This is a genomic window from Promicromonospora sukumoe 327MFSha3.1, assembly GCF_000385135.1.
GTDB lineage: Bacteria > Actinomycetota > Actinomycetes > Actinomycetales > Cellulomonadaceae > Promicromonospora > Promicromonospora sukumoe_B.
Genome location: NZ_ARQM01000017.1, coordinates 1 through 57671 on the forward strand (window position 1 = coordinate 1; position 57671 = coordinate 57671).

Genomic DNA, 57671 nt, shown 5'->3' on the forward strand with positions numbered 1-57671 from the left:
GGACCGCCACGTGCACGACATGGCCGTCACCGACATCGCCGGCGACCTCGGCGTACGCCCCCACGCCGTGACCATGCGACTGCGCCGCGCCGAGGAACGCCTCGCCGGCGCGTTCGCCGCCGCGCACGCCCAGAACGTCAACGAACCCGAGTGCCGCACCACCCGCGCCGCGATGCACGACTACCTCAAAGGACGCCTGCTGCCCCGACGGCAGCGACGCCTGGAGGTCCACATGGACGGCTGCGGGGAATGCACCCGCGCGTTCATCGACGTGCGCGAGGTCTCCTGGATGCTCCGCGACCTCGGCCAGCACCTCATCGCCGGCGGCGTGGCCACCGGCGCCGTCGGCACCGCCGCCATCGGCACGGCGGGCGGGGCGCTCGGCACGGCCAGGCCGCGTTCGTTCGGCACCAAGCACGCCGCCGTGGCAGCGGGCGTGGTCGCCGCGCTCGTGCTCGGCGCCGGCGCGGCGGCCCTGATCGCCGGCTTGCCCGCCAGCATGTCCATCCAGGCCGTCGGGGAACCGCCGCCCTCAGGCGGCTCGGACGCTCCCGCAACGAACCCGCCGCGCGATCCGGCGCCGCCGCAGACCGAACCCACCGACCCTCCACACACCCCGGGGCCTGCCGACGAGAAGTCGCACCCACCCCCGGCGGCCGAGCCGGTCACGGCACCGGTCGCGGCCGTCGAGCCGGCGGCCGTCGCGAAGCCGCACGAGCGTCCCGAGCCCGAGTCCCGCCCCGAGGCGCCGCGGGCGACGCCGGCCCCGGCGGTGGAGAAGCCCAAGCCGGACAAGCCCAAGGAACCGCCCAAGCCGAGCCCTGCCAAGCCGAGCCCGGGGAAGCCCGAGAAGCCGCCGACGTCCGGCCCGCCCGACAAGGGCCACACGGGCGGCCCGCCCGGGAACCCGAGCAACGACCACGGCAAGGGCCCGGGCAAGGACAACAACCAGGGCCCGGGCAAGGGCAACGGGCACGGGCACGGGCACGACAAGGGTCCGGGGCACGGCAACGGACACGGCAGGGGCCACGACAAGGGTCCGGGCAATGGCCACGGTAAGGGCCAGGGCCCAGGTTCCGGCAACGGCAAGGGCTCAGGCCACGGTGCCGGAAACAGCCAGGGTCAGGGTTCGGGTTCCGGCAAGGGCAAGGGTTCGGGCCACGGCAAGGGCCAGAGTGCCGGCAAGGGGCACGGTCACGGCAACGGTCCTGGCACCGACCACGCCAAGGGTCGGGGTTCGGGCCACGGCAAGGACACCGGGTTCCCTCGCCGCTGACCGAGACCGACGCCCCTGCCGAGCCCTGGTGCTGATCGGCGGTCGGCAGTTTGCACGACGGAGTCGGCAGTCGGCATCGAGATCGGCTCAGCCCTGAGCCGACTTCAGTGCCAACTGCCGAACCTGCCGCGCCACCCGCGGCGCAGCCCCCTACTCCCCCTCGACGCTCCCTGGCACGAAGTCCAGCGCCCCCGTCCTGACCCGATCCAGCGCCAGCGTCGACGCGCCCACGATCACCGCGTCCGCCCCGAACGACGACGCCACAAGCTCCGGCGCCGGCGGGTGCACCATCCCCTCCAGCACGACGGCGGTCCGCCGCAGCAGGTCTCCCACGACGGGCGCCACGCCGCCCGCCACGATGATCCGGTCCACGTCGAGCATCCCGTCGATGACCGCGCACACCCGGGCGAGCCGGTCTGCCAGCCGGTCCACCACGGCGACCGCGCCGACGTCGCCGTCCGCGGCCGCCGCGAACACCGCGGGGGCGTCGATCGCGTCCACGGCGAGGGCGCCCAGCGTGCTGTCCGCGGGCAGGTCGCCGGACTCGCGCGCCTCCCGTCCCCAGGTACGCGCGAGGTAGCCGATGCCGTGCGGGCTGCCGACGCCGACCACGTAGTCGAGCAGCCGCATCTCGCCGGCGCCGCCGTAGCTGCCGCGCACCAGGGCGCCGTCCACCACGATGCCGGCACCGAACCGCTCCCCGGACAGCAGCGCCGCGAACGACCGGGCGTCGTGCCCGGCCCCGAGGGCGCGCTCGGCGTGCGCGGCGAGGTTGGCGTCGTTCTCGACGGTCGTGTGCCAGCCGCGCTCCCGGAAGTGCGCGGCGAAGCCGGGGTTCATGCGCGCCCAGAACTCGTTCTGCCCCGGCGGCGAGGCGCCGTCCACGTCGGTCTGCGCCGGCACGCCGACGGCGATCGCCAGCACGCGCGCCGGGTCGACGCCGCCCGACGCGAGCGCCTCCTCGATCGTCGTGTCGGTGAGGGCGAGCCGGTCGGCCGCGTTGTCGTGCTCCGGGTCGATCGGGTGCTCCTGCCGGCCCACCTCGGCGCCGCGCAGGTCGCAGACCGTGGCGAGCACGCGGTGCTGGCCGGCGTCGACCCCGACCACGTACCCGGCGTCGGCCCGCAGCCGGTAGAGGCGGGCGGGCCGGCCCTTGCCGAGGGCCTCGGGCACGCGCTCGACCTCGCGCATCCAGCCGAGCTCGATCAGCTCCGCGCACCGGCTGATCACGGTGGAGCGCGTGAGCCCGGTGGCCTCCATCGCCTCGGTGGCGGTGAAGACGTCGTGGTCCCAGGCGAACTCGAGCACGCCCACGGTGTTGATGCGTCTCAGCAGTCCGGACGACGACCCGCTCTGGGGTGCTCGACTCACGCTTGACCTTTCGTGCTCGACCCTGGATGCTTAATCCAAGCATTAAATCTAATGCTTGCATAAACTCGGTGAGGCTGGAGCAGTCCTCCCCGAGCAGCAGGTGGAAGACACCCTCCGGGAGACAACGACGTGCCCAGAACCCCATTGTCCATGCCGCCGCCCCTGTCGCGGCGCGCCTTCCTGACCGCCGCGGCGGCGGGCGCCGTCGGCCTCGGCCTGAGCGGCTGCGCGAGCGACGACCGCGCCATAGTGCGGTTCCACAGCTCCAAGCCCGAGTCCATCCCGTACTTCCGGGAGCTGGTCGCGCGGTACAACCAGGAGCAGTCCGCGGCCCGCGTGGTGCTCGACACCGCCACCAACCTCCAGGCGGCGTTCCTGCGCGGCAGCCCGCCCGACGTCGGCTGCCTGAACTACAACATGGAGATGGCGCGCTTCATGGAGCGCGGCGTGCTCAGCGACCTCTCCGACATGCCGGAGGCCGGGCGCATCCGCCCCGAGGTGCAGCAGCTCGCCGACCAGTACGCGACCTTCCCCGGCCGCACGAACGTGCTCCCCTTCTCGGTCGCCGCCGAGTCGGTCATCTACAACAGGGCGATCTTCGACGAGCACGGCGTCGAGGTGCCGACCACCTGGACCGGGTTCCTCGCGGCGTGCGAGACCTTCCAGGCCGCCGGCGTCGCGCCGCTGTACGGCACGTTCAAGGACAACTGGACGCTCGCGCAGGGCATGTTCGACTACGCGCTCGGCGGCCTGATCGACGTCCCGGAGTTCTTCGCCGCGATCACCGAGCTCGGCACCGCGGTGGGACCGGACTCTCCGCGCTCCTTTCAGCGCGACTTCCTGGAGCCGATGGAGCGCATGCGCGAGCTCGTGCCCTTCCACCAGGCCGACGCCGCCAGCCGCGCGTACCCCGACGGCAACCTCGCGTTCGCGCGCGGCGAGGCCGCCATGTACCTCCAGGGGCCGTGGGTGTTCGGCGAGCTCGCCAAGACCGACCCCGACCTCAGCCTCGGCACCTTCCCGCTGCCCATGACGGAGGACCCGGACGACCGCAAGGTGCGCGTGAACCTGGACCTGGCCCTGTGGATCCCCGAGGGGTCGCGCCAGCAGGAGGCGGCACGCGACTTCGTCGCCTACCTCATGCGGGCCGAGCAGATGGACGACTTCAACGCGCAGTTCCTGGGCTTCGGCACCACGACGGACGCCGCCCCCGCGACCGACGAGCGCATCCAGGACATGCAGGAGTTCTACGACGACGGCCGGTTCTACCTCGGCCCGTCCCAGCTCGTACCGCTGGCGATCCCGCTGGCCAACCACGTCCAGTCGATGGTGCTGGGCGCCGACCTCCGTTCGACGCTCGCGGGCGTGGACGCCGACTGGGCGCGACTCGCGTTCCGCGCTTGAGAGGCAGGACCATGACGACGACCGCACCGGTCATCCGCCGCCGGATGGATCCCGTGTACCTCTGGATCATCATCCCCACCCTCGCCCTGTTCACCCTGGCCATCACGCTGCCCACGGTCATGGGGCTCTTCATGAGCTTCACGAACTCGATCGGGTTCGGCACCTGGGAGTTCATCGGGCTGAACAACTACGTCGCGATCTTCCAGGACCCGGCGATCCTGCAGAGCTACGCCTTCACGTTCGGCTTCGCGATCGTCACCGTGCTCGCGGTGAACGTCCTGGCGTTCCTGCTGGCGCTCGGCCTGACGGCGCGCATCCGGGCACTGACGGCGCTGCGCGCGATCTTCGTGCTGCCGATGGTCATCTCCGGCATCGTGATCGCGTACGTGTTCAACTTCCTGTTCTCGAACTCGCTGCCCGCCCTCGGCACGGCGCTCGGCATCCCCTGGCTCTCGACGAGCGTGCTGGTCAACCCCGACCTCGCGTGGGTCGCCATCGTGATCGTGACGACGTGGAGCGCCATCCCCGGCACCCTGCTCATCTACATCGCGGGCCTGGTCACGGTGCCTCGCGAGGTCTACGAGGCCGCCGACATCGACGGCGCCACGCCCCTGCGGCGCCTCACGCACATCACGCTGCCGCTCGTGGCCGGCTACGTCGCGATCAACATGATCCTCGGCGTCAAGAACTTCCTGAACGCCTACGAGATCATCGTCGGCCTGACCGACGGCGGCCCCGGCACCAGCACCCGGAGCATCGCGATGACCATCTTCACCGGCTTCTCCGGCGGCGACTACGCCTTCCAGATGGCGAACGCGGCGATCTTCTTCCTGATCGTCGTCGCGATCACCCTGGTCCAGCTCCGGTTCACGCAGCGAGGAGAGAAGGCATGATCCGCCACGAGCGCACGAGCTGGAGCGCGACGGTCCTGCTCTCGGTCGCCGCCCTGTCCGTCCTGGTGCCCCTGTACGTGACCGTCACCATGGCGCTCAAGACGAACCAGCAGGCCGTGGACGGCAACGCGTTCTCGCTGCCGTGGCCGCTGAGCTGGGACAACTTCGCCGAGGCCTGGACCCTGACGAACTTCCCGCGCGCGCTGGGTGTCTCGGTGTTCATCACCGTGCTCGCCGTCGTCGGCAACGTGCTGCTGTCCAGCCTGTTCGCCTTCGCGCTCGCCCGGAACTGGGAGCGGCGCTGGGTGCGCCTGGCGTTCTACTACGTGCTGGCCGCGCTGTTCGTGCCGTTCCCCGTGGTCGCCCTGCCGCAGGTGCAGCTCACCGGTAACCTCGGGCTGGACAACCCGGTGGGCGTCGTCGCGCTGCACATCGCGTTCGGCCTGTCGTTCAACACGCTCCTGTTCACAGCCTTCCTGCGGTCCGTGCCCGCGGAGCTCGAGGAGAGCGCCCGCCTCGACGGCGCCACGACCATGCAGACGTTCTGGCGGCTCGTCTTCCCGCTGCTGGCCCCGATGAGCGCCACCGTCGCGATCTTCTCGTTCCTGGGCTCGTGGAACGACTTCATGATGCCGTCGCTGATCATCGCCGACCCGTCGCTGCAGACCGTGCCCGTGGTGCAGAAGATCTTCCAGACGCAGTTCTCCAGCAACTACAACATCTCGTTCGCGTCCTACCTGATGGCCATGGCCCCCGCGATCCTCGCCTACGTGTTCACGCAGCGCTGGGTCATCGCGGGCGTCACCCAGGGCGCGATCAAGTGACCCAGTCCCCGAACAGCAAAGGATCGAGCACCGTGACCGACACCCTCGCCGAGCAGCAGCTCCTCGTCGACGACCCCACCTGGTGGCGGCAGGCCACCGTCTACCAGATCTACCCGCGCAGCTTCGCCGACGCGAACGGCGACGGGATCGGCGACCTGCGCGGCATCATCTCGCGGGTGCCGTACCTGCAGCGGCTCGGCGTCGACGCCGTCTGGCTGAGCCCCTTCTACCCGTCGGCCCTGGCCGACGGCGGGTACGACGTCGCCGACTACCGCGACGTCGACCCGCGGATCGGCACGCTGGAGGAGTTCGACCAGATGGTCGAGGCGCTGCACGGCGCCGGCATCCGCGTGATCGTCGACATCGTGCCCAACCACTCCTCGGACCTGCACGTCTGGTTCCAGCAGGCGCTGGCCGCGGCGCCCGGCAGCCCCGAGCGGGAGCGGTACGTCTTCCGCGACGGCCTGGGCGAGGACGGCTCGCAGCCGCCGGCCGACTGGACCAGCATCTTCGGCGGACCGTCCTGGACGCGCGTGCCCGACGGCCAGTGGTACCTGCACCTGTTCGCCAAGGAGCAGCCGGACTTCAACTGGGACAACCCCGAGGTCCGCGAGGACTTCCACCAGACCCTGCGGTTCTGGTCGGACCGGGGCGTGGACGGGTTCCGCATCGACGTCGCGCACGGCCTGACCAAGGACCTCGCCGAGAACCTGCCGTCGCAGGCCGAGCTGGACGCCATCACCGAGCCCGGCGCGCACCCCCTGTGGGACCGCGACGAGGTGCACGAGATCTACGCCGGCTGGCGCAAGGTCTTCGACGAGTACACCCCGCCGCGCATCGCCGTGGCCGAGGCCTGGGTCGACACGCCCCGCCGGCCCCGGTACGCGAGCGCCGACGGCCTGGGCCAGGCGTTCAACTTCGACCTGCTGGAGGCCGACTTCGACGCGGCCCAGTTCCGGAAGATCATCACGGACAACCTGGCGCTGTCCGCGGCGTCCGGCTCGTCGACGACGTGGGTGTTCTCCAACCACGACGTCGTGCGGCACGCCACCCGCTACGCCCTGCCACCGCGCGACGGCAAGCCGGGCAAGCAGGGCCGGGACTGGCTGCTGTCGGGCGGCACCGAGCCCACCGCCGACGTCGAGCTGGGCCTGCGCCGGGCGCGGGCCGCGACGCTGCTCATGCTGGGCCTGCCGGGCAGCGCGTACCTGTACCAGGGCGAGGAGCTCGGGCTGCCCGAGGTCGCCGACATCCCGGCGGAACAGCACCAGGACCCGGCGTTCTTCCGGAACCCGGGCGTGGACCCGGGCCGCGACGGCTGCCGGGTGCCGCTGCCGTGGACGCGCGGGGGCTCCTCGTTCGGCTTCGGCCCGGCCGGGGCGCACCTGCCGCAGCCCGCGGGCTACGGCGAGCTGTCGGTCGAGGCGCAGGACGGCGTCGCGGGCTCGACGCTCGAGCTGTACCGGTCGGCGCTCGCTCTGCGGCACGAGCTCCAGTCGGACGAGACGCTGGAGTGGGTGGAGGCGCCCGACGACGTCGTGCACTTCGTGCGGCCGGGCGGCTGGCACGTGGTGACCAACTTCGCCGCGGAGCCGCAGGCGCTGCCCGCCGGCGAGGTGCTGGTCACCAGCGAGCCGCTGGCCGACGGCCTGCTGCCGAGCGCGACGACGGCGTGGGTCCGGACGAGGTAACCCCGCGCGGCGCCACGTGACCATGCGGCTGCTGCCAGGACGGAGCTCGTCCTGGCAGCAGCCGCATGGTCGCTGGTGAGCCCCGTCAGACCCCCAGCGTCGCGCCCCAGGGCCGCTCGGGGTCGTGCACGGCCACGGCGAGCGTCGTGTCCGACTGGCCGTAGTACGCGAGCCACCTTCCCTGGAACTGCACCAGCCCCTCGACGAACGTCACGTTGGACACCAGCCCGTTGCGGTCCTCGAAGGTCTGCGGCTTGAGCCACGGCTCCTGGAGCCGGGCGAGCACCCGCGTCGGGTTGTCGGGGTCGATCGCGATCTGGCCGCACCGGTAGTCGACGTCGACGCTGCCGTCGGGGTTGATGACGCGCGTCGCCCCGTTGGTGAGCATGACGAGCAGACCGTTCTCGGTCAGCACCGGTGACGTGCCGATCTCGACGAGGTCGGCGTCGAAGGACCCCGGTGTCGGCGAGTACATGGGCTCGGTGTCGGGGGTGCCGGGCGTCCAGTGGATCAGGTCCTCGCTGGTGGCCCAGTAGATGGCGCCCTCGCCGAAGTACATCCACCACTTGCCCTGCATCCGCGCCGGGACGATGACGCCGGCCTTGGACCAGTTGAAGCCGCGCGGGTCCACGGTGGCGAAGGTGTCGAACGACTCGAACATCGGCCCGTGCTTGGTCCAGTCGTGCAGGTCGGTCGACGTCGCCAGGCAGAGCTGGGCGCTGTGCCGGTCCCAGCCGGTGTAGGTGAGGTAGAACGTGCCGTCGATGTACGCGATGCGCGGGTCCTCGCACCCGTAGCGCTCGTAGTCCTCGGACGGCGACAGGATGGGCTCGGCCTCGCGCTCGAAGTGGAAGCCGTCGCTGCTCCGGGCCAGCCCGATGTGGGACACGATGTCCTCGGCGTGCGCGCGGTACAGGAGCACCACCTCGTCGTCGACCACCAGGGCGGCCGGGTTGTAGAGGTTCGCCGACTCCCAGGTGCCGCCGCGCGGGCGCAGGATCGGGTTGTGCTCGTAGGGGACGAACGGTCCGAGCGGGAACGTTGCGTGGGTGAACATGCTGGTGACGTCCATATGTGGGTCAGCCCTTCACGGCGGAGCCGATGTTGGATGCGGTGAAGTACCGCTGGAACAGGCAGAAGAGGATGACGACGGGGAACGCGAGCGTGGTGGCGCCCGCGAGGATCGCGCCGTTCGGGTTGGCCGTGGACTGGGCCACGTTGGAGATGTAGTTCGCCAGCGACACCGCGAGCGGCTGCAGCGTGGCGTCCTTGGTGATGAGGAACGGCCAGAGGAACTCGTTCCACGGCCCGATGAACGTGACGAGCACGACCGTGGTCAGGGCCGGCTTGACCAGCGGCACCGCGATCGAGAACACGATGCGCAGCTCGCTCGCGCCGTCGATCCGCGCCGCCTCGAACATCTCCTGCGGCAGCGCCCTGAAGAACTGCGTGAAGATGAAGACGGCGGTCGTGTTGATCGCGAACGGCAGGATCATCCCGAGGTACGTGTCACCGAGGCCGAAGCCCCGGGTGATCTGCACGTACAGCGGGATCATCAGGAGCTGGAACGGCACCATCTGGACCAGCAGCATGAGCACCCAGGTGGCGCCCCGGCCGCGGAAGTCCAGCCGGGCCATCGCGTAGCCGGCCAGCAGGCCGAACGTCACCGTGCCGAGCAGCACGCCGGCGGTGAAGATCAGCGAGTTGCCGAGCGAGCCCAGCAGGTCGATGCGCGAGTCGATCGCCCCGAAGTTGCCGAGCGTCCAGCCGGACGTCGGCAGGAGCCGGTCGGGGGTGTTGGTCGGGCTCTCCTGGAAGGCCCCGACCACCATGAACCAGAAGGGAAAGGCGAACACCGCCGCCGCCAGCGTGAGCAGCAGGTAGCGCACCCAGGTCCCGCGTTGTCGTCGCATGTCAGCGCTCCCTGTTGATGCGGTTGGCGGCGAGCGAGAGGACGCCGACGACGATGACCAGCAGCATGCCGATCGCCGCCGCGGTGTCCGGGTTCTGCTGCTGGATGCCGCGCTGGTAGATCAGCAGCACCGGCGTGACGGAGGCGCCGTCGGGGCCGCCGCCGTTGGTCAGCAGGTAGGGCTCGGTGAACAGGTTGGCGCCGGTGATGATCGCGAGCACGAGCACCAGCACCGTGGTGCCCCGCACGCCCGGCACGGTCACGTTGCGGAACCGCTGCCAGGCGTTCGCGCCGTCCGTCTCGGCCGACTCGTGCAGCTCGCGCGGCACGCCCTGCAGCGCCGCGAGGTACAGCAGGATGTAGAAGCCGAGCTGCTTCCAGGTCACGAAGAGCGCGATGCTCGGCATCGCGAGCGACGAGTTGACCAGCCACGACGGGTCCGGGGCCAGCGGCCCCAGGACAGAGTTGACCAGCCCGCCCGACGAGAACAGCAGCATCCACACGCCCACCAGCGACACGCTCGCCGTCAGGTAGGGCACGTAGAACGCGATGCGGTACCCCGCCGCCCACCGGATGCCGCCGTCGAGGGCCGTGGCCAGCACGAGGGAGAGCACCACGGTGAGCGGCACGTTGATGACCAGGAACACCCCGATGTTCCGGAACGACTCCAGCACCTGGGGGTCGGTGAGCACGGCGGCGAAGTTGTCGAACCCGACGAACGGCTTGGGCACGTCGACACCGGGCGCGGTGAAGAAGTAGTCGTGGAACGCGATCCAGACGGCGAACCCGAGCGGGTAGGCGAAGATCGTGACGACGAAGACGAGGTAGGGCAGCGCGAACAGCGAGCCGATCGGCTGCCGCCCCCACCACCTGCGCCGGGTGGTGCGCAGGTCAGCTGATGCCGTGCTCACCCGGATCAGCCCTGGACCAGCCCGGTCACCGTCTCGGCGGCGCCGCTCAGGAACTCGTCCACACTCGTCTTGCCGAAGATCACGGCCGACGAGTACGCGTCGCGGAAGGCCTGCCACACCTCGACCGAGTTCGGGATGCTCGGCACGTCGCCGGTGCGCTCGGCCTGGTCGGCGAACACCTCGTACGACGGGTTCGCGGCGAAGTAGTCCGCATAGGTCGTGGCCAGGTCGGTGCGCAGCGGCATCTGCCCGGTCGCCTCCAGGAGCTTGCCGTCGCTCTCCTCGCTCGTCGAGAACTTGAGGAACTCCCAGGCGGTGGCCTGGTTCTCGCACGCGGTGAACATCGAGACGTTCTTCGAGTCGGCGAACGTCACGGGCTCCGCCTCGCCGTCCGACGTCGGCACCGGCATGAAGCCGACGTCGACGCTCTCGGCGTAGGACGCGATGGCCCACGGGCCCGCGAGCTGCATCGCGGTGGTGCCTGCCGACATCGCGTCGTCGGTCGACGCCTCCTGGGGCGCGAGGCCCTCGGCGTAGATCGTCGCCCAGAAGTCGGCGACGGCCCTGCCGTTCTCGTCGTCGAACGTCGCGGCCTGGTCCTCGACCAGGGGCGTGCCGCCCGACTCCGCCAGGTACAGCGGGTAGAAGTCGAACCAGGGCTGGAAGAACTCGTTGGTCGGCGACGGCCAGATGGCGCTGTCCGCGGCGCCGGACTCCACGATCTTCCGGCTGCCGGCCAGGAAGTCGTCGTAGGTGGCCATGTCCGGGTTCTCCGGGTCGATGCCGGCCTCCTCGAAGACGGTCTTGTTGTACATGACCATCACGGGGTTCGACTTCCACGGCAGCTGGTAGTAGCCGTCGTCGGTCAGGTAGGTCTGCGCGCCCTCGCCGACGCGCTCCTCGACGTAGCTCGCGCCGTCCTCGAACTGGGACAGGTTCACGAGCCCGCCCTGACGGACCCAGCCGGGCACCGCGGCGCTCGAGATGTTGTAGACCAGGCAGGGCGCCGTGCCCGCGGTGATCGCCGCGGTGATCGCCTCCTCGGACGACGACCCGGCCGGGATCTCCTGCGCCGTCACCTCCTCGTCGGGGTGCTCGGCGTTCCAGGCGTCGACGACGTCCTGGCCCCAGCCGACCTCCTGCTCGTTGTTGGACAGCCAGACGGTGATCGGGCCGGTGCCGGACGGGCTCGTGCCGCCGTCACCTCCGCCGCCGCCCGACGAGCAGGCCGCGGTCAGGGCGACCGCGGTGAGCAGCGCGGCGGTGCCGGCAAGACGGGGATGCATCATGAGAACTCCTCCTCGAGTTCGGTGTGGGGTGCCTCGGGTGCGGGACCGGCGGTGCTGGCGCGCAGGCGAAGCTCGTTGCAGTCGACCGTGACGGACTCGGGCGGCTCGCCGGCGAGGTCGGCCAGCAGCCGCTCGGCGGCCACCAGGCCTCTCCGGAACGGGTCGGTGAAGACGCTGGTCAGGGCCGGGCTCAGGTGAGCCGAGAGGTGGTCGTCGTCGAAGCCGGCCACGGCGAGGTCGTCGGGGACCACGAGCCCCCGGCTCCGGGCGTAGGAAAAGCCGGCGATGGCCATCGTGTCGTTCGAGTAGAGGATCGCGGTGGGCCGGTCGGGCAGGTCGAGCAGCTCGGCGGTCAGCGCGCGGCCGCTCCCGGCGGTGAAGTCCCCCTCGCGCAGCAGCTCCTTGCTGCCGACGCTGCGGACGTACGCCCCCGCGCGGGCGTGCGAGTGCACGTAGTCGAGCGGGCCCGACACGTGGGCGATCCGGGTGTGCCCCTGCTCGCGCAGGCGGGCGACCAGGTCCCGGACGGGCGTGGCGTCGTCGGTACGGACGCTGGAGAACGGGCTCTCGGCGTCGTACGCGCCGAGCAGCACCGCGGGCAGCCGGATCTGCTGCAGGTACGCGACCCGCCAGTCGACGCGGTGCAGGTCGAGGACGATCACGCCGTCCGCTCGCCCGCTCGCCATCGCCCGGTAGGCGCGCTCCTCCGCCGTCCGGCTGCTCGCGACCTGCAGCACCAGGGCGATCTCGTGCTCGGCGAGCACGGCCTCGACCCCCGAGATGAAGGCCGGGAAGAAGGCGTCGGACGCCAGGATCGTGGGGTCGCGGGACAGCACGACGCCCACCGCGTCGGTACGCCGCGCGGCCAGCGCGCGCGCCCGGGAGCTCGGGACCCAGTCCAGCCGCTGCGCGGCGGCGAAGACGCGGGCCTTGGTGGTCGCGGAGATCGGCCGTTTGCCGCTGTACGCGTGGGACACGGTCGCCTTGGTGACACCCGCGGCGCGGGCGACGTCGTCGATCGTCGGCCTGTCCATCGCACTCCTCCGTGGTCGGGGCCGACAACGTAAAACCGGTTTGACGATACGGTCAACCGGTTTGATGATCGGGTCGCGAAGGCCCACGTAGGCTGACCGCGTGACAGGAACCGAGACGCCCGCCAGGCGCCGTGACGCGACCCAGACCCGGGAGTCGATCCTCGTCGCCGCGGTGGCCGAGTTCACCGAGCACGGCTACGCGACGGCGGGCGTGCGGCAGATCGCCGCGCGGGCCGGGGTGACGGCCATGATGATCAACCGGTACTTCGGCTCCAAGGAGGGCCTGTTCGAGGCGGCGGTCGAGCGGTCGTTCGCGCCCCCGACCGTCGTGGGTGAGGACGACGCCGACCTCGCCCGGTCCATCGCCGAGCGCCTGGCGGCCCGGACCGCCGCGGGCTCCGACGTGCTGGACCCGTTCCTGCTGATGCTGCGCTCGGCGTCCGACCCGGTGGCGGGGCCGATCATCCGGCGCGGCATCGAGACCCACGTGGGCGCCCGGCTGACCGACCAGCTCGACGGCGCCGACCGTGACGCCCGCGCGGAGCTCGTGCTGGCGATGCTCGCGGGCACGTGGCTGATGCGGACCGTGATCGGCACGGACGGGCTGCGCGACGTTCCCGAGGAGCGCCTGGTCGAGGTGCTGCGGCCGGCGCTGGCGGCGCTGGTCGAGGGGCCTGTCTGAGCGAGCAACCCCCTCGCTGGTCGAGCTTGTCGAGACCTGATGAGGTCTCGACAAGCTCGACCAGCGGGATGCCAGTGGTGGAAGCCCGACCGGCGGCACGGGTCAGAAGGCGCCCTTGATCAGCCCGCCGTCCACGCGAAGCGTCGCCCCGCTGACGTACTCCGCCAGGTCGCCGCACAGGTAGGCGACGGCGGCCGCGATCTCGTCGGGCTTGCCGAAGCGCCGGCGGTCGTTCGGGATGAGCGCGTCGACGGCGTTCGGGAGGATCTCCTCCCAGGTGTTCCCCCACCCGCGCGCCGGCCCGATCTCCGTGACGAGCTCCTGCGTGGCGTCGACCAGGATCGCGCCCGGGGACACGACGTTCGACGTGACGCCGCTGCCGGCCAGCTCGCGCGTGAGCGAGACCGCCAGGTTGTGCCGCGCCGCCAGGGTCGCGTTGTACTGCGGGTGCGTGTTCATCGGCTGCAGCGCGAGGCCGCCGCCGATCGTGATGACGCGGCCCCAGCCGCGCTCGCGCATCGCCGGGACCAGGTGCTGGATCATCCGCACCCCGGACACGACGTTCACGTTGTACGTGTCGGCCCACTCCTGCGGCGCGGCGTCCGTCCAGGACAGGTGCCGGTAGAACCCGGCGTTGTTGACCAGGATGTCGACCGGCCCGCCCGCGGTCGCCGCCCGCGCGACGTCGGCCGCGCCGTCGTCCGTGGCGAGGTCGCCCAGGACCGCCGTGGCGTCGCCGCCCGCGGCGCGGATCGCCTCCGCCACGGCCTCGGTGCGGTCCTTGTCGCGCCCGTGGACCACCACGGCGGCGCCCTCGGCCGCCAGGAATCGTGCCGTCGCCTCGCCGAGGCCCGCGCTCGATCCCGTGACCAGTGCGCGCTTGCCGCTCAGGTTCAGCTCCATCGTGCTCCTCCGATCGGGCGGGCTCCTCGGCGTGGTGCCGATGCCGTCGCCCACCCACCTTCGTAAGTCTACGACTGTAGACTTACGAAGGAAGGGGTGGGCCAGGTGATCTGGAGCACACCGCTCCTCAGCCCGCGACCGGGGCCCGGTCCTCCTCGGCGGCGTCGAGCAGGCGGACGGCGAGGTCGGCCCGCGACGTGCAGTCCAGCTTGCGCAGGGCGTTGCGGACGTGGCTCTCGACGGTCCGTGGCGAGAGGAACAGGTCGGCCGCGATCTGCCGGTTGGTCCGCCCCTGCGCGGCCAGCAGCGCCACCTCGCGCTCGCGCCCCGACAGCCCCAGCCCGTTGGAGCGCCGTCCGCCGCGCCACGGGTACGGGACCGGGAGCCCGAGCCGGCGCAGCGTACGCGTGACCCGGGCGACGTCGTTGCTCGCGGCCCGCGCGCCGTAGCCGCGCAGGGCCTCCTCCAGGAGCGCGGCGCCCTCGGCGTCGCCGTCCTCGGCCAGCCACTCCCCCAGGCGCTCGACCGCCCGGGACTCCTCCGGGCGCAGCCCGGCCTCGACCACGACCGCGCGTGCCTCGCGCAGCAGCCCGACGGCGCCCGCGTGGTCGCCGTCGGCCCGCGCGACCACGGCGCGGCACGTCAGCAGGGCGGCACGGGCCAGCGGCGCGTCGACGACGCCGAGCCCGGCCGCGAGCTCCTCGACGTGCGCCCGGGCCTGCGGTGTGCGGCCCTGGGCGACGAGCGCGTCGACCAGGCACAGCATCGGCTCGGCGGCCCACACCCAGTTGCCCTTCTGCCGGGCGGCAGCGACGGCGAGGTCGGCCTGGTGGGCGCTGCCCTCGACGTCGTCGAGCGTCAGGAGCAGGCGGGCCAGCGCGCTGCGGCCGGCGAGCAGCGGCCAGACGGCGCCCACGCGGACGGCGTCCTCGACCAGGTCGGTGAAGTGCGCGGCGGCCTCGGAGGCGCCCCCGGACGCGGCGAGCATGACGCCGTGCAGCAGGCGGTCGTCCAGCGAGGCGGCGTCGAACCCGGGGCGCCGGACGACGAGCTCGTGCGCCCGGCCGGCCAGGTCGCCCCAGCGGCCCGCCGCGCAGTCGACGGCGGCGGCCACCAGCTCGATCACGTCGTTGACCCGCAGGTACTCGGCCGCCGCCACCACGCGCCGGCCCTCGGCGAGCAGCCGCTCGGCGCGGCGTACGTGCCCCACGTGCAGCGCGGCCTGGGCCCAGTTCACGCAGGCCCGGGCGTGCTCGCGGGGGTGGGCGGGCAGCGCGGCGTCGCCGAGCAGCGCCTCGACGAGCGGCCAGCCCTCCGGGTCGCCCTGCTCGATCAGCAGGGAGGCGCGCGCGATCCGCACGGCCAGCTCCACCTCGACGGCGCCGCTGCGGCGGGCGGCGTCCTGCGCCTGCTCGCCGCGCCGGGCGTGCACGGCCATCGGGCGGTCGGTCACGGTCTCCGGGGCGGCGAGGATCGCGAGCGCCCGGGCGAGCAGCGCGGGGTTGTCGGCCAGGTCCGGCAGCGCCAGCTCGATCTCGCGATAGCCGGCGTCGGCCAGGCCCTGCTGCCGGAACAGGCGGCCCAGGGCGAACCGGAGCTCGCCGCGCACGTCGCCGGGCAGCAGCTCACCGGCCAGGAGCTGCTGCAGCAGCGGCACGGCCTCCTCGTGGGCGAGGCCGTCCACGGCCGCCCGGCCGAGCTTCACGGCCAGGCGCAGGCGCTGCTCGGTCGGCAGGTCGGCCTCCATGGCCTGCACCAGGAGGCGCGCGGCGTGGGCGTCGTCGCCGTGCGAGACGGCCAGGTCGGCGGCGTCCTCGGCGTACGCGACGAACCGCACGGTGTCGCCCGCGCGGTGGTAGTGGTGCGCGAGGCGCGCGACCGGGCGCGGGCCGTCGCGGTCCTCGATGGCGCGGGCCACGGTGCGGTGCAGCAGCCGGCGGGTGGGCGTGGGCAGGGCGTCGTAGACGATCTGCTCGGCCAGCACGTGCCGGAACCGCACCTGCCCGTCCTGCTCGTGCAGCAGCCCGGCGGTGATCGCGTCGACCAGGGCCTCCACGACCCGGGCGGGCGGCAGGCCGGTGACCTCCGCGATGAGGTCGACGTCGACGGGGTGGTCCAGCACGGAGGCGACGCCCAGCACCTCGCGGGTGCCCTCGGCGACGCCGTCCAGCCGGCCGAGCACCACGTCGCGGAGGGCCGTGGGCACCGCGAGGTCGGTCAGCACGTCGTCCTGCTGCGCGGCGTCGTCGGGCAGCGGGGTCTCGTGCAGGGCCCCGAGCACCTCCTCGGCCACGAACGGGATGCCGCCCGTGCGCTCGTGGAGCGTGGCGGCGAACCCGGCGGAGACCTCGGTGCCGAGGATGCGCCCGGCCAGCTCCCCGACGCCGGCCGGGTCGAGCGGGCTGAGCGTGAGCGCCAGCGGCGGCCCGGACGCGGCGCGCGCGAAGGACTCGCGGACCGGCAGCGGGCTGCCGCCGCTGCGCAGCGTCAGCACGATGCACAGCCCCGCGGGCTGGTGCGCGGCCAGGAAGGTCAGGAAGTCGAAGGTGCTGCTCTCGGCCCAGTGCACGTCCTCCAGCACGAGCACCGCGGGGCCCATGCGGTCGAGCAGCTCGGCGGCGGCCCGGAACACCCGGTGGCGCGCGGCACGCTGGTCGGCGAGCTCCGGGGGCGGCGGCGGGAGCCGGTCGCCCAGCTCGGGCACGAGCGGCGCGAGCGCGCCCACGACCGGGTTGTAGTCGCCGGGCCGCACCAGGTCGGCGTGGTGGGACAGGACGTCGAGCACCGGCGCGAGCGGCAGCGGCTCCTGCAGGTGCTCGCAGTGGCCGATCAGCACGGGCATCCCCGCGAGCGCCGGGTCGGTGGCGAGCTCGCGCACGAGGCGGCTCTTGCCGACGCCCGCCTCGCCGTCGATGACGACCAGGGACGGCGTGGCCCGGACCTTGTCGACCAGGGACTCCAGCTCGCTCGTGCGGCCCACCAGGACGGGTGAAACTCGGGGCCTGGCCGGTGGTGCAGTCGCGTGGTCGAGACTCAACGGCTGCTCCCTCCGTGTGGTACCCGGGGACCGTGGTGCCCGTCGTGAGGCAAAAGTCAGTGTATGGCACTGATGTTTCCGGCAATCGACGCCATTACCTTCACTGATCAGCCGCGGATGCTCCGTGGCCGATCTGAAGGAGGGCACATGGACCGACGGTCCGACGAACGCCGGCTGTCACGCGGGCATGTGCGCCGTGCGGCCGCGGTGACGCTCGCGCTCGCGCTCACGGCGACGGCGACGAGCACCGCGGCGGGAGCACCGCCCGAGGCCACGGCGAAGAAGAACTACATCGTGCAGATGGCGCTGCAGCCCGTCGCCACGTACACGGGCGGGGTGGCCGGCCTGGCCGCCACCAAGCCGGCCGAGGGCGAGAAGGTCGACCCGGCCGCGCCCGAGGTCGTCGAGTACGCCAAGCACCTGCGCGGCAAGCACCGCGCCGCGCTGCAGAGCGTGGGCGCCAAGGACCCGCTCTACCAGTACGTGTACTCGTTCGACGGGTTCGCGACGTCGCTGACGGCGGCCCAGGCCGCCGAGCTGCGCACCGAGCCGGGTGTCCTGGCGGTCACCGAGGACGTCCTGGTGCACACCACCACGGCTGACAAGGACGGCGACGGCGAGGAGGGCATCACCGTCTGGGGCGAGCCCAAGACCGCGGCCGCCTCCGCCGACGACGCGCCCCTGTTCAAGGGCCCGGCCGGGCCCGGCAAGCCGGCCGCCGCGGGCGAGGACGTCGTCATCGGCGTCATCGACTCCGGCATCTGGCCGGACAGCGCCAGCTTCTCCGACCGGGACAAGCGCGGCCGCCCGGCCTACCAGCGCCTGCGCGGGTTCGACGGCGAGTGCGACGACGCCGGGACGGTCGGCGACGACTCCTGGGACGACGAGTGCAACCTGAAGCTCGTCGCGGCCCGGCACTTCAACGACGCCTGGGGCGGCGACGCCGGCATCGCCGAGCAGATGCCGTGGGAGTTCCAGTCGGCGCGTGACTACAACGGGCACGGCACGCACACCGCGTCGACCGCGGGCGGCAACAAGGACGTCGCCGTCACCGGTCCGCTCAACAAGTTCAGCTCCACGGTGAGCGGCGTCGCGCCGCGCGCCCGGATCGCCGCCTACAAGGCGCTGTGGTCCGCCGAGGACGGTTCGACCGCGAACGGGTACCCCTCCGACATCGTGGCCGCCATCGACCAGGCCGTCGCGGACGGCGTGGACGTCATCAACTTCTCCGTCTCGGGCACCCTGACCGACTTCCTGGACCCCATGGAGCTCGCGTTCCTGGCCGCCGCCCAGGCGGGCGTGTTCGTGTCCGCCTCGGCGGGCAACAGCGGCCCGGCGTCCGGCACGGTGGCGCACCCGAGCCCGTGGATCACCACGGTCGCGGCGGCCACCCACTCCACCTCGGCCCGCTCCACCGCGACGCTCGGTGACGGCACGAAGGTCTCCGGCACGTCCCTGGCCCCGAAGGCAGTGGGCCCGGTGCCCTTCGTCTACGGGCGCGACGTCGCCGCGGCCGGGGCCACGGTCTCGAACGCCGGCATGTGCTTCACGACGGCCGACAACAACGGCAAGCCCGCGCTGGACCCCGCCAAGGTGGCCGGCAAGATCGTGCTCTGCGACCGCGGCGAGAACCCCCGCGTGAGCAAGGGCGCCGCGGTCGCCGAGGCCGGCGGCGTCGGCATGGTCCTGGTGAACACCCTCGAGGGCGACACGCTCAACACCGACGTCCAGGCCGTCCCGTCGGTGCACGTGGCCGCGACCGACCGCGACGCGCTGCTCGCCTACGCCAAGACGTCGGGCGCCACGGCCACCATCGCCGCGGCCTCCGTCGACACCTCGACGCCCGCCCCGTACACGGCGGCGTTCTCCTCGCGCGGCCCGGCGCTCGCCGGCAGCGGAGACATCCTCAAGCCGGACGTCACCGCGCCCGGCCAGGACATCCTCGCCGCCGTGGCGCCGCCCGGTCAGCAGGGCCTGGACTTCAACCTGATGAGCGGCACCAGCATGTCCGCGCCGTACGTGGCGGGCCTGGCGGCCGCGCTGGTCGAGAAGAACCCGCGCTGGTCGCCCATGGCGGTCAAGTCGGCGCTGATGACCACGGGCTCGGACGTCCTGGACGCCGACCCCGAGGCCGCGGCCACGCTCTTCCAGCAGGGTGGCGGGCACGTGGCCGCGGAGGACTCCACCGACCCCGGCCTGGTGTACGACAGCAACGTCGAGGACTGGTTCGCCTTCCTCTGCGGTGCCACCGACGGCGTGCAGCAGGCCACCTGCGACGCGCTGGAGGAGGACGGGCACAGCCTCGCGCCGAGCGACCTGAACACCCCGTCGATCGCGATCGGGCGGGCCGCCGACGGCGAGAGCGTCACCCGCACGGTGACCAACGTGGGCAAGAAGCGCGCCACCTACACCGCGAAGGTCACCGGCCTGGACGGGCTCGGGGTGCAGGTCAGCCCGCGCAAGCTCACGCTGTCGCCCGGGAGGTCGGCGTCGTTCACCGTGACGTTCACGCGCGGCGAGGCCGACCTGAACACGCGGCTCGCCGGCCACCTCACGTGGTCCGACGGCCGCGGCGGGCACACGGTCCGCTCGCCCATCGTGCTGCGCATGGGGGCCGAGGCCTGGACCGCCCGGTTCAACGGCGGCGAGAACGGCCTGGGCGCCAACGACGACAACGGCAACGAGACGCTCACCTCGCCCGACGGCAAGGTCGTCTACACCGCCGGCCAGACGTCGCCCGCGAGCTGGGGCGGGTTCCAGAACTCCCCGGTGACCGCGGCCTACGACGCGGAGACGGGCCGGCCCCTGTGGTCGGACGTGTACGGCGGCCCCACCGGGGTGGGCGGTGACCAGACCGGCTTCGGCATCAGCCCGGACGGCAGCACGCTGTTCGTGCTGGCCGCGGGCGGCGGCTACGGCAACGAGTCCGACTACGTCACCATCGCCTACGACGCCGCCACCGGCGAGCGCCGGTGGACCTCGGTGTACGACGCCAAGGGGCGGTCCGACTACGGCGAGGCCCTGGCCGTGAGCCCGGACGGCTCGGCCGTCTACGTCACGGGCATGTCGCTCCTCGACGACGAGGGTGCCGCCGACTACGGCACCGTCGCGTACGACGCCGCCACGGGCGAGGAGCTGTGGCGCTCCCTGTACGACGGCCCGGTCGGCGAGACCGACGCGGCGCGCGCCATCGCGGCGTCGCCGGACGGGTCCGCCGTGGTGGTCACCGGCCAGAGCCGCGGCGAGGGCAAGAGCCTCATCGACTGGGGCACCGTCGCGTTCGACGCGGCCACGGGCGAGCAGCTCTGGGACGCGACCTACGACGGCCCGGACGACAAGGGCGGCTCGGGCGGCGCCGTGGCGATCACGTCGGACGGCACCGTCGTGGTGACCGGCGACAACCAGAGCGCCGAGAACTCCACCGACTGGGTCACCATCGGCTACTCGCTCGAGACCGGCGAGGCGCTGTGGACCGAGCGGCTCGACGGCGGCACCGGCGACACCGACGTGCCCCGCACGGTCGTGGTGAGCCCCGACGGCGGCTCCGTCGTCATCACGGGCAACTCGTGGGGCGAGGGCACCGGCAGCGACTACCTCACGGCCGTCTACGACGCCGCGACGGGCGAGAAGCGCTGGTCGGCGCGGTACGACGGGTCGGGGCACGGGCTCGACGTCGCGTACACCGCGGCGTTCACCCCGAGCGGTGACCACGTGGTGGTCACGGGCCAGAGCAAGGGGGCGGACACCGAGGAGGACTTCGCGACCGTCGCCTACGACACCGCCTCGGGCGAGCAGGTCTGGTCCGGGGTGTACGACGCCGGCGGGTCCGGCGACGTGGCGAACGCCGTGGCCGTCACGGAGGGTCCGGGCACGCAGACCCGGATCGTCGTCACGGGCCAGAGCAACATCAAGCTCGACGAGATGACGAGCGACGCCGACATGGCGACGCTGTCCTACCTGGTCGAGCTGGGCTGAGCGAACCGCTGGTCGAGCTTGTCGAGACCTCACGAGGGTCTCGACAGGCTCGACCAGCGGTGGTGGTCAGTCGACCGTGTAGGCCCGCACGACCGTCTTCTTCACCGTGCCGCCCGCCGCGTCCCGGGCCTCGACCCGGAGCGAGACGTGCTCGGTACCGCGCGGGGCCTTGACCGTCGCGTCATAGACGCCCGCGCCGGCCTTGGCCGTCGTGGCCCGGTGCCAGGTGGCGCCGTCGTCGGCGGACCACCACAGGCGCACGTCCTCGACCGACGACGCGTCGTACGCGTCCTCCTGGTGCGTGGCGGTGACCCGCACCCGGGTGTTCCGGGGCGCCGAGCCGGACGGGTCGAGCCCCCGCACGTCCCACGCCGTGTCCAGCAGGGGCGGGCGTGCGTTCCCTTCGACGTCGGACCTCGCGTGGAACGTCCACTCGCCGCGCACGCTGGTCGCCAGCCGGTAGGCCGGGTCGTCGGGCGTGCTCTCGAGCAGCATCCGGTAGTCGGCCCCGCCCTCCGGCACGGTCGGGAACGAGTAGGGCTCCGGGACGTCGTCCACCAGCTCGCCGTCCTGCCACACGCGCAGGCGCAGCGCGACGTCGGAGCCCCACAGCACGCCGCCGTCGTCGTCGGCCCGGTCGGTCGGCGCCAGGTTGAGGCGGTCGTCCCAGTGCTCCACGGGCGTGATGTTCGAGACCGCGGGCGCGAGCACACCCGCCGCGAGCCCCTGCCGGACCCGGCCCGGCTTGCTCCAGACGTGCGTCTCGGCCTCGGCGAGCACCACGCCCACGCCGTCCTCCTGGATCTCCGACCGGAGGTACCACCGTCCCGGCAGGGTGGTCAGGTACTCGGTGCGCCGAGTGCCCACGGGGACCGCCTCCGTGAGGCCGCCGGCGATGATGGTGCCCGGCTCCCAGTACATGCGCTCCGCCAGGTGCGTGTCGCCGACCGAAGCGCCGTAGGTGGTGTCGACCGCGACCGTCGTGCGGCGGTCGCCCCGCAGCTCCGGCACCTCGACGCCCTCGCTGTGGTGGGCGAGGTCGTAGCGGTAAGGAGCGGCGTCGTCCCCCGTGGCGGGCGGGAGCAGCGTGGCCTGGACGATGGTGTCGTAGTCGCCGTGGGTCGCCGCCGGCACGGGGGTGAGCGCGAGGTCCGTCTCCGGCCCGTACTTCACGTTGATGCTGGCGGAGACGAACTCCAGCGCGTCCTCGGTCTCCAGCGAGAGGCCCAGGCTCGCCAGGTCGGCAGGGCGCTGCGTCGAGGTGGTGACCTCCCGCGCGGTGGTCCCGTCCAGCAGCACCTCGGCGTCGGCGGTGGCGTCGACCTCGTCGCTGCCCAGGAACAGCGCGTCGGTGACGGCGCCGTCGTCGTCGAGGGTCTCGATGTAGGCCACCGGGCTGTAGATGCCCGGGATGACGCGCGCCTTGGCGACGCCGTCCCTGAAGAAGAGGTTGGTGGCGTACGGCTCGCCGTTGTCCGCGTCCAGGCGGATGGCGGCACCCCAGGTGTCGGCGCTGACGGGCTCGCCGTCGCGGTCGACGGCGCGCACCGTCAGGTCCACGTACTCGCGCTCCTTGGCCCAGCCGACGGGCGTGCGCACCTCGGTGCCGTCCGGCCCGGTGGCCACGACGTTGCCGCCGATCGCGCCGAGCTCGCCGGGGCCGTCCGTCACGGTCGCGTCGACCTCGGCGGTCCCGCCCGCGGGCACGACGACGGAGTCGGCCGACAGCGTGACCGCGTCCGGCACCGTGCTGCCGGACGCGTCGGTGACGTCGGCCGCCAGGGTGAGCGTGACGTCGTCGGCGCCCGCGTTGGCGTAGGTCAGGGTGCCGGCCGACGACTCGCCGTCGTGCGGCCAGGTGAAGGTGCCCAGCGACAGGGACGCCGGGGTCGCGGTGACCTCCTGCGCGAGGGCGCCGGGGATCGTGATGCGCCCCGCACCCTCGGACCAGACGTCCGCGCCCGTGGGCTCGGCCGAGGCCATCAGCGCGGCCTTGAGGGCCTGTCCGTCCAGGTCGGGCCGGGCCTGCTTGAGCACCGCGGCCGCGCCGGCCACGTGCGGGGTGGCCATGGAGGTGCCGCTCAGCGCGACGTGCAGGTCGTCGACCGGGTCGCCCACGGTCGTGCCCGTCGCGCGTGCGGCGACGATCCCGTCGCCCGGCGCCACGACGTCCGGCTTGAGCAGCCCCGGCTCCACGCCGCCGCGGCTGGAGTACCAGGTGACGGCGTCGTCGTCGTCCACGGCGCCCACCGTGAGGGCCGACGCCGCGATGCCCGGCGAGCCCACCGTGCCGAGCCCGAACTCACCGTCGTTGCCCGCGGCCACGACGAAGAGCGTGCCGAACTGGGCGGACAGCTCGTCCACCGCCACGGCGTCGGGCGAGGGGACGTCGAAGAACAGGCTGCCCAGGGACAGGTTCACCACGTCGGCGCCCTCCGCGGCCGCCCACTCCATGCCCTCGATGACGCCGGACAGCTCGCCGTTGCCCTCGTCGTCCAGCACCTTGCCGACCAGCAGGTCGGCGTCCGGGGCCACGCCCTGGTTCACGCCGTCGGACGCGTCGCCCGACCCGGCCAGGATCGAGGCGACGTGCGTGCCGTGGCCTGCGCCGTCGGTCGCGTCGCCCTTGCCGGTGAAGTCGCGCTCGCCGACGACGACCTCGTCGAGGTCGGGGTGGGTCGCGTCGATGCCCGAGTCGAGCACGGCCACCGTCACGCCCTCGCCCGTGAAGCCGGCGTCCCACGCCTCGGGGGCGCCGATCTGCGGCATCGAGTCGGCGTCGGTCGCGCGGACCGGCTGGTCCAGCCAGACGTAGCCGACGGCGTCGGGGGCCGGGGCCTTCCGGGACTGCTTGCCCGGGGCCTCGACCGGGGCGAGGCTGTCGAGGAGCTTCTCGGCGCGGCCCCTGGGCAGGACGTCGGCGACTGCACCCAGGGACTCGAGGTTACGGTCGGGGGTGACGCCCGAGGCCGCCCAGTCCTGCTCGGGAGGGGTCGCGGAGCGGGCGGCGTCGTTGGTGCCGGCGTCGTTGGTGGCGGCGTCGTTGGTGGCGGCCGCCGCCGCGGTCTGGACGATCACGGGGAGGGTGTCGCGCGAGGCGTCGTCGTAGCCCGCCTTGACGAGGCCCGTCACGTCGAACAGCGCGCGGTCCAGGCGGCCGGGCACGAGCCGCGCCACGTCGCGCGGGACCACGTAGAGTTGGTCCCCCTCGCGCTGCTGGAAGAACGCCATGTGCTCCCGGCCCGGGCCGGGCCGCACGGTCACCGTCTCCGGGTCCGGCGTGCCGTCGGCCGCGGTCTCGATGGAGACGACGTCGCCCGTCAGCAGCGTCACGCTCACGGTGCGGCCCGGGGCGGTGGGCTGCTCCTGGGTGCCCTGTGGTGCCGGTGTTTCCTGCGGTACGGACGCGGTGGCCCACGTCCCCCCGCCCAGCGCGATCGCCAGAGCGACCGCCGCTGCACTTGCTCTCTTGCGCATCGGGTTCTCCCGTCCGAGTCGAGCACGCCGCCTGTGCGGCGCCACGTCTTCCCAGACGCACGCGAACCTCCGCAGGGTTGCGTGACCTGGGAAAATACTCGGAACGGACTTTCTCGGCAGGCGGATTCGGGGGCGTTCCCTTAGTTCCCTTCGAGGCCGGGGTTTCTTCGCTTTGACGCGGCGCAAAGCGAAGAAACCCCGGCCTCGAACTGGAGGTACCTGGGGCGGACGACTTCGTTCAGGGTCAGGGGTCGGTGCTGGGTTTTCGATGTCAGGGTCTGCGCCGAGCTCGGGCGTCGAGGTCAGGGTCGGGCGTGAGGGTCGGGCGTGAGGGTCGGCCGGGACGACGGCGGATCGACGAGACGGCGGACCGAGACGACGGCGGGACGGGCCGACAGCGGGACGGGCCGGCAGCGAATCCGATGCCCGAATCCGAGCTCGAGCCCTCCGTTCTGCCCTGAGCAGATACGGGCGACTCGACGAGCGGTGCGTACGTGTGTGCCATATGTTGATGGCATGACGCGAGCGGGTGAGGTACCAGGACGAGCAGGCAAGCAGCCTGCTCGATCGGTGCTGCCCGGGAACGGGCCAAGGCGGCCTGCCGGGCCGGTGCTCCCCGGGAGCGGGCCGAACCTGCCTGACGGGTCAGTGCTGCCCGATGGTGCCCTGCTGCCGGGTAGTCCCCTGCGGCCCGGTCGCGCCGGGGAGTCCGGTGCACCGACACACGACGGAACCGTCGACGTAGCGAGTGTCCGGGCCGTACGACGGGCCCTGGCAGAGATGATCTTGCCTGGCGCCACTGACACTCCTGCCGGTGTGCCTGGGGTGGTGCAGGCGGAGTGGGTGGACCTGCTTGGGGAACTGGAATCAGTGAAGAACGCGATCACCGCAACGCAAGCGCGGCTGACGGTGGCGCTGGACGAGGCCACCCGGGCTGACGAGGCCCGGCAGAGCATCCGCGCCGAGCGGCAGGGTCGTGGTGTGTCGAACCAGGTCGGCGCGGCGCTGCGGGTCAGCCCGCACGCGGGGGCCGGGTTCGTGTCCGCGTCCCGGGTCTGGGTCACCCAGATGCCACACACCTTCGCTGCCCTCCAGGCCGGGGTGCTGTCCCAGTGGCGGGCCACCCTCCTGGTTCGCGAGACGTCGCACCTGTCGCTGGAGCACCGGGCGCTGATCGACGAGGAGATCTGCGGCCCCGCGCACCTGGCCGAGCTGGCCCGGATGAGCACCCGGCGGCTGATTGCCCGGATCAAGGAGCTCGCTGCCCAGCTCGACGTGCACGCGTGCGTGAAGCGGAACGCGAAGGCCGTCTCGGAGCGGCGGGTCTCGATCCGTCCGGCGCCGGACCTGATGGTCTACCTGACCGCCTTGGTCCCGATGGCACAGGGAGTGCAGGCCTACGCCCAGCTCAAGGCGTCCGCCGAGACCGCCAAGGCGTCCGGTGATGAGCGTGGAGTGGGCCAGATCATGGCCGACACCCTGATCGAACGCGTCACCGCCCGTGAACCGGGCCGCGCGGACGATGTCCCGGTCACGATCAACCTGCTGGTCTCTGACGACACCCTTCTCGCGGGCGGCAACCAACCTGCCGTAGTCGTCGAGGGCGCACCCGCCGGTGCGGGTGTGGTCCCAGCCCCGGTGGCCCGCAACCTCGCCGCCCATGCGATCGACACGGACACGGCGTGGCTGCGGAGCATCTACGTCAACCCGCACGGCCGCCTCCTGGCCACGACATCCACATCCCGGTTCCACCCCCAGGGCCTCGCAGCGCTGTTGCGGGCCCGGGAGCAGGGCATCTGCGCCACCACCTGGTGCGACGCCCCGATCCGGCACACCGACCACGTCACCCCGTATGCCGAGGGCGGCCCGACCAGTCTCGACAACGGCCAAGGCCTGTGTGCCAGGTGCAACCACGCGAAACAAGCCCCCGGCTGGTCGCAGAAGACCACCCAACTCAACGGGCTCCATGCCGTCGAGACAGTCACGCCGACGGGGCACACCTATGTCTCGGTCGCGCCTACGCCGCCGACACCCGCCAGGGCCAGCAACACGACAACGGGCTCGGACGCGCCCCCGGCCCACGGCGCAGACCCGTACCCGAACGGGGCGGCACCCGACGGCGCGCTGGTCGCCGACCACACCGGGCAAGGTCTCGACGGACAAGATCTCGACTCGGACCCCACCCGGTACACGGCCATGCCCGGTGACGGTCCGAGTGCGACGCCCACCCGCGACCGGACCGCGACAACACCATGGACCCCGGCCGTCGGCATGACCGGCCCCGCGCCCGGCCGCATCCCACGCAGCCGCTACTCGATCGGCTGCCAGACCACCCCCGCTCACGGCGCGCTCCCCTACCGACCGAGCACACCGCCTCGCCGACCCCGCCCGGCACACCAACCACCCCGCCGAGCACCAGGCAGAGCGCCCAGCAGGTCACGTCGACCTGACGTGTCCTGGACGCACCCCACCTGACGCACCACCTACGCGGGATCAGCCACCGGTCGCTGCTCCGACGTCTCCAGGCGCAGCGACCGCGGGGACACGTACCGACGGCGGTCCGTCACCACGATCGTGGCGAGCAGCCCCACCGCGAGCCACGCGACCAGCTCCGCCACGCCCCCGCCCAGCCCCGCACCGTCCGTCATGACCGCGCGCAGCGCGCTGATCGCGCCGTGCGTCGGCAGCACGCCCGCCAGCGCGTACAGCGGCCCCGGCAGCGTGGAGACCACCCCGGTCGCCACGGTCAGCACCGCGACCGCGAGCGAGGCCAGCCGTCCGCCCGTCCCGAAGATCGCGGCCAGCGCCTGGTTCAGCGCCACGAACGAGGCCGCCGCCAGCAGTGCCACCAGCAGGAAGCCCACCGCCGCCGACCAGCCCAGCCCCAGCACCGGGATCGCGACCACCGAGATGACGACCGCCGCGGTCGCCGCCGCGACCGCCCCTGGCACCGCCGCCCGCAGGATCAGCCGCCACGTCGGCTCGCGCGACGTCAGGATGCCGGCCGGCAGCGGCCGCGTCGCGATGTACGTGACCAGGGCCAGCGCCCACAGCGCCAGCGCCGCGAACAGCGCGACCGACAGCACCCCGAACGCCGCGGACGTCGTGCTCGACGTCGTCGGGGTCGCCGCCACCTCGGAGAGGTGCTCGCTCTCGTCGTCGGTGTACGTCGGCACCTGGTCGACGGCGTCGGACAGCCCGGAGGCGAGCTGCCCCGCGCCGTCGTCCAGCTGACCCGCGCCCGACGCGACCGACTCCGCGCCTGGCACCAGCTCGTCGGCGCCCGCCGCCAGGCCGCCCGCCCCCGACGCGAGCTGCTGCGCGGCCGAGTTCGTCTGTGCCACCCCGGTGTCCAGGTCCGCCGCCCCGGCGGCGGTCTGCCCGGCCGCGGTGTCGACCTGGCGGGCACCCGACGCGACCGCCTGCGCACCGGCGTTCAGGTCGTCGGCCGAGCTCGCCGCCGTGGCGATACCAGCGGCCAGCTCCCCCGACCGCGACGCAAGCTCCGCACTCCCCCGCGCGACCTGCCGCGAGCCGGTGCGCAGGGACTGCACGGCGTCGCGCGCGGCCGCGATGTCGGTCCGCACCTGGTCCTTGCCCTCGTCGAGCCGCTCGACGGCGGAGTCCGCCCGGTCGGCGGCGCGGCCGAGGGCCTGACAGAAGTCCCGGTCGGCCACCACGCCCGTGCCGCACCGTTCGGCCAGCCGACGCACCTCGGCGGCCACGTCCTGGACGTCCGGCAGCCGGTCGAGCCCGCTGATCGCTCGGTTCGCCACGGGGACCACCCGGTCCGCCAGCCGCTCGTTGCCGTCCGCGACGCGGCCTGCGCCGTCGGCCAGCTCCTCGGCGGCGGCAGGGAGCCGGGCCGCGCGCTGCGCGGCGGTGTCCAGCGCCGACGAGAGCGCGGCCGTGCCCTGGGCGACCTGCCCGGCCCCGGCGGCAACCTCCCCCGTGGCCCCGGCGAGCTGCGCGGTGCCCGACGCGAGCCCCGCCGACCCGGCCGCGAGCTGCGTGGTCCCGACGGTGAGCTGGCCCGCACCGGAGGCCAGTCCCGAGGCCCCGGAGGCGAGCTGGCCCACTCCCCCGGACAGCTCGTCCGCCCCGTCCGCCAGGTCCGAGGCACCGGAGGCGAGCTGGTCGGCGCTGTCCGACGCCTTGCCGAGCTGGTCGTGCAGGCTGGTGAACGCGCCGTAGACGTTCCCGAGGTACGTCTCGACGATCGTCTGGTTCAGGGCGTCCTGGGTGTCGTCGGCGACGTTTCCGGCCAGGTAGGGGTCGGCCACGCCGGCGGCCGTGGTGGTGCGCACGTCGAGGCCGGCCTGGACGGCGTCCATCGGGTCGTCCTCAGTCGCGGCCGACATGCCCTGGGCGGAGAAGTCCTTCGGGATGGTGACGACGGCGGCGTAGCCCCCGGAGCCGAGCCCGGAGTCGGCGTCCGCGGCGTCGGTGAGCACCCACTCGTAGGCGGAGTCGTCGTCGTGGGTCAGGTTCCCGGCGAGCGTGCGGCCCAGCGGGACCTGCTGGCCGTCGACCTCGACCGGCTCGTCGTTGTTCACGACGGCGGCCCGGGCGGTCCCGTGGTCGCTGCCGGGCGACCAGAACGCCCAGGTGAGCAGGCCCATGACGAGCAGCGGCACGGCGACCAGCGCGGTCCAGGTGCGCCAGGTGAGCGGCCGGGTCGTCAGGGCCCGGGCGGAGGCGGCGAACGACATGGTCATCACAGGACCTCTGCGGGTCGGTGGGTCAGGGCGTAGAGCTGGGTGGCCTCCAGCGGCAGCAGGTCGACCACCCGGTCGGGGTCCTGGCAGGCCAGGACGAACGTGGCGGGCGCCCCGCCGGAGGTGACCCGGAAGCCGAGCAGGTCGTGCAGCCGGGCGCGGGACGCGGAGCGCAGCACCAGGTCGGCGTCGTCGACCAGGATCAGCTCGATGTCGCGGGCCAGCGCCTCGGCGACCTGCCCGGCCGGATCGGCCGCGCCCCGCCCGTCGACGACGGCGACCCGCGGCCGCAGGGCGTGCACGTGCTGCGGCAGCACCTGCCCCAGCACCTTCAGGTCGCCGCGGTGGGTGGTCACGCGGCCCGCGAGCGAGAGCAGCAGCGCCGACTTGCCGACGGCGCCGGACCCGTGCAGCACGAGCACGTCGCCGCGGGGCACGTGCAGCTCGACGTCGCGGTAGACGGGGTGGCCGCGGTCGTCGTCGAGGCTCAGGGCCCGCGCGCTGATCACCTCGTCGTTGGGCGGCGTCGGCCAGTCCGCCAGGCGCAGCTCGTGCAGCAGCCCGTCGCCCTCGGCGTCGAACACGGGCAGCCGCCGGTCCAGCGCGGGCGGCAGGCCCCAGGCCCGGTCGCCGAGCAGCGCGAGCACCGCGGGCACGAAGGTCATGCGCACCAGGAACGCGTCGATGAACACACCCACGGCCAGGGCGAACGCGATCGGCTTGATGGTGGAGCTGCCGTCCGGCACGAACGCCGCGAAGACGCCGAACATGATGAGCGCCGCCGCGACGACCACACGGGAGGCGGAGACGAAGCCCTCCTCGATCGCCTCGTGGGCGTCGCCGTGGTGGGCGTAGTGCTCGCGGATCCGCGAGACGAGGAAGACCTCGTAGTCCATGGCCAGGCCGAACAGCACGCCCATGAGGATGATCGGCAGGAAGCTGACGACGCTCCCTACGTGCGCGACGTCGAGCAGGGCGGCGCCGTGCCCCTCCTGGAACACGAGCGAGGTGAGGCCGAAGGCGGCCCCGATGGAGAGCAGGTAGCCGACGGTCGCCTTGACCGGCACCCAGAGCGAGCGGAAGACCATGGCCAGCAGCACCAGGGACAGCCCCGCGACGAGGATGCCGAACGGCAGCAGGGCGGCGCCCAGCCGGGCGGAGACGTCGATGCCGACGGCGGTCAGGCCGGTGACCGCCGTCTGGCTGTTGTGCTCGTCGAGCCAGTGCGGCTCCTGGGCCCGGATGCGTTCGACCAGCGCGTCGGTGCGGGCGTCGTCGGGCGCCGTGGTGGGGACCACCTGGATGATGCCGGTGTCACCCTTCTCGTTGGGCGTGGCGAGCGGCACCGCCGCGACGCCGGGGATGTCGCGGATCTCGTCCGCGAGGTCGTCGACCAGCTTGGCCGGCTCGGTGGACTGGATGACGTCGGCCGTCACCAGCAGCGGGCCGTTGTAGCCGACGCCGAAGTGCTCGGCGACCACGTCGTAGGTGTCGCGCACGTCGGTGCCGACCGGCTGGCTGCCGTTGTCGGGCAGCGCGAGCCGGAGGTTGGCGGCGGGCACGGCCAGCGCGCCCAGCCCCAGCACGACGACAGCGATCGTGATCAGCGGGCGGCGCGTCACGAACCGGACCCACGGCCGGGCGACGCGCAGCCGACGGCGCCGCTGCCGGCGGGGCTTCCGGGGCGCCAGCCGCTTCCCCGCGAAGGCCAGCAGCGCGGGCACGAGTGTCACGGCGACGCTCACGGCGACGGCGACGCCGAGCGCCGCCGCGACGCCCATCGTCGTCAGGAACGGGATGCGGGCGACCGCCAGGCCGAGCAGCGCGATGAGCACCGTCAGCCCGGCGAACAGCACCGCGGAGCCGGCCGTCGCGACGGCCCGGGCGATCGACTCCTCGACCGACAGCCCCTCGGCGAGCTGGTCGCGGTGCCGGGACAGCAGGAAGAGCGCGTAGTCGATGCCCACGGCCAGGCCGATCATGACGGCGAGCATCGGGGCGGTCGAGGAGACCGGCACGAAGAGGGTGCCCAGGTAGACCAGCGCGACGGACACGCCCACGCCCAGCACCGCCGTGAACAGCGGCATCACGGCCGCGATGATCGACCGGAACATGAGCAGCAGCACGACGAGCGCGATGACCAGGCCGATCATCTCGGTGGCGCTGAGCCCCGGGATGCGGTTCGCGAACGCGTCCCCGCCCGTGTAGACGCGCGCGCCGTCCCCGACGGTGGCGGCGAGGTCGTCGGCGACGCGGCTGAGGTCGGTCAGCGTGCTGTCGTGGACCTGGGTCGAGTCCACGGTGAGCTGCACCCCGATGTTCGCGGCCCGGCCGTCGGACGAGACGGCGTCGTTGGCGTCCGGGTCGAACGGGTCGGACGCCCGCTCGACCTGCGGCACGTCCCCGATCCGGTCGACGGCGTCGGACACGGCCCCGCGGATGGGACCCGTGTCGACCTGCTGCCCCTCCGGGACGAGCAGGACGAGCTGGGCGGAGGTGCCGCTGACCTGCGGGAAGACATGGTCCAGGTGGTCCATGGCGTCCTGCGACTCCGACCCGGGGACCGTGAAGGTGTCGTCGGTGCCCTTGTTCAGCGCGCCGCTCGCGCCGCCGCACGCGAGCAGGATCAGGAGCCACGCGACGACGACGAGCCCGCGGTGGCGAGCCACCCCGTGGCCGAGCCGATACAGGAATGACGACACCACGCACCTCCTGCGTACCGAGACAGCGCAGTTCCATGCTGACAGCGGGCGGCGGCGCCGACATGTCGAGCGCGGGCGAACCCGGCCGCGGTGGTCGCGGCCGGGTTCGCCCCTCGGTCGTGCGTGGTGCCTCTACAACGGGTGCGCCTACTCCTTGACCGACCCCGCCGTCAGCCCCTCGACGATCCAGCGGCTCGCCAGGGCGAACAGCACCATGGTCGGCAGCACGGTCAGCACCGCGGCGGCCGACATCGGTCCCCAGGCGATGTTGAACGTCGAGATGAAGCCGTTCAGGGCGGCCGGGATCGTCTTGTTGGCGTCGGAGTTCATCAGCACGACGGACAGGAACAGCTCGTTCCAGCAGTTCACGAAGTTGAAGATGAACGCGGCGGCGATGCCGGGCGCCATGACCGGCACGAGCACCCGGAACAGGGCGCCCAGCCGCGAGCAGCCGTCGATCATCGCGGCCTCCTCCAGCGCGTCCGGCATGTTCTCGAAGAACCCGCGCAGCATCACGGTCGAGAACGGGATGCACATGGCCACGTACACGAGGCCGAGGCCGGGCTTGGTGTCCACCAGGCCCAGGTCGGCGAGCATCGCGTACAGGGGCCCGAGCGCGATGAACGCCGGGATCATCTGCGTGAGCAGGAACGCCCCGAGCACCGCGCCCTTGCCGCGGAACTCGAACCGGGCCAGCACGTAGGCGCTGAGCAGGGCGATGAGCGTGGCCGTGGCCCCCGCGACCAGCGCGACCACCAGCGAGTTGCCGATGAACGTGCCGAACGCGGACGTGGCGAACAGCTCGGTGTAGTTGCCGAACGAGAACTCCGACGGCCAGTACTCCAGCGGCCACCGGTTGATCGAGCCGGGCGACTTGAACGAGGTGACGACCACCCAGTACAGCGGGAACAAGGTGATGACCAGCCACAGGGAGAGCCCTGTGACGCGGGCGACACGAGCCGTCATCGCTGGTTCACCCGCCTCATGGCCATCAGGTAGAACGCGCAGAACACGAACAGCACGACCATGACGGCCAGCCCGATCGCGCTCGCGAGCCCGTAGCTGCCCTGCTGGGTGTACTCGATCATCCAGGTGGTGATGATGTGCGTGCGACCCGCGGGCCCGCCGTTGGTCATCGCGTAGATGATCTCGGGCGAGTTGAACGTCCAGATCGCCCGCAGCAGCACGGTCAGCGCCAGCGTCGTCCAGATGTACGGGACGACGATCGAGAAGAGCCGGCGCACCGTGCCCGCCCCGTCGATGGCCGCGGCCTCCAGCACCTCCTCGGGCACCGACTGGAGGGCCGCGAGGATCATGATCGCGAAGAAGGTCACGCCGTACCAGACGTTGGCCACGATCACGGCGACCATGGCGAGCTTCGGGTCGGCGAGCCACGGCAGCGGCGCGTCGATGGCGCCCGCCTTCATCAGCAGGTCGTTCACCACGCCGAACTCGGCGTTGAACATCCAGCGGAACAGCATGCCGACCAGGAAGCCGGACACCGCCCACGGGTAGAAGATCAGCGCCTGGTACAGACCGCGGAAGCGGAACCGGCGCCACAGGGCCAGCGCGACCAGGAACCCGATGACGAGCTGGGGCACGATCGAGCCGACCACCCACACGAGCGTGTTGCCCGCGACGACCGGGAAGACCGGGTCGGCGAGGATCGTGGCGAAGTTGCCCAGGCCCACCCAGGGCGTCGAGGTGAGGTCCCACAGGTTCCAGTCGCGGAACGCCATCTGGGCGCCCTGCAGCATCGGCCAGTAGGTGAACCAGCAGACGAAGACGATGGCCGGCGCGAAGAACCCGAGGATCGTCAGCGCCTGCCGGCGCCCGAAGGTCCTGCGGCGCACGGGCCCGCGCGGGGCGGGGGCCCGTGGCGGCCGGACGGCGGTGGCGCTCACGTCAGTTCTCCGCGGCGTACTTCTCGGTCCAGAACGTGTCCCACTCCTCGAGGAGCTCGCTCGTGGTCATGCTGCCGAGCAGCACCGCCTGCAGGTCCTGGTCCGCCTTCTGCTCCCACTCGGTCCACCAGCTCACGCCGCGCGGCTGCACCACGTTGACGTACGTCTCCGGGTCCTCGGTCATGGTCACGTAGCTCGTCCACGGGCCCTCGGCGTAGAACGGGTCCTCGCCCGCGCCGTCGATGATCGGCACCAGGCTGTTCTCCTGCGCGAACCGGGTGGCCGGCTCCGCACCCGAGAGGAACTCGACCAGGTCGGCCGCCTCCTCCTGGTGCTCGCTCGCCTCGGCCACGCCCCAGCCCGCGGTGGCCAGCGGCTGCGCCGCCTTGCCGGTGGGCCCGGTCAGCAGCGGGGCGGTCGACCACTGCTCCCCCGTGATCGTCGTCGACTGCGACACCGTGGCGATCACCTCCGGGTCCTGCAGCAGGAACGCCGTCGACCCGTTGGTGAAGCCCTCCACCATCTCGGGGTAGCCCCACGACACGGCCGACGGCGGCGCCGCCTCCTCGAACAGCGAGAAGTAGGTGTCGACGGCGTCCTGCGCCTCGGGCGCGGAGAAGATCGTCGACCCGTCCTGCAGCAGGTAGGCGTTCTCCACGTCGAGGTCGTCGATCGTGTACGCCTCCACGGCGGCCACCACGTTGCTGAACCCGTTCTGGCCGCCGCGGAACGCGTAGCCGTAGGTGTTCTGCCCCGGGTCCTGGATCGCGGAGGCCTGCTCCAGCAGGTCCTCCCACGACGTCGGCGGCCCGTCGAAGCCCGCGTCCTCGACGAGGTCGGTGCGGTAGAACAGCGACAGCCCGTAGAAGCCGTACGGCACGTAGTAGCGGGCGCCGTCCTCTGCGGTCACGGCCTGCGCGTTCTCGGTCAGGTCGTCCCAGCCGGCCCACGTCGTGGCCTCGTCCGACAGGTCGTGCAGCCAACCGTTGTTGCTGAACGCCCCGACGGTCGAGTCGCGCACCTCCAGCACGTCCACGCCGCGGCCCGACTGCAGCATCTGCTGAAGCTTCTGGTCGGCCTGGTCGGTGGGCGGGGACACCAGGTCGACGGTGACTCCGGGGTTCTCCGCCTCGAACTCGTCCAGCAGCTCGCGGATCAGGGCCGTGCGGGCCGGGTTGGTCAGGCTCTCGACCATCTGCAGACGGACGGTCCCGTCCGCGGCGGACCCGCCGCCGGAACAGGCGGTGAGGGCGAGCATGCTGACGGTGGCCAGGCTCGCGGTGACGACAGCTCGGGTGCGGTTCACGTGCGCACCTCTCCTTCTTCTCGGTCGGGTGATGTCACTGGCCCCGGCGTTCGTCGGCGAACGCCAGGATCTGGGGTACGGCGCGCTCGACGAACGCCTCGAAGTCGCGCGGCTCGGTGTACAGGTGCGCCGACAGGCGCAGGTAGCCCACGCCGCCGATGCTCGTGAAGGCCGACTCGACGCCGGCCAGGTCGAGCAGGCGCAGGCGCAGCTCGTCGGCGTCCGTCCGGTCCCGCCCGAGCCCGTCGGGCAGCCGGAGCAGGCGCATCGACACCACCGGCATGCCGACGTCGGTCGCCACCGGGGCGTCGACGTGCGGCTGCAGGGCGGCGCCGATGACCGCGGCGCCGTGGTCGGCGAGCGCCGCCATCGTCGCGCGGGCCCGGTCCCAGCCGTGCTCCCGCTCGACGAACTCGATCGCGCGGGGCGAGGCGATGTAGCTGGTGGCGTCCAGCGTGCCCTGCGAGTCGAACCGCGCCGGGTACGGCTCCTCGGCGCCCCACGAGTCGATGAGCGGCCACAGGTCGTCCCGGTCGGTCGCCCGCGTGACCAGCAGGGCCGAGCCCCGGGGTGCGCAGGGCCACTTGTGCAGGTTGCCGAACCACCAGTCGCCGCCCGCGACGGCCGCGGCGTCGGCCACGAGGCCCGGGGCGTGCGCGCCGTCGATCAGCACGCGGGCGCCGCGCTCGTGGGCGAGCTCCGTGATCCGCGCGGTGGGCAGCAGTCGCGCGGTGGGCGACGTGATCTGGTCGACGACGACGAGCCGCACGGCGTCGGTGAGCTCGGCCCGGAACCGCTCGACGACGTCGTCGGCGCTCGCCGCGAGCGGGATGGTGACCGCGCGCACCCGGGCGCCGAAGCGGCGGGCGAGGCGCTGGGCGCCCATGGTGATGGCGCCGTACCCGTGGTCGGTCACGAGGATCTCGTCGCCGGGTGCGAGGCGGAGGGAGTTGAGCACGACGGTCGCCGCCGCCGAGGCGTTGGGCACGAACGCCGTGTCCTCGGCCCGGGCACCGACGAACGGCGCGACCTCGTGCCGCGCGGCCGCGACGAGCTCGTGGGCCCGGGGGAACCAGGCGACGGGGCGCAGGTCGGCCTGCCGCCGCAGCTCGTCCTGGTAGCGCACCACCTCGGTGGGCACCGCCCCGAACGAGCCGTGGTTGAGGTGCACGACCGCGTCGTCGAGCGGCCAGGCCGCGCGCGCCGGTCCCCCGGAAGCGAGACGCACGGGCGCCGCTGCCGGTGCGGTGTGTAGCTGGTGTTCCATCGACGCCTCTCGGTAGTTGTCGGACAACCTTGGCAGCACGAAGCGCTCAGCACCAGAGATTCCCGGCATATGACACCGATCTGTAGGACAGGTTTTACGGGCGCGAAATGTCCGCCCCGGCCCGGGGAACCTGCCATCCTGGTGGGATGCACGAGGTGAGCGCAGTCGAGACGGCCCTGCACGGGCTGCGGACCCTGATCGCCGACGGCTCGCTCCAGCCGGGCGACAAGCTGTCCAGCGAGGGCGAGCTGAGCGAGCGGCTCGGCGTCTCGCGGGGGTCGGTCCGCGAGGCGATCCGCACGCTCTCGGCCCTCGGTGTGGTCGAGACCCGGCGGGGCGCGGGCACCTACGTGGGCGAGCTGCGCGCCGCCGACATGATCCAGACGCTCACCCTGACGGTGGGCCTGCTGCCGCTGGAGTCGATCCTCGAGCTCTTCGAGCTGCGGCGGGTGCTGGAGGCGCACGCCGTCGCCCTGTCGGCCGCACGCTGCGACGACGCGACGATCGCCGGGCTGGGCGACCTGCTCGACCGGCTGGAGGCGTCCGAGGACGAGGACGAGCAGTCGGCGCTCGACCACGAGTTCCACATGGGCATCGCGCGGCTGTGCGGGAACGAGTCACTCGTGTCGATGGTGTCGGTGCTGCGGTCGCGCTCGCGCGCCTACCCGGTGCTCACGCCAGAGACCAAGCGGGTCTCGGACGCCGGCCACCGCGCGATCCTGCGCGCGCTGACGGCACGCGACCCCGTGGCCGCGTCAGTCGCGGCCGCGGCGCACGTGACGCAGAGCGAGGTATGGCTCCGCGAGCGCCGTCCGGCGCCCGAGGCGATCGGCTGAGCTAGTCGTACCGCTCGCCGAGCGGTGTGGTGCCCGCCGCCGTGGCGACGCCCGCCGGGATCATGCCGACCTCCAGGAGCTCCTCGCGGCCGGCCCCGCCGGAGACACCGAGCGTGAGGACGGGACCGACGCCGGGGGCGTAGAGCTTGTACTCGAGCACGTCGGGCTCGATGGTGCTGGTGTCCTTGGTCAGGAGCGCCCGGTCGTAGTGCGCCGCCGGGACCTCGGCCTGCTCGTCCAGGCTGAGCACCGCCCCGTTGTCCTCCGCCTGGCCCGGGTAGAACTCCTGCCGGTACGCCTGGCCGACGGCGGGGTCGCCGGGCACGATGACGCCGGCCAGGGCGCCGTCGCGGCCGGCCTCGAAGGAACCCTCGGTCGTGGTGACCTTGCCGTTCTCGAACTCCGCCGTGTCCTCGCCGAGGTACCAGATCGTGCCGTCCGCGTCCTGGGCGTACCAGTCGAAGGTGTCCTCGACGACGTCGCCCTGCCGGGTCACGGTGTCCCGGACCACGCGGGCGGTGGCGCCGTTGGCGATGTCCTTGGTCTCGCTCGTGACGGTCACGACCACGCGCAGCTCGTGGCCCTGCTCGTCGGTCTCCCGGTAGACCCACTGGGTGCCGGGCTCCATGGGCCAGTACTCGTTGTCGATCTCGGTGGTGAGGCTCGCGGGGTCCAGGTCGAACGGTTCGCCGCCCTGGGGCAGGGCAGCGGCGCTGCTCGACCCGTCCGCCGACGGGGTCTCGTCGGGGCCGCCGGCCAGGCCGCAGCCCGCGAGCAGGAGGAGGGTCCCGGCTGCGACCACCGGGCCAACGGTTCTTCGCGTCCTCATGGCTGTCCCCCGCCTTCGCGACGCCCGGGTACCTACCCGACGACCTTAGGCACGCCGGGCGCGCCCGGTCGCGGGCTGGCCCGACCGCGTCACGCCGGGGCCGGCTCCGTCACGTGCACGACGGCGACGGTGACGTGCGCGTCCGGCAGGCCGTGAGCCGCGAGCAGGTCGCGGACGGTCCGCTGGACGGCGCGCGTCGTCGTGGTGGCGCCGGCCGCCAGGCCGACCCCCAGGGCGATGTCGACCCGGGTGCCGCCTGCGGCCTGCCGCACCACGACCAGCGGCGCGTCGTCGCGGCGGACGCCGAGCCCGCGGGCGCCCGCGCCGATCACCTTGGACACCGCCGTCCCCGCGGCGTAGACGCCGGTCACCCCGGCGGTCGCGCGGACGGCTGCCTCGATCCGCGCCGCGATGTCGGTCTGCTGCTCGCCGTTCAACGACGTCCCTCCTCGGTTCGGTCCCGCTGCCGGACGTCGGTGACCGTGATGTCGATCCCCGTGACGTCGAGCGCCGTGTGCGTCGCGAGCCGGTCGGCGATCTCCGCGCGCAGCCGCGCGGTGACGCCGGGGACCGGCTGGCCGTAGAGCAGGCTGACGTCGAGCAGCACCCGGACGGGGCTGCCGAGGTGGGTGACGTCGCCGTCGAACCGGCACCGCCCCACCAGCACGCCGGGCACCACGTTCTCGGCGGCCCGCACCAGGCCGCGCACGGCGCCCTCGGTGATCACCAGGTCGGCGTCCGGCGTGGGCGCGGCCAGCGGGATGCGGCGGCCGGACCGCGCCTCCAGCACGATGTCGCCCAGGATCCGGGACACCCAGCCGTCGTCGGCCGCGGGCTCGGCGGCCGTGTCGGCCGCGATGAGGTCAGGGGTGAGGTCGCGCAGCCGCTGAAGGGAGTCGAGCGCGAGCAGGCAGGCCGCGGAGCCCTCGATCGACGGGTCGGGCGGGGTGCGCCCGGCCTCCAGGTAGTCGGAGAGCTCCTCGATGGTGTGCCCGTCGAGGTCGTCGTCGGGTGTCATCTCCACCCCTCCATCCGCACGATGATGTGCTTGCGCGCGCGAGCCAGCAGGCCCCTGACGGTCGTCACCGGAGTATCCATCGCCTCGCCGATCTCGTCGTAGGAGAGCCCACCGACCTCGCGCAGCACCCAGCACTCGCGCTCCGCGTCGGCCAGCCCGCGGAGGGCCGCGGCCAGCGCCTCGACCCCGGCCCGGCCCTCCACGACGCGCGGCGGCGCCGTGTGGGCGGGGGCCGGTGCCGGGACGTCGTCGACGCTGACCTGCGGGCGGGTCGCCCGGAGGCGGTCCAGTGCCTTGCGGCTGACGATCCGCATCAGCCAGCTGCGCACCTTGCCCGGGTCGTCCAGCTCGGGCAGCCGCTGCCAGGCGGTCACGAAGGCCTCCTGCACCACGTCGTCCACCTCCGCGCTGCCGTTGAGCATGCGGCGGGTGGTGGCCCGCATGACGGGCGTGTACCGGCGTACCAGGACCGCGAAGGCCGCGACGTCGCCGTCCGCGGCGCGCCCCGCGACGATGTTGTCGTCGGCGCCGTCCAGGGCCGTCATCGCACCCTGGTCCGCGCGTGCAGGCCGTCTCGCCAGCGCCGGTCCGCCAGGTGCACCAGCACCGGGACCCGGACGCCGGCCAGCTCGTCCCAGTCCGCCAGCGCCGCCTCGGCCGCCGCCAGCACGCCCGCCAGGTCGGCGCCGCGCCGGACGATCACCGTGAGGCAGATCGCGGGCGCGCCCTTGACCCGGTGCACGCCGGTCCGCGCCGAGAGCACGTCGGCGCGCTCGGCGAGCGGGTCGGCGAGCAGCGCCCGCGCGACGCCCTGGTCGACGGTCGTACGGCCGTCCTGCGCCTCCAGCCGGACGACGGTGGGTGTCCGGCCGCCGCCGCGGGTGCGGAGGAACACAAGCAGCAGGACCAGCAGCACGACCGCCGCGGCCAGGGCCGCGGCCTGCGCGCCGGGCAGGCCGGCGACGTCGGGCAGCCCGGCGGCCCATGCCTCGGACCACCGCGCCGCCGAGCTCGCGCGCTCCGCGGGCGCCAGCGCCCCGGTGTACCGGGACGGCGCACCCAGGAGCACCGCCGCCCCGCCGGCCGCGACCAGCAGGAGCCCGCAGACCAGGAGCAGCGCGCGGTTGGACCAGCGCCAGGTCGAGCTCATCAGATCACCCCCCGTTCGGCGACGAGCACGCGCTGCGCGGTGGTGAAGCCGACGGCGCCGAGCGTGGCGGAGGCGGTGTCCGTCGCCGCCTCGCGGTCCACGGGCACGCCGCTGGTCGGCGTCAGCCGGACCGTCGTGCGGCGCCGGCCCACGGTCGCGGACACCTGGCGCGCGTCGAGGCCGCAGCGCACCGCGACGGCCGCGACCACGGCGTCGGCGAGCACGCCGTCGTCCACGAGCAGCGCCACGCGGTCGGTGCTGCGGGCGCGCCGGCGCAGGCGGCCGGGCAGGACGGCCGCGAGGACCAGGACGAGCCCGAGCACCAGGGCCACGATGCCCACCGCGGTCAGCGGGGCGCCATCGGCCCAGGACGTGGCCTGGCCGAGCCGTTCGCCGAGGGTTTCCCGCACCCCCGGGGCGGCGAGCCACCACATGCCCAGGCCGAGCGCGACGAGCAGCAGCAGCGCGAGCACCGCGGCCAGCACGACGGCTGCGCCAGTACGAGGCGAGTGCGTCTCGCGGCGCAGGACGCGCCGGTAGACGGCCTGCTCGCGGTTCACAGCGCCCTCCGTCCGCTGATCCGGTGCACGCCCGCGTAGCGCACGTCGACGCGGCCGACCGTGCGCCCGGCGAGGTCGCGCAGCCCGGCGATCACGTGCCCGCGCACCTCGGCCGAGCGCTCCGCGACCGTGCCGGTCACGCCGCCGCCGACCGCGACGGGCAGCGTCACCGCGACGGTGAGCGCGCCGGCGGCGTCGGCCAGGCGGACCGCGACCCGCCCGGCGGGCACGTGCCCCGCGTCCCGGGCCAGGTAGGCGGCGAGTCGCTCGACGGCGCGCGCCGAGATGCGGGTGGTGCCCGGCACGCGGCCGTCCGCACCCCCGGGTTCGGTGATCGTCATGACGACGAACGCCCGCCCCGGAAGGCGTCCGCGAGCGCCCGGAGGTCCAGCCGCCCGTCGGCCACCCGACCTATCGCGGCGCCGACGAGCATGGCCACGCCCACGAGCACGAACGCCCAGAAGCCCAGGCCGATCCAGGTCAGGGCCAGGACCGCGGCGACGGCTGCGCCGACGACGGGTGCGCTCACCGGACCCGCCCGGCCTGCGGCTCGGCCTCCTGGTCGTCGTCCGAGGGCAGGTGCACGTCGTTGACCGTGACGTTGACCTCGGCGACCTCCATGCCCACCAGGTCGCGCATCGCCCGGTAGATCGCCGTGCGGACGTCGGCGGCGACGGTCTGCAGCGCGGCCGGGTACTCGGCCACGATCGTCACGTCGACGGCGACCTGCTTCTCGCCGACCTCGACGCTGACCCCCTGCGTCAGGTCGGTGGAGTTCAGCGCGTCGCGGATGGTCCCGACCACGCGAGCGGCGCCGCCGCCGAGCGCGTACACGCCGGCGACCTCGCGGGCCGCGATGCCGGCGATCTTGGCGACGACCGGGTTCTCGATCGTCGTCCTGCCGTCGAGGGGGCTCGTGTCCACCACGTCGGCCCGGCTCTTGTCTGCTGCCCCACCAGTCACGTTCGCCACGATGCACTCCTTCGTTGGTCCACTTGCCGCACCCGAGGTGCGCGCCGCCACGACCGGCGACACCTGTACGACGCGGCCGGGTGAAAGAACGTCACAAACTCGATGGGCCGGTCGCGCCGTCACCCATGGCAGAATATTCCTAGCCTGGCTATCTTCAAGTGCGGCAAGTAATATCTGAAAGGGGAGCGCACGTGGTTCCTGAACCCGAGCCCATCGACCCGTCCGGCCCGTCGATGCTGGACCCCCGAGTCCTGGACCCGCGGCAGGAGATCGTGCAACGGTCGGGCCTCGACGAGCAGGAGGTCGACCAGGTCGTCCGCGTGCTGCAGGGGCTGCGCGACTGGCGCGAGGCGGAGCGGCGGATGAGCGAGGCGTCGCGGCGCTACATGAAGCTCGGCGAGACCGACATGCGCACGCTGCGGTTCGTCATCGCGGCGCAGTACCGGGGCGAGACCGCCACACCGGGTGCCATCGCCGCGCACCTGGGCATCACGTCGGCGTCGACCACCAAGATGCTCGACCGGCTGGCGGACGCGGGGCACATCCGCAGGCTCCCCCATCCCACCGACCGGCGCAGCCTGGCGGTCGAGGTGACGGAGGAGACCCGGCAGATCGCGCTGAAGAGCGTGGGCCGCGACCACGCCCACCGGTTCGAGGCGGCGGCACGGCTGAACCCGGAGGAGCGCGAGGTGGTGATGCGGTTCCTCGGCGAGCTCACCGCCACCGAGAACCCCGGGGACCTCGAGGCCCCCGAGGAGTGACCGTCAGGTCGACGGCCCCTGTACCAGGACCGGCTCGACGAACCGCTCCCCGCCCGTGGGCGCGGGCTCGATGACGTTGTCGGCCGCTACGCGGCCGACGCCCATGAGGTCGAGGTCGATCGTGGTGAGCCGGCGCAGCTTCTGGTCGATCACGACCTCCTCCCAGTTGTCGACGCCGACGACGGCGACGTCGTCCGGCGCGCGGCGGCCCTGGGCCTCCAGGGCGTCGAGCATGCCGAACCCGATGTGGTCGTTGCCGCAGAAGACGGCGTCGTACGGGGCGCCGCCCGAGTCGAGGAGGTCCACGGCCTGCTCGCCCCACTCGCGGCGCCAGGACCCGTGCAGCGTCGTGACCGGCTCCAGGCCGGCCTCCTGGAGCGCGCGCCGGAAGCCCGCCGCGCGGCGGCGCACGGCGAGGTCGTCCTCCCCGGCGGTCACGTGCGCGATGCGGGTGCGGCCGCGCTCCAGCAGGTGCCGGGCCGCGAGGTACCCGGCCTGCTCGTTGTCGGGCAGGAACACGTAGTCGCCGGGGTTATCGGTCGCGGCGAAGGCGTAGGTGACCGGCACCTCGAACTGGTGCGTGATCGACGGCGTCACGCGCGCGTAGCCGGAGCCGACCACGAGCAGCCCGTCGATGCGCCGGTCCTGGAGGGTCCGGATGCTCTCCGTCATCTCGCGGTGGGCGTCTATGCGGCCGTCGAACACGAGCGCGGCGCGCTCCCGGCTCCCGAGCCGCAGGACGGCGCCCATGACGACCGGCCGGGAGAACGTCGCCGTCGCCCGGTGGGTGAGCAGCCCGACGGTCCGGCTGCGGCCGGACGCGAACGACTGGGCGAGCGCGTTGGGCCGGAAGTCGAGCCGTTCGGCCGCCTCCAGCACGCGCGCCTTGGTCGCAGGTGAGACCACCGGGCTGTCGTTGAGGGCCTTGGAGGCGGTCGCCTTCGAGACGCCGGCCACCGCGGCGACGTCGCTCAGGCGCACGGCGCGTTGTGTCGCCATCCGAGGATCCTATCCAGCCGTCGCCGCGCCGAGCGGCAGGTCCCGGACGACGACGGGCCCGCCGCTGACCAGCGACGCGTTGCCCGCCACACCGACGGCGAGCGCCCGGACGCCGTCGAGCCAGGACGCGGCGCGGCCGAGCTCGTCGTGGCCGGCGCCGAGGAACAGGTCGCGGAGCAGCGCGTCGTCCGCGCCGCCGTGCCCGCCCGAGGCCTGGGGCACGGGGACCTCGCGGGCGGTGCCGAAGTGCGACTGGACCAGCAGCCGCTCCCCCGTGGGCCGCAGCTCGTCCCCGCCGGCGACGTCGGCGTGTGCCGACGGGTCGACGGGCCGGCCGGCGTGCGACTCGACGGCGCCGCGCTCGACGACCGCGAGCTCCGCGCGCCCCGCGGTGCCGTTGATCGCGACGGTGTACCCCTCCCAGGGCGCGTGCGCGTTCAGCGCGTACGTCATGGTCGCGCCCCGCGCGTAGTCGACCACGACGGACAGGTTGTCCTCGATGTCGATCCCGGCGGAGAAGACGTCCTGGTCCCGCAGGTACCCGTCGTACGACTCCTGCTCGTGGTATAGGCCGCGCAGCAGCTCGTGGTCGCGCAGGTCGAGCGCGAACGGGTCGAGGTGGGCGCCGTCGTGGGTGCCCCGGGCCGGGCGCGGGCCGAGGCCGCGCCGGGCGGCGTTGGCGTCGCCGTAGAAGCGCAGCCCGCCGCTGGCGTAGACGCGCGTCGGGAGGTCGGCGAGCCACCAGTTGACCAGGTCGAAGTGGTGCGACGACTTGTGCACGAGCAGCCCGCCCGAGTTCTCCTTGACCCGGTGCCAGCGGCGGAAGTAGTCGGCGCCGTGCGACGTGTCCAGCAGCCACTCGAAGTGCACGGACGTGACCTCGCCGATGTCGCCCCGCGTGACGACCTCCTTCAGCGCGGCGTTGCGGGGCGAGTACCGGTAGTTGAACGTGGTGACGACGTCGCGCCCGGTGGCCTCGACGGCCTCCGCGATGCGCCGCACGCCCTCGGCGCCGGTCGTCAGGGGCTTCTCGACCACCACGTCGGCCCCGCCGTGCAGGGCGGCGACCACGAGGTCGGCGTGCGCGTGGTCGGGGGCGGTGACGATCACGCGGTCGATGCCCGCGTCCGCGACGTAGGCGGTGATCGCGCCGAGGTCGATCCGCTCCGGCGCCGGGTACCCGGCCTCGGCCAGCCGCCGCTCGTTCCAGTCGAGCCGACCGGCGTTGGTGTCGCCCCAGGCCACGAGCTCGGCGTGCGCGGCGTAGGGGCCCGTGAGCGCGTCCAGGTAGAGCTGGGCGCGCCCGCCCGTGCCGAGCAGGGCGTACCGCGCGCGGCGGCTGGTCGTGCGTGTCATGGCTGTGTCCTCAGGGTTCGTGCGAACAGGTAGGTCAACGGACCGGCACCACGGGGACGAAGAGCGCGGCGTTCTTGCTCGGCCCGATGCCGCTGCCCCACTCCAGGAACCCCTGGCGGGTGCCGCCGTCGTTGTCGTTGGCCAGCAGGGAGAACGAGAACGCCCCGTCCTTGGGGTCCACGCCGAGCTCGGCCCAGGGCACCACGACGTCGTAGGTCGTGGTCCCGGCCTTGCGCACGACCTTGGCCCTGACCGTGCCGACGGTCCCGGCGGGCGCCGTGTACCGGTAGACGGACGCCGTCTCGCCGGGGTGGATGCCCAGCTCGACGCGCGAGGCCGGGTCCTGCCCGGGCAGGCCGCGCGCTACGGCGAGCTGGATCGAGTCCCCCTCCCAGAGCCGGTCCACCGTGGCCGACGGGCGGTGGTCGTCGTCGCGCAGCGCCGCCCGGACGCGCAGGCCCCGGTCGCTCCAGGACAGCGCGAAGGTGCCGCCCAGGTCGTCCGCGTCGGGCGTGCCGCCGCTGAGCGCGACGTAGGTGCCGCGCGCCCGCCAGTCGACGACGGCCGCGCGGTGCGGCTCCCTGGCCACCGGGGCCAGCGCCGTGGTGCCGGTGAGCTGCCGGGTCTCCCCCGCCGCCGTCAGCGAGACCGCGAACTTCGTGGGCTGCCACGGGGTGAGCGCCGCGCCGTCGATCGCCGACGTCGCGGTCTGCCCCGTGCCCACCGAGAACGCTGGGACGGTGCCCGACGCCTCCCCGATCGTCCAGCCGACGTCGGCGACGTCCACGGCGGCGCCACCCGGCAGGTTCCGGGTGCCGAGGGCGAGGCCGACGTCGCCCTTCCGGTCCGCGACCGGGCCGAAGGAGAGCACGGGGTTCTGCACGACCTCGACGGTGTCGCCGACGTACGCGACCACGGCGTCGCCGCTGCGCACGGTGTAGGCGACGGGGCGCTCCCCCGCCTCGCGCATGGGCTCCAGGGCGAGCACGCCCTGCACCTCGGCGCCGGTTCCGGTCAGGGTGACCCCACCCCCGACCGGGCCGACGACACTCAGATCGCCGGTGACGCCCAGGGCCGTGCGGTCCACGGTCACGGGGACCGAGGCGCTGCCGCCGAGCGGGATCTGGTCGGGCGTGTCGACCTGGGCCGCGGCGTCGGCGACGACCGCCGGGGTGCCGACCGCGCCGGTCACGTAGACGGGGTCGCCCCCGACCGTGAGCTCGACGGTCGCGTTCGGCACGGCCCGCCAGGACCGCCCGTCGCCCCGGACCAGCCGCGAGGACGGCCCGGTCTCCACGGCCACGGTCACCGGGTCCCCCGTCGCCCACACCATGCGGACGACGCCGCCCGCCGAGTCCGCGAAGTCGGCCACCACCGCGCCGTCGAGACGCCGGAGCTCGGTCAGGGTGCGCCCCGCCGTCTGGCGGTTGTAGACCGCGAGCGCCGGGTACGCGGGCTTGGGCGTGAGCGCGGTGCCGCCGCCGGTGGGCAGCCGGCTGATGCCGAAGTTGTGCTCGGGCTCGGCACGGTTGGCGCCGGAGTCGATGAGCTCGTAGTAGACGCTCCGCTCGACGCCCGCGGCCTGCAGCAGCGCCGCCGACCGCACCACGTAGGCGGCCTGCTGCTGCTCGGTGGTGCCGCCGGTCGTCGTCGGCCAGCCGTGCTCGCTGAGCCAGATGGGGATGTCGGAGCCGGGCGCGTACTCGTCGATCAGGCCCCGCAGGGTCGCCACCCCGGCCTCGGTGCGGCCCTCGGGCGCGCCGGGGAAGTCGTAGGTGTGATAGCTGACGGCGTCCAGGTGGTCCAGGCCGCCGAGGGCGAACAGGTCCTCCATGAAGTCCCACCGCGCGCCCGCGCTGACCGGCCCGACGACGCGGGCACCGGGGGCCGCCTCGTGGATCGCGGCGGCGGCCGGTTCGAGCAGCTCGAGGTAGCAGGCGGCCGTCATGCCGCAGGCACCGGTGTTGAAGGTGTGGTTGAACTCGTTGTAGACCTCGTAGTCGACGCCGGAGCCGTAGTGCTCGGCGGCGGCCGCGGCGTAGCGCGCGTAGGCGGCGATGCCCTCGGGCGACGACGGCGTCTTGCCGCCGTCGTACCAGCGGCTGAAGTAGGCGAGGATGACGATCGGGCGCTCGCCGCGGGCCTTGGCGGCCGCGATCTGGGCGTCGAACAGCGCGGGGAACTCGTACACCCCGGGCGACGTCTCGATGGTGTCCCAGGACGGTCCCTCGCGGACGGTCCCGGCGCCGAGCGGCCCCATGAGCGCGTCGATCTGGTCCACGGAGTAGCGGTTCACGTGGGCGGCGACGCCCACGTGGGCATTCGGTCCCGACGAGCCGGGCGGGTCGACGACGGCCAGGGTGCCGGTGCGGGTCAGCGGCTCCGGCGCCGTGATGGAGATGCTGAGGCCGTAGTAGCCGGCGGGCAGCGCGGACAGGTCGATCGAGGCCGCGCCCGCCGTGGCGGCCGCCGTCCCCGTGTCGAGCCGCTGCCCGGACGAGGCGCGCAGCTCCCACGCGACGCCGTCGGCGACCGTCTTGATCCCGACGTGCGCGTCGCCCGTCTCGTACACGAGGGCGGTGTCGGCGAACGCGAGCGTGCCGGGCGGCGGCTCGTGCTGCTCGAACGACGGGTTGACCACGAGGTTCTCGTCGTCGCCCGCCACCGACATGCGGGCGTCGTCGAACCAGACGGTCCCGGTGCCGCGCACGAGGAACCGCATGACGAAGGTCATGCTGCCCGCGGGCTGGGTGTAGCTCCACTCCAGACGGGTCCAGCCGTTCGTGCCGGCGGGCAGCTCCACGCGCTGCGAGTGGTCGCCGCTGAGCACCACGTACGCGGCGTCGGACGCCGAGAGGTCCTGCGTGCGCACCCACACGCTCATGTCGTAGGTGACGCCGCCGTTGGCGCGGATGTTCTGCCGCAGGTCCACGTACGAGGCCGAGTACGGGGAGTCGAAGTCGACGCGGGCGGCGGCAGCGCCGTCCTGGGCTCCGGTCGTGTCCGCGGTGACCACGAACTCGGGGCTGCCCGAGACCGTGGTGGTCCAGCCCGGGAACGAGTCGGAGGCGGCGAGGTCGGCACGTGCTTGCGGTGGGGCGGCGACGAGCAGACCCGCGAGCACAGTGGACGAGGCGAGCAGGGCGAGGACGGCACGCAGGGGCCGTCTTGAGGCGACACGCATCAGGTTCTCCCTCTGGCTGACCGTCATCGGTCAGCCCTTGACGGCGCCGGCCTGGCCGGCGCTCCGCAGGAACTGGCGCTGGAACACGAGGAACAGCACGACCGGGATGACCACCGAGATGAACATCCCCGCCATGAGCAGGTTGGTCGGGGCCGTGTCGGCCACGCGGTAGAGGCCGACCGACAGCGGCTGGAGGTCCGCCGACGGCAGCACGAGCAGCGGCCAGAGGAACTCCTTCCACGAGGCGACGATCGTCAGCAGCGACACGACACCGATCACCGGGCGCGACATCGGCAGGATGATCGACCAGAACACGCGGAACACGCCCGCGCCGTCGATCCGCGCGGCCTCGAACACGTCCCGCGGCAGGCCGTCGAAGAAGCGCGCGACGAGCAGCACGTTGAACGCGCTGGCCGCCGACGGCAGCCAGACCGCCCAGAACGTGTTGACGAGGTTGACGCCGATCAGGGGCACGTCGAGCACCGTGACGTACAGCGAGATCAGCGACACGACGCCGGGGATGAACAGGGTCGCCAGCACGGCCCCGTTCACCAGGCGGGCGTACCGGGGCCGCAGCACCGCGATCCCGTAGCCGCCGGTGAGCGCGACCAGCAGCCCGAAGAACCAGCAGCCGGCCGCGACCCAGACGGTGTTGAGCAGGTACTGCCCCACGTGGATCTGCGACCAGGCGTCGGGGAGGTTCTGCCACTGGACGCCGCTCGGCCACCACGCGAACGGCTCGCGCAGGATGTCCTGGCTGGTCGAGAGCGCTGCCTTGAACAGCCACAGGAGCGGGCCGAGGGCGACGACGCACAGCGCGGCGACCAGCAGCACCGTGAGCACGCGCATCGTGATGCGCACGGACCGGCGGGAACGGTCGAGCGTCGAGACGTTGGAGCGCTCGTCGGAGTCGATGGTGGACAGGGCGGTCATGACTCGCTCCACTTCCGGGTGAGCCGCAGATACACGGCGGACAGGAGGCCCAGGCCGACCGCGAGCAGCAGGCTGAGCGCCGTGGCCTTGCCGAAGTCGCCCGAGAGGAAGGCGTAGTTGTACACGAGCATCAGCAGGGTCACGGTGCGGTTCTCCGGGCCGCCGCCGGTCATGACGAACGGCTCGGTGAAGACCTGCATGGTGCCGATGAGCTGCAGCAGGAGCATCAGCAGGATCACGCCGCGCAGCTGCGGCAGGGTGACGTGCCAGGTGCGCTGCAGGATCGACGCGCCGTCGACCTCGGCGGCGTCGTACAGCTCGGTGCGGATCGACATGAGCGCGGCGAGGTAGATGATCGTCGCCGTGCCCGCGGACGCCCACGTGGACTGGATCACGATGCTCGGGATGGCCAGCGCCGGCTCCTGGAGCCAGCCCACGGGCTCGATCCCCAGCGCGGTGAGCGCGCTGTTGAACAGGCCCGTGCCCGACGGCTCGTAGAACTGCTTCCAGAGCAGCACGCTGACCACCGGCGGGATGATCACGGGCAGGTAGGCGAGCACGCTCGTGATCTGCCGGGTGCGGCGCAGCTCCGCCATGACCACCGCCATGAGGATGGGCAGCGGGAACCCGATCACCAGGGCGAGCACCGCGAACCAGGCCGTGTTGCCGAGCGCGGTCCACAGGAGCGGGTCGGCGAGCACGCGCTCGAAGTTGCTCAGCCCCACCCAGGTGGGCTCGGTGATCAGGTCCGTGCGCTGGAACGCGAGGATCAGGCTCTTCGCGATCGGCCACCAGGCGAAGTAGCCGAACGTGAGCAGCAGCGGGAGGAACATCACGAGCGTGCCGACCCCGCCGCCGCGCACCCACGAGAGCAGCGCTGCGGCCGGCGAGCCGGGCCGGCGTCCGGCGCGGCCCCGAGGGGCCACCTCACGCGGCGGTGTGGGCGGGGCGTCCGCGGCGGGCGGGGCGGTGACGGTCACGATGTTCTCCCTCATCCGGCGTCGACGAGGTCCTGCACCTGCGCCTGCGCGGCCTGGAGCAGCTCGGCGGGGTCGGCGTCCTCGCGCGTGAGCACGGCCTGCGCCACCGGGTCGAGGGCCGCGTACAGCTCCTGCGCCTTGACCGCCGGCTCGGGCACGATGGTCGCGTCGGGCAGGCTGTCGATGTAGGCCTGGTAGTTCTCGCGCGGCACGTTGACCTGCGGCTCGATCCAGCCGAGGAAGGTCTCGTACTGCTCCTCGGAGACGACGGGCACCTCGGGCAGGCCCACGGGCAGGTCGTCCGCCACCTGCGACTCGGCCCAGGTGGTCGCGGCCTCCTCGTCGACGTAGCGGTCGAGGAAGTAGTACTTGGTCCACTCGAGCGCCGCGCAGAGCTGGTCCGGCGTCGCCTTGGGACTGAACCACTGGATGTTGCCGCCGCCCAGGACGCCGAGGGCGTCGTCGCCCGCCGGGAAGGGCGCGAGCCCGAAGTCCTCGGCCGGCATGCCGCGCGAGATCACGACGCTGTTGTAGAGGTTCGCGCCGTTCAGGCTCTGGCCCACGTAGCCCGCGGCGAGGTCGTCGCGGACGGTGTTGTTGTCGTGCAGGAAGTTGTCGCCCGCGGCGTCCTGCCCCCAGCGCACGTCGTGCAGGAACTCCAGGCTCTCCCGCATGCCCGGGGTGTCCAGCGTGACGGTCGTCGTGTCGCCGTCCTGCTCCTGGACGAGGCTGCCGTTCGAGTACGCCATCGAGGTCAGGAGCCAGCCGCCCACGTTGCCGGTGGTGGGGATGATGAACCCCGTCTCCCCCGTCTTCTCGGAGATGGTCGCGGCGGCGTCCAGCACCTCGTCCCACGTGGCCGGCGGCGCGTCCGGGTCCAGGCCGGCCTGCTCGAAGAGTGCCCGGTCGTAGACGAGGCCCATGGTGTAGGCGGCCCGGACGACGCCGAAGGTGTGCCCGTCCGCGTTCTGCGTGACGCCCGTGACCTGCGGGTTGAGCTGGCTCAGCACCTCGTCGTCCTCGACGTAGGTGGTGATGTCGGCCGCCTGGCCGCGCGCGATCAGGGCCTGGATGTCCGTGAAGGGCACCTGCAGGGTGGTCGGCAGGGTGCCGCCGACCAGCAGAGCCGAGAATGTCGAGACGTCGTACTTCGTCTCCTCGTCCTCGATCGTGATGTTCGGGTGCAGCTCCTCGAACGCGGCGATCGCGTTCTCCCACGCCTCCAGCGTGGCCGCCTGGTCCGACGTCGGCCGCTCGCCCACCGTGATCGTCACGTCGGCCTCGGGGTCGCAGGCCGCCCCGGCCTGCGCCTCCGTGCCCGGGGCCGCCCCGTCCGAGCAGCCGGTCACCAGCACTCCGACGAGCGCGAGGCTCGAGACCACACCGCCGACGCGGCTCCAACGACGCTGTCGCATCCTCTACTCCTTCGTAGATCCCGGCCTTCGATAAAACCGGTTTCACGAAGAGTGCCCGCCGCAGCGCGGGACTGTCAACCCCCGATCTCGCGCCGGACCGTCCAGCGCTCGCGCACCAACCAGGCCTCGCACGCCCGGGTCCACCCGAGCCACGACTCGTCGAGGCCGACGCCGTGCCCGCCCACGGGGTACAGGTGCAGCTCGTGCGGCACGCCCGCGGCGGTCAGCGCCGACGAGAGCAGGAGCGAGTGCTCGGCCGGGACCTTGCGGTCGTCGAAGGAGTGGAAGACGAAGAAGGGCGGCGCGGCCGGTGTCACGAGGGTGTTGAGGGACAGCGCGGCGCGCCGTGCCGGCGTGTCGTCCTGGCCCAGCAGAACCTCCGCGGAGTCGCGGTGCACGTGGTTCTGCAGGGTCACGACGGGGTAGCCCAGGACGACGCCGTCGACCCGGGAGTCCTGGCCGGCCGGGGCCAGCGCCGCCAGGCCGGCGGCGTGGCCGCCGGCGGAGAAGCCGACGAGCAGCACCCGTTCGACGCCCTGGGCCCGGAGCTCGGCGACGCGGCTGGAGACGACGTCGTGCGCCGCGGGATGGGGCTCCCCGACGGGGTATCGCAGCACGTCAGCGGGCAGCCCGAGGCTCCGGAGCCACTCGGCCACCGGCTCCGCCTCGTGCGGGGCGTGCCTCCGGTAGCCACCGCCGGGCAGCACGAGAGCGTGATCCGTCATCGACCATCCTTGAAACCGGTTTTGTGAGGAGGATCAGCGTGGCACGCGGCGTGTCGGGCGGGCAAGTTCACGGGTCGCCGGGTGTGGTGCCACAATCCGGGCATGGCGATGGCCGACAAGCCCAGGAAGGGCTTCTGGTATCAGGTGGGCCGACCGTTCCGGGCGATCGGACGCGGCATGGGCCGGGTGCTGGAAGCCCTGGACTTCTTCAGCCTCATCGCCTGGATCGTCCGCGGCGTCGCCTGGGTCATACGCGGCATCGGACGGGCATTCTCGGACTCGGTCTGACCGGCTGATACCCGCGACGCCCGTCGGCATACTGTGAGCCGCTTTGGCGTCGAACATCGGGAAGCGTGGAGGTGCGATGGGATTCAGCCTGGTGCTCCAGATAACGCTGTGCGTCGTCGCCGCGCTGCTTCTCCTGATGCCGTTTCGGAACCGGGGGCGCTTCCGAGAGCAGGTGTTCCAGAACCCGTTCTATGCGTTGATGGCAAAGAGGAGGCCGGACCTCACCGAGCACGTTGTCAACCTCGCCACCGCCGCCTGGATCTTCGGCGTGATTGTGACGGTCGTCGTGCTCTGTATCGGGATCCAGACGTTTCTGTAGGCACCAAAGGGCGCCGGAAATGAGGACGCCCGCCAGCACCACCCTGGATCACTCCTGGTGGGCTGTGGCGGCCTAAGCGGAACGGCGCGCGGCCTTGAGATCTCTCACGCCCAGTGCAATACCGAGACCGGCACCTACGAACACCAACGCCGTCCAGACGACGAGCATCCCCTCGTCCAGAACCCGTTCGAAAGAAACGACCATCATGCTCGCGTTGAAGAGGATCCCGAGCCACCTGCCCGCAGGCTTGCCCCAACCCCAGAAGTGCCCGCTGAAGGCGCTCCCGATGAGGCCAAAGGCGCCGAAGAACGCAACCATGCAGAGCGCGATCTGCACTACCACTCAGTGCCACCGCCTCACCAGTAGTAATCAACGATTGACCGGCAGCTCGAGATGAGGTCTTGTGAGAAAACGGTGGGGAGCGAACTACTCCCCACCGTGTTCTCGCTGGTCGGGGTGACAGGATTTGAACCTGCGACCCTCTGCTCCCAAAGCAGATGCGCTACCAAGCTGCGCTACACCCCGTGGGTCCGCCGTCGCCAGGTACCCGGGCTGTGCCGGATCCCGCGGGCAGGACCAGCCGAGTGTATCCGATCGGCGTCCACGACGGCCGGGTGTTCCCGGCCCGCAAGCAGCCAAGTAATCCTTTGAACTCCCCGCGCCGCGCCTGCCATCGTCGAGTCACGGACTGATGCGTATCGGGAGGGATCGGCATGCTGCGGCTGTGCACGACAGCGCTCGCCCTGCCGCTCGCCCTCGCTCTCGCCGGCTGCTCCGCGAGCGGCGCGGGCCCGCCCCGGGAGGAACAGCCGCTGGAGGTCCAGCAGCGGTCGATCGTGGTCGAAAGCTTCCCCGCCCAGACGGCCCCGCCCGGGCTCCCGGCCGAGGGGGTCACCAACGCGACCGTCGACGCCACGGTGCGGCCCGCCCGCCTCGCCGTGACCGCATGGGGCACACCCGGCTGCATGCCCTATCCGGTCGAGGTCGCCTGGCTCGACCGGTGGACCATCGAGGTCTCGACGGCGCCCGGCCCCGACTCCGGCTGCTCGACCGAGTACCTCGCCGTCAGCCAGGTCGTCGTCGTCCCGGTGGACCACCCAGCAGCCGAGGTCCGGACCGTGCGGGTCGACGACGCGTCGGTGGCCTTCACGTTCCGGGAGCCCTAGCTGCGCCCCTCGGCCAGCGCCGGCCGGCCGTCCACCCAGACGATCTCCGTGGCCGCCAGCAGGTTGGTGCGCCCGCCGGTGTCGTTGCCCTGGAAGAACAGGTAGGTGCGGCCGTCGTCGTCGGTGAGCACGCCCGGGTGCCCGCTCTCGGACGAGTTCCAGGTGCCGGGCGCCCCGTTCGGCAGGAACGGCTCGGTGGTGCCGCGCGTCCACGTGACGCCGTCCTCGCTGGTGGCCCAGCCGATCTGCTGGGGCTTGTTGTTGTATGCGCCTGCGTAGAACATGACCAGCGCGCCGTCCGCTCGGCCGCCCTGGCGGACGAATGCCGGCGCCTCGATGCACTCCCCCTCCCAGTCGAGCTCGGGCCGCAGCGCGGGGCCGTCGAGGCTCAGGTCACGCCAGGCGTCCCGGCCGAAGCCGCTGCCCAGCGGCGCCTCCGCGACCCCGACGAGTTGCTCCCGCATCTCCGGGTCGCGGGTCGCGTAGGCGAGCAGCAGCCGGTCGCCGTCGACGATCACGTCGGCGTCGATCGCGCGGCCGCAGTTCCAGTCGCCCGACGGGCGGAACACCGGGTTGGACGGGTTGCGTTCGAAGGTCACGCCGTCGGTCGACGTCGCGTGGCAGATCGAGTCCAGCGGGCCGGTGCCGTAGCTCTGGTAGAAGAGGTGGAGCACGTCTCCGATGACGACGGCGCCGGGCGCGGCGAGCCCCTTGGCGTCGTAGTCACCGCCCGGGTGCAGCCGCGCGACCAGCTCCCACGTACGCAGGTCGTGGCTCTCGGCGATGCCGACGTGCAGGGACTCCTCCGTGTCCGTCTCCGCGGGCGGGACCGTGAAGTACATCAGGTAGCGGCCCTGGAACCGCACGACTGACGGGTCCTTGGCCCACATCGTGCCGTTCGCCCGGGCCACGGCCCACGGCTCGCCGAGCAGCGGGACGGCTGAGGCCGGGCCGGTCGAGGTCGACGACTGCGTCATGGCGGTAACTCTCCTGTTGCTCGATGGCCCGGACCGTCCCGGGTCCCGAGAGAATTTACAGCGCTGGAATGTGTCGCCGACGCCGCCAACGCGATCCTGCCGGTCCGTCCCCGGAGGCCCCCTCTCCTTCGAGGCCTAGGTTTCTCGTCTTTCGACGACCGCAAAGAGGAGAAACTTAGGCCTCGAAGGAGAGGCGGACAGTCAGATCTAACCGTCGCCCAGCGTCGACGCCCGGACCACCAGCCGCGGCGCCAGGCGTTCGACGCCGCGGGCCGGGTCGCCCTCGATCGCCGCGATCAGCAGCTCGGCGGCGCGCTGGCCCAACCGTTCGAGCTGCATGTCCACCGTGGTCAGCGGCGGACGGCTGGCCAGCGACATCACGTCCCAGTCGTCGTAGCCGGTCACGGCGACGTCGTCGGGCACGCGCAGACCCCGCTCGCGGAGCCGGTCGCATCCCCCGCGGGCGAGCTGGTCGGAGGCGAAGACGATCGCGTCCACGGGCAGGGCACCGTCCGCACGCCCGGAGCCCGGGCCACCGGCCAGGATCTGGTCCACCGCGCGCCGCCCCCACTGCTCCGACCAGTCGCCGTACAGCGGCTCCCCGACCGCGGCCAGGTCGCGCGCGGCGAGCTCCGCCGCGAGCGTCTCGTACCGCACCAGCGACGCCGCCTGTTCGGCGCGCCCACCCACGTACGCGATCCGACGTCGGCCCAGGCCCACCAGGTGCTCGACGAGCAGCCGCATGCCGAGGGCGTCGTCGGGCACCACGGAGGCGTCGTCGGCGTCGGACGACGGCGCGAACGCGTAGACCACCGGCATCGGCACCTTGATGGGCTCGCGGGGCTCGGTGGTGCGGCCGGTGACGATGATGCCGTCGACCCGCCGGGCCACCAGTGCGCGCACGTGGTGCTGCTCGCGCACCGGGTCGTGCCGGGCCGTGGCCAGCAGCGCCGACAGCTCGCCGCCCACCAGCGCGTTCTCCGCGCCGAGCACCACGGGCAGCGAGAACCGGCCGGCCGAGTCGGTGCTGAGCAGGCCCACGGTGAAGCTGCGCCGGGCCGACAGGGAGCGCGCACTGGCGTCGGGCACGAAGCCCAGCCGCTCGGCCGCCTCCCGGACCCGAGCGCGGGTGCTCTCCCGCAGCGAGCCGGTGTCGTTGAGCGCCTTGGACACCGTGCTCGGCGAGACGCCCGCGAGCGCCGCGACGTCCGTGATCCGTACTACCGCACCGCGGTCCATCGGCACCGCCCTTCCTCGCCCCATTTTCCTTCCGAACTTTCCGCCAGGTGGCCGCCGCACTCGTCCGGCACTGGCCCAACCTGACGCGATAGTACCTCCAAGCACAGGTCAGCACCGAGTTCTGAGCAATTTCGCCCAGACCTTTGACGCTCGCCGCACCGGGTCCCTACGATCAGGAAATCGGATTCCTAGTTTCCGTCCGGAGGAGAGCATCGATGACGACGACGCCCAGCGGTACGACGCGCGGACCGGCCGAACCCACGAACGACGCCCGGGTGCTGCTGCGGCCCCTTGCCCCCGGGTACGTCACGGTGGACGCCGGGCTGTGGCGCCGCACCGCCGACGTCAACCGGTCCGCCGCGATCCCGGGCGGGCTGGAGCAGCTCGCCAAGGCCGGCAACCTGCGCAACCTGGAGATCGCCGCGGGGGTGGCCGACGGCGAGGCGATCGGCCCGATCTTCGCGGACTCCGACGTGCACAAGTGGCTCGAGGCCGCCGCCTGGGAGTACGCACGGGAGCCCGACGCGCAGCTCCTGGCCGACCAGCTCCACGTCACGAGCCTGCTCGCGGCCGCCCAGGCCGACGACGGCTACCTCGACTCCGTGCCCGCGCTGCGGAACGTGCCCCGGTACAGCGACCTGCCGTGGAGCCACGAGCTGTACTGCGCCGGGCACCTGTTCCAGGCCGCCGTCGCGCAGGTGCGCGGCACGGGCCACACCGAGCTGCTCGACGTCGCGGTCAAGCTGGCCGGCCACCTGGTCGCCACGTTCGGAGACGGGCCCGGCCAGCTCCGGGAGGTCGACGGCCACCCCGTGATCGAGATGGCCCTCGTCGAGCTGTACCGCGAGACCGGCACCCGGGCGTACCTGGACCTGGCGAGCTGGTTCGTCGAGGCGCGCGGCACCGGCGTCATCGAGGCGCACGGCAAGCAGCCCACCTACTTCTCCGACCGCGTCAAGGTCCGCGAGGCCACCACGGTCGAGGGCCACGCCGTGCGCGCGGTGTACCTGGGCGCCGGCGCGGCCGACGTCGCCATCGAGACCGGCGACGCCGAGCTGCTGGCCGCGCTCGACACCCAGTACCGCGCGATGGAGCGCGGCAAGCAGTACCTGACCGGCGGCCTCGGGGCGCGCTGGGAGGGCGAGGCGTTCGGCGACCCGTACGAGCTGCCGACCGACCGCGGGTACGCCGAGACGTGCGCCGCGATCGGCGGCGTGCAGTGGGCGTGGCGCATGCTGCTCGCCACGGGCGAGGCCCGCTACGCCGACCAGATCGAGCGCATGCTGCTCAACGGGTTCCTCGCCGGGGTGTCGCTGAGCGGCACCGAGTACTTCTACGTGAACCCGCTCCAGCTGCGCAGCGACGCGCACGCCGAGGAGGACCGCAGC

The 57671-nt window shown here is 72.8% G+C and carries 48 protein-coding genes and 1 tRNA gene (1 of these 49 running past the window's edge); 14 read left to right on the forward strand and 35 right to left on the reverse strand.

Going from position 1 to position 57671, the window contains the following annotated elements:
• Positions 1 to 1276: zf-HC2 domain-containing protein (locus H291_RS33020; RefSeq protein ID WP_020017980.1), on the forward strand; the 1276-nt coding region annotated here is incomplete at its 5' end.
• Positions 1277 to 1426: 150 nt separating this feature from the next.
• Here H291_RS33020 and H291_RS0126100 read toward each other — a convergent pair.
• Positions 1427 to 2647, reverse strand: a complete 1221-nt coding sequence (locus H291_RS0126100) for an ROK family transcriptional regulator (RefSeq protein WP_026366154.1) — start codon at positions 2645 to 2647, stop codon at positions 1427 to 1429.
• A 150-nt stretch (positions 2648 to 2797) separates the two neighbouring features.
• Here H291_RS0126100 and H291_RS0126105 point away from each other — a divergent pair, with 150 nt between their 5' ends.
• The 4 genes from H291_RS0126105 to H291_RS0126120 are packed head-to-tail and all read left to right on the forward strand — an operon-like array spanning position 2798 to position 7459.
• Complete coding sequence (locus H291_RS0126105) at positions 2798 to 4051, forward strand: ABC transporter substrate-binding protein (RefSeq protein WP_020017982.1); 1254 nt, start codon at positions 2798 to 2800, stop codon at positions 4049 to 4051.
• Between the two features lie 11 nt (positions 4052 to 4062).
• Positions 4063 to 4944, forward strand: a complete 882-nt coding sequence (locus H291_RS0126110) for a carbohydrate ABC transporter permease (protein ID WP_020017983.1) — start codon at positions 4063 to 4065, stop codon at positions 4942 to 4944.
• Positions 4941 to 5768 (forward strand): carbohydrate ABC transporter permease, encoded by an 828-nt coding sequence (locus tag H291_RS0126115; protein ID WP_020017984.1) that lies wholly within the window; start codon positions 4941 to 4943, stop codon positions 5766 to 5768. Before H291_RS0126110 ends, H291_RS0126115 begins: the two co-directional genes overlap by 4 nt.
• 32 nt (positions 5769 to 5800) lie before the next feature.
• Positions 5801 to 7459: a glycoside hydrolase family 13 protein gene (locus H291_RS0126120; RefSeq protein ID WP_020017985.1), complete on the forward strand. Its 1659-nt coding sequence runs from the start codon at positions 5801 to 5803 to the stop codon at positions 7457 to 7459.
• Positions 7460 to 7544: 85 nt separating this feature from the next.
• Here H291_RS0126120 and H291_RS0126125 read toward each other — a convergent pair whose 3' ends face one another.
• Genes H291_RS0126125 through H291_RS0126145 form a run of 5 tightly spaced genes read right to left on the reverse strand, consistent with a single transcriptional unit; the run spans position 7545 to position 12605 of the window.
• Positions 7545 to 8516, reverse strand: a complete 972-nt coding sequence (locus H291_RS0126125; protein WP_033328136.1) for a glycoside hydrolase family 130 protein — start codon at positions 8514 to 8516, stop codon at positions 7545 to 7547.
• Positions 8517 to 8538: 22 nt separating this feature from the next.
• Positions 8539 to 9372: a carbohydrate ABC transporter permease gene (locus H291_RS0126130; protein WP_026366155.1), complete on the reverse strand. Its 834-nt coding sequence runs from the start codon at positions 9370 to 9372 to the stop codon at positions 8539 to 8541.
• 1 nt (position 9373) lies between these two features.
• The gene (locus tag H291_RS0126135) at positions 9374 to 10282 is read right to left on the reverse strand and encodes a carbohydrate ABC transporter permease (RefSeq protein WP_020017988.1); all 909 of its coding nucleotides are present in this window, start codon (positions 10280 to 10282) and stop codon (positions 9374 to 9376) included.
• 5 nt (positions 10283 to 10287) lie between these two features.
• On the reverse strand, positions 10288 to 11571 hold the full coding sequence (locus H291_RS0126140; RefSeq protein ID WP_020017989.1) for an extracellular solute-binding protein: 1284 nt from the start codon (positions 11569 to 11571) through the stop codon (positions 10288 to 10290).
• Positions 11568 to 12605, reverse strand: a complete 1038-nt coding sequence (locus tag H291_RS0126145; RefSeq protein WP_020017990.1) for a LacI family DNA-binding transcriptional regulator — start codon at positions 12603 to 12605, stop codon at positions 11568 to 11570. The genes H291_RS0126140 and H291_RS0126145 overlap by 4 nt, the downstream gene beginning before the upstream one ends.
• Positions 12606 to 12705: 100 nt before the next feature.
• On the opposite strand from H291_RS0126145, the gene H291_RS0126150 reads away from it, so the two are divergent.
• Positions 12706 to 13287: a TetR/AcrR family transcriptional regulator gene (locus H291_RS0126150; RefSeq protein WP_020017991.1), complete on the forward strand. Its 582-nt coding sequence runs from the start codon at positions 12706 to 12708 to the stop codon at positions 13285 to 13287.
• 102 nt (positions 13288 to 13389) lie between these two features.
• On the opposite strand, the gene H291_RS0126155 is transcribed toward H291_RS0126150, so the two are convergent.
• Entirely contained in the window at positions 13390 to 14190 is an 801-nt protein-coding gene (locus H291_RS0126155; RefSeq protein ID WP_020017992.1) for an SDR family NAD(P)-dependent oxidoreductase, read from the reverse strand.
• A 127-nt stretch (positions 14191 to 14317) separates the two neighbouring features.
• Positions 14318 to 17170, reverse strand: a complete 2853-nt coding sequence (locus H291_RS33960) for a helix-turn-helix transcriptional regulator (protein ID WP_020017993.1) — start codon at positions 17168 to 17170, stop codon at positions 14318 to 14320.
• Between the two features lie 204 nt (positions 17171 to 17374).
• Here H291_RS33960 and H291_RS33025 point away from each other — a divergent pair, with 204 nt between their 5' ends.
• Positions 17375 to 21202, forward strand: coding sequence for a S8 family serine peptidase (locus tag H291_RS33025; RefSeq protein WP_020017994.1), 3828 nt, complete (start codon positions 17375 to 17377; stop codon positions 21200 to 21202).
• A gap of 66 nt (positions 21203 to 21268) precedes the next feature.
• Here the strand turns inward: H291_RS33025 and H291_RS0126170 are convergent, their stop codons facing one another.
• A complete protein-coding gene (locus tag H291_RS0126170) occupies positions 21269 to 24679 on the reverse strand; it encodes a S8 family peptidase (RefSeq protein WP_157237367.1) in 3411 nt (1136 codons plus the stop codon).
• A gap of 780 nt (positions 24680 to 25459) precedes the next feature.
• Here H291_RS0126170 and H291_RS31735 point away from each other — a divergent pair.
• On the forward strand, positions 25460 to 27154 hold the full coding sequence (locus tag H291_RS31735; RefSeq protein ID WP_084468456.1) for an HNH endonuclease: 1695 nt from the start codon (positions 25460 to 25462) through the stop codon (positions 27152 to 27154).
• Positions 27155 to 27162: 8 nt separating this feature from the next.
• On the opposite strand, the gene H291_RS0126180 is transcribed toward H291_RS31735, so the two are convergent.
• The 6 genes from H291_RS0126180 to H291_RS0126205 all read right to left on the reverse strand — a co-directional run bounded on the left by H291_RS0126180 (position 27163) and on the right by H291_RS0126205 (position 36576).
• Positions 27163 to 29397: a YhgE/Pip family protein gene (locus H291_RS0126180; protein WP_020017997.1), complete on the reverse strand. Its 2235-nt coding sequence runs from the start codon at positions 29395 to 29397 to the stop codon at positions 27163 to 27165.
• On the reverse strand, positions 29397 to 32099 hold the full coding sequence (locus tag H291_RS0126185; RefSeq protein WP_026366156.1) for an MMPL family transporter: 2703 nt from the start codon (positions 32097 to 32099) through the stop codon (positions 29397 to 29399). Before H291_RS0126185 ends, H291_RS0126180 begins: the two co-directional genes overlap by 1 nt.
• Before the next feature lie 147 nt (positions 32100 to 32246).
• Positions 32247 to 33065, reverse strand: coding sequence for a carbohydrate ABC transporter permease (locus tag H291_RS0126190; RefSeq protein ID WP_020017999.1), 819 nt, complete (start codon positions 33063 to 33065; stop codon positions 32247 to 32249).
• Positions 33062 to 34003: a carbohydrate ABC transporter permease gene (locus tag H291_RS0126195; RefSeq protein ID WP_020018000.1), complete on the reverse strand. Its 942-nt coding sequence runs from the start codon at positions 34001 to 34003 to the stop codon at positions 33062 to 33064. The genes H291_RS0126190 and H291_RS0126195 overlap by 4 nt, the downstream gene beginning before the upstream one ends.
• A 1-nt stretch (position 34004) precedes the next feature.
• Complete coding sequence (locus H291_RS0126200; protein ID WP_020018001.1) at positions 34005 to 35309, reverse strand: ABC transporter substrate-binding protein; 1305 nt, start codon at positions 35307 to 35309, stop codon at positions 34005 to 34007.
• Positions 35310 to 35343: 34 nt separating this feature from the next.
• Positions 35344 to 36576: an aminotransferase class V-fold PLP-dependent enzyme gene (locus tag H291_RS0126205; protein ID WP_026366157.1), complete on the reverse strand. Its 1233-nt coding sequence runs from the start codon at positions 36574 to 36576 to the stop codon at positions 35344 to 35346.
• A 146-nt stretch (positions 36577 to 36722) separates the two neighbouring features.
• On the opposite strand from H291_RS0126205, the gene H291_RS0126210 reads away from it, so the two are divergent.
• The gene (locus H291_RS0126210) at positions 36723 to 37412 is read left to right on the forward strand and encodes a FadR/GntR family transcriptional regulator (protein ID WP_020018003.1); all 690 of its coding nucleotides are present in this window, start codon (positions 36723 to 36725) and stop codon (positions 37410 to 37412) included.
• A gap of 1 nt (position 37413) precedes the next feature.
• On the opposite strand, the gene H291_RS0126215 is transcribed toward H291_RS0126210, so the two are convergent.
• From H291_RS0126215 to H291_RS31745, 9 genes are all read right to left on the reverse strand, one after another.
• Positions 37414 to 38214 (reverse strand): hypothetical protein, encoded by an 801-nt coding sequence (locus tag H291_RS0126215; RefSeq protein ID WP_020018004.1) that lies wholly within the window; start codon positions 38212 to 38214, stop codon positions 37414 to 37416.
• A 116-nt stretch (positions 38215 to 38330) separates the two neighbouring features.
• Complete coding sequence (locus H291_RS0126220; RefSeq protein ID WP_020018005.1) at positions 38331 to 38678, reverse strand: hypothetical protein; 348 nt, start codon at positions 38676 to 38678, stop codon at positions 38331 to 38333.
• Positions 38675 to 39259 carry an Asp23/Gls24 family envelope stress response protein gene (locus tag H291_RS0126225; protein WP_033328117.1) on the reverse strand — a complete coding sequence of 195 codons (585 nt, stop codon included), beginning with the start codon at positions 39257 to 39259 and terminating at the stop codon, positions 38675 to 38677. Before H291_RS0126225 ends, H291_RS0126220 begins: the two co-directional genes overlap by 4 nt.
• Positions 39256 to 39804: an RNA polymerase sigma factor gene (locus H291_RS0126230; RefSeq protein ID WP_020018007.1), complete on the reverse strand. Its 549-nt coding sequence runs from the start codon at positions 39802 to 39804 to the stop codon at positions 39256 to 39258. Before H291_RS0126230 ends, H291_RS0126225 begins: the two co-directional genes overlap by 4 nt.
• Complete coding sequence (locus H291_RS0126235; protein ID WP_020018008.1) at positions 39801 to 40409, reverse strand: hypothetical protein; 609 nt, start codon at positions 40407 to 40409, stop codon at positions 39801 to 39803. Before H291_RS0126235 ends, H291_RS0126230 begins: the two co-directional genes overlap by 4 nt.
• Positions 40409 to 40969, reverse strand: a complete 561-nt coding sequence (locus H291_RS31740; RefSeq protein ID WP_020018009.1) for a hypothetical protein — start codon at positions 40967 to 40969, stop codon at positions 40409 to 40411. Before H291_RS31740 ends, H291_RS0126235 begins: the two co-directional genes overlap by 1 nt.
• Entirely contained in the window at positions 40966 to 41310 is a 345-nt protein-coding gene (locus tag H291_RS0126245) for a hypothetical protein (RefSeq protein WP_020018010.1), read from the reverse strand. Before H291_RS0126245 ends, H291_RS31740 begins: the two co-directional genes overlap by 4 nt.
• On the reverse strand, positions 41307 to 41498 hold the full coding sequence (locus H291_RS0126250) for a DUF2273 domain-containing protein (RefSeq protein ID WP_020018011.1): 192 nt from the start codon (positions 41496 to 41498) through the stop codon (positions 41307 to 41309). Before H291_RS0126250 ends, H291_RS0126245 begins: the two co-directional genes overlap by 4 nt.
• Complete coding sequence (locus H291_RS31745; protein WP_020018012.1) at positions 41495 to 41896, reverse strand: Asp23/Gls24 family envelope stress response protein; 402 nt, start codon at positions 41894 to 41896, stop codon at positions 41495 to 41497. Before H291_RS31745 ends, H291_RS0126250 begins: the two co-directional genes overlap by 4 nt.
• Positions 41897 to 42132: 236 nt before the next feature.
• On the opposite strand from H291_RS31745, the gene H291_RS31750 reads away from it, so the two are divergent.
• Positions 42133 to 42702 (forward strand): MarR family winged helix-turn-helix transcriptional regulator, encoded by a 570-nt coding sequence (locus tag H291_RS31750; RefSeq protein ID WP_157237368.1) that lies wholly within the window; start codon positions 42133 to 42135, stop codon positions 42700 to 42702.
• A gap of 3 nt (positions 42703 to 42705) precedes the next feature.
• Here H291_RS31750 and H291_RS0126265 read toward each other — a convergent pair whose 3' ends face one another.
• The 7 genes from H291_RS0126265 to H291_RS0126295 all read right to left on the reverse strand — a co-directional run bounded on the left by H291_RS0126265 (position 42706) and on the right by H291_RS0126295 (position 52294).
• Positions 42706 to 43701, reverse strand: a complete 996-nt coding sequence (locus tag H291_RS0126265) for a LacI family DNA-binding transcriptional regulator (RefSeq protein WP_157237369.1) — start codon at positions 43699 to 43701, stop codon at positions 42706 to 42708.
• A gap of 9 nt (positions 43702 to 43710) precedes the next feature.
• Positions 43711 to 45057 (reverse strand): Gfo/Idh/MocA family protein, encoded by a 1347-nt coding sequence (locus H291_RS0126270; protein WP_020018015.1) that lies wholly within the window; start codon positions 45055 to 45057, stop codon positions 43711 to 43713.
• A 34-nt stretch (positions 45058 to 45091) separates the two neighbouring features.
• Positions 45092 to 48268, reverse strand: coding sequence for a sugar-binding protein (locus H291_RS0126275; RefSeq protein ID WP_020018016.1), 3177 nt, complete (start codon positions 48266 to 48268; stop codon positions 45092 to 45094).
• A gap of 3 nt (positions 48269 to 48271) precedes the next feature.
• A complete protein-coding gene (locus H291_RS0126280) occupies positions 48272 to 49174 on the reverse strand; it encodes a carbohydrate ABC transporter permease (protein WP_020018017.1) in 903 nt (300 codons plus the stop codon).
• The gene (locus tag H291_RS0126285) at positions 49171 to 50169 is read right to left on the reverse strand and encodes a carbohydrate ABC transporter permease (protein ID WP_020018018.1); all 999 of its coding nucleotides are present in this window, start codon (positions 50167 to 50169) and stop codon (positions 49171 to 49173) included. The genes H291_RS0126280 and H291_RS0126285 overlap by 4 nt, the downstream gene beginning before the upstream one ends.
• Positions 50166 to 51569, reverse strand: a complete 1404-nt coding sequence (locus H291_RS0126290; RefSeq protein ID WP_084468458.1) for an ABC transporter substrate-binding protein — start codon at positions 51567 to 51569, stop codon at positions 50166 to 50168. The genes H291_RS0126285 and H291_RS0126290 overlap by 4 nt, the downstream gene beginning before the upstream one ends.
• Positions 51570 to 51643: 74 nt before the next feature.
• The gene (locus H291_RS0126295) at positions 51644 to 52294 is read right to left on the reverse strand and encodes an alpha/beta hydrolase (protein ID WP_020018020.1); all 651 of its coding nucleotides are present in this window, start codon (positions 52292 to 52294) and stop codon (positions 51644 to 51646) included.
• A gap of 102 nt (positions 52295 to 52396) precedes the next feature.
• Here H291_RS0126295 and H291_RS0126300 point away from each other — a divergent pair, with 102 nt between their 5' ends.
• Positions 52397 to 52582, forward strand: coding sequence for a hypothetical protein (locus tag H291_RS0126300; protein WP_020018021.1), 186 nt, complete (start codon positions 52397 to 52399; stop codon positions 52580 to 52582).
• Positions 52583 to 52658: 76 nt separating this feature from the next.
• Positions 52659 to 52901 carry a hypothetical protein gene (locus H291_RS0126305; protein WP_020018022.1) on the forward strand — a complete coding sequence of 81 codons (243 nt, stop codon included), beginning with the start codon at positions 52659 to 52661 and terminating at the stop codon, positions 52899 to 52901.
• A 72-nt stretch (positions 52902 to 52973) separates the two neighbouring features.
• Here H291_RS0126305 and H291_RS0126310 read toward each other — a convergent pair whose 3' ends face one another.
• A complete protein-coding gene (locus tag H291_RS0126310) occupies positions 52974 to 53237 on the reverse strand; it encodes a hypothetical protein (RefSeq protein WP_020018023.1) in 264 nt (87 codons plus the stop codon).
• Between the two features lie 112 nt (positions 53238 to 53349).
• Positions 53350 to 53426, reverse strand: a tRNA-Pro gene (locus H291_RS0126315).
• A 188-nt stretch (positions 53427 to 53614) separates the two neighbouring features.
• Between H291_RS0126315 and H291_RS0126320 the strand changes: the two genes are divergently transcribed.
• Entirely contained in the window at positions 53615 to 54067 is a 453-nt protein-coding gene (locus H291_RS0126320) for a hypothetical protein (RefSeq protein WP_020018024.1), read from the forward strand.
• Here the strand turns inward: H291_RS0126320 and H291_RS0126325 are convergent.
• Positions 54064 to 55044, reverse strand: a complete 981-nt coding sequence (locus H291_RS0126325; protein WP_020018025.1) for a family 43 glycosylhydrolase — start codon at positions 55042 to 55044, stop codon at positions 54064 to 54066. The genes H291_RS0126320 and H291_RS0126325 overlap by 4 nt on opposite strands.
• 207 nt (positions 55045 to 55251) lie before the next feature.
• On the reverse strand, positions 55252 to 56283 hold the full coding sequence (locus tag H291_RS0126330; RefSeq protein WP_020018026.1) for a LacI family DNA-binding transcriptional regulator: 1032 nt from the start codon (positions 56281 to 56283) through the stop codon (positions 55252 to 55254).
• Positions 56284 to 56498: 215 nt separating this feature from the next.
• On the opposite strand from H291_RS0126330, the gene H291_RS0126335 reads away from it, so the two are divergent.
• On the forward strand, positions 56499 to 57671 hold the 5' portion of the coding sequence (locus H291_RS0126335; protein WP_020018027.1) for a glycoside hydrolase family 127 protein. 756 nt of this gene lie beyond the right edge of the window; 1173 of the gene's 1929 nt are visible here — the first part of the coding sequence; it begins with the start codon at positions 56499 to 56501; its stop codon lies off the right edge, out of view.

Bases quoted from the DNA above. Each gene is read 5' to 3' on its own strand.
- H291_RS0126280 (WP_020018017.1), bottom strand. From the start codon at position 49,174: ATGACCGCCCTGTCCACCATCGACTCCGACGAGCGCTCCAACGTCTCG.
- H291_RS0126290 (WP_084468458.1), bottom strand. From the start codon at position 51,569: ATGCGACAGCGTCGTTGGAGCCGCGTCGGCGGTGTGGTCTCGAGCCTC.
- H291_RS0126245 (WP_020018010.1), bottom strand. From the start codon at position 41,310: ATGACGATCACCGAACCCGGGGGTGCGGACGGCCGCGTGCCGGGCACC.
- H291_RS0126225 (WP_033328117.1), bottom strand. From the start codon at position 39,259: ATGACACCCGACGACGACCTCGACGGGCACACCATCGAGGAGCTCTCC.
- H291_RS0126230 (WP_020018007.1), bottom strand. From the start codon at position 39,804: ATGACGGCCCTGGACGGCGCCGACGACAACATCGTCGCGGGGCGCGCC.
- H291_RS33025 (WP_020017994.1), top strand. From the start codon at position 17,375: ATGGACCGACGGTCCGACGAACGCCGGCTGTCACGCGGGCATGTGCGC.
- H291_RS0126305 (WP_020018022.1), top strand. From the start codon at position 52,659: ATGGGATTCAGCCTGGTGCTCCAGATAACGCTGTGCGTCGTCGCCGCG.
- H291_RS0126210 (WP_020018003.1), top strand. From the start codon at position 36,723: ATGCACGAGGTGAGCGCAGTCGAGACGGCCCTGCACGGGCTGCGGACC.
- H291_RS31735 (WP_084468456.1), top strand. From the start codon at position 25,460: ATGATCTTGCCTGGCGCCACTGACACTCCTGCCGGTGTGCCTGGGGTG.
- H291_RS0126145 (WP_020017990.1), bottom strand. From the start codon at position 12,605: ATGGACAGGCCGACGATCGACGACGTCGCCCGCGCCGCGGGTGTCACC.
- H291_RS0126105 (WP_020017982.1), top strand. From the start codon at position 2,798: ATGCCGCCGCCCCTGTCGCGGCGCGCCTTCCTGACCGCCGCGGCGGCG.
- H291_RS0126265 (WP_157237369.1), bottom strand. From the start codon at position 43,701: ATGGCGACACAACGCGCCGTGCGCCTGAGCGACGTCGCCGCGGTGGCC.
- H291_RS0126155 (WP_020017992.1), bottom strand. From the start codon at position 14,190: ATGGAGCTGAACCTGAGCGGCAAGCGCGCACTGGTCACGGGATCGAGC.
- H291_RS0126285 (WP_020018018.1), bottom strand. From the start codon at position 50,169: ATGAGGGAGAACATCGTGACCGTCACCGCCCCGCCCGCCGCGGACGCC.
- H291_RS0126140 (WP_020017989.1), bottom strand. From the start codon at position 11,571: ATGATGCATCCCCGTCTTGCCGGCACCGCCGCGCTGCTCACCGCGGTC.
- H291_RS0126320 (WP_020018024.1), top strand. From the start codon at position 53,615: ATGCTGCGGCTGTGCACGACAGCGCTCGCCCTGCCGCTCGCCCTCGCT.
- H291_RS0126115 (WP_020017984.1), top strand. From the start codon at position 4,941: ATGATCCGCCACGAGCGCACGAGCTGGAGCGCGACGGTCCTGCTCTCG.
- H291_RS0126235 (WP_020018008.1), bottom strand. From the start codon at position 40,409: ATGAGCTCGACCTGGCGCTGGTCCAACCGCGCGCTGCTCCTGGTCTGC.
- H291_RS0126270 (WP_020018015.1), bottom strand. From the start codon at position 45,057: ATGACACGCACGACCAGCCGCCGCGCGCGGTACGCCCTGCTCGGCACG.
- H291_RS0126180 (WP_020017997.1), bottom strand. From the start codon at position 29,397: ATGACCATGTCGTTCGCCGCCTCCGCCCGGGCCCTGACGACCCGGCCG.
- H291_RS0126170 (WP_157237367.1), bottom strand. From the start codon at position 24,679: ATGCGCAAGAGAGCAAGTGCAGCGGCGGTCGCTCTGGCGATCGCGCTG.
- H291_RS0126295 (WP_020018020.1), bottom strand. From the start codon at position 52,294: ATGACGGATCACGCTCTCGTGCTGCCCGGCGGTGGCTACCGGAGGCAC.
- H291_RS0126190 (WP_020017999.1), bottom strand. From the start codon at position 33,065: ATGACGGCTCGTGTCGCCCGCGTCACAGGGCTCTCCCTGTGGCTGGTC.
- H291_RS0126275 (WP_020018016.1), bottom strand. From the start codon at position 48,268: ATGACGGTCAGCCAGAGGGAGAACCTGATGCGTGTCGCCTCAAGACGG.
- H291_RS0126205 (WP_026366157.1), bottom strand. From the start codon at position 36,576: ATGGAACACCAGCTACACACCGCACCGGCAGCGGCGCCCGTGCGTCTC.
- H291_RS0126325 (WP_020018025.1), bottom strand. From the start codon at position 55,044: ATGACGCAGTCGTCGACCTCGACCGGCCCGGCCTCAGCCGTCCCGCTG.
- H291_RS0126125 (WP_033328136.1), bottom strand. From the start codon at position 8,516: ATGTTCACCCACGCAACGTTCCCGCTCGGACCGTTCGTCCCCTACGAG.
- H291_RS0126110 (WP_020017983.1), top strand. From the start codon at position 4,063: ATGACGACGACCGCACCGGTCATCCGCCGCCGGATGGATCCCGTGTAC.
- H291_RS0126300 (WP_020018021.1), top strand. From the start codon at position 52,397: ATGGCGATGGCCGACAAGCCCAGGAAGGGCTTCTGGTATCAGGTGGGC.
- H291_RS0126130 (WP_026366155.1), bottom strand. From the start codon at position 9,372: ATGCGACGACAACGCGGGACCTGGGTGCGCTACCTGCTGCTCACGCTG.
- H291_RS0126330 (WP_020018026.1), bottom strand. From the start codon at position 56,283: ATGGACCGCGGTGCGGTAGTACGGATCACGGACGTCGCGGCGCTCGCG.